The sequence below is a fragment of the Zhengella sp. genome (assembly GCF_041397485.1).
Lineage (GTDB): Bacteria > Pseudomonadota > Alphaproteobacteria > Rhizobiales > Rhizobiaceae > Zhengella.
This window is the reverse complement of sequence record NZ_JAWKWO010000001.1, coordinates 344741-399225: the sequence shown is the minus strand read 5'-3', so window position 1 is coordinate 399225 and position 54485 is coordinate 344741. Positions and strand designations below refer to the sequence as shown.

Annotated in this window: 58 protein-coding genes (2 of these 58 running past the window's edge); 32 read left to right on the top strand and 26 right to left on the bottom strand. The window is 63.6% G+C overall.

Annotated elements, in window-relative coordinates; all coding sequences use genetic code 11:
* The 5 genes from nuoN to R3D65_RS01750 form a co-directional block, all read left to right on the top strand.
* Window positions 1–116: the final stretch of an NADH-quinone oxidoreductase subunit NuoN gene (gene nuoN, locus R3D65_RS01770; protein WP_371273514.1), read on the top strand. It extends 1321 nt beyond the left edge of the window; only the last 116 of its 1437 coding nucleotides appear in the window; its start codon lies off the left edge, out of view; it ends in the stop codon at window positions 114–116.
* Window positions 117–131: 15 nt separating this feature from the next.
* Window positions 132–908, top strand: a complete 777-nt coding sequence (locus R3D65_RS01765; RefSeq protein ID WP_371273513.1) for a biotin--[acetyl-CoA-carboxylase] ligase — start codon at window positions 132–134, stop codon at window positions 906–908.
* A 12-nt stretch (window positions 909–920) separates the two neighbouring features.
* Window positions 921–2594 (top strand): ribonuclease J, encoded by a 1674-nt coding sequence (locus R3D65_RS01760; RefSeq protein ID WP_371273512.1) that lies wholly within the window; start codon window positions 921–923, stop codon window positions 2592–2594.
* Between the two features lie 95 nt (window positions 2595–2689).
* Window positions 2690–3094, top strand: coding sequence for a methylmalonyl-CoA epimerase (gene mce, locus R3D65_RS01755; RefSeq protein ID WP_371273511.1), 405 nt, complete (start codon window positions 2690–2692; stop codon window positions 3092–3094).
* 97 nt (window positions 3095–3191) lie between these two features.
* Window positions 3192–3479 (top strand): DUF1467 family protein, encoded by a 288-nt coding sequence (locus tag R3D65_RS01750; protein ID WP_371273510.1) that lies wholly within the window; start codon window positions 3192–3194, stop codon window positions 3477–3479.
* Between the two features lie 20 nt (window positions 3480–3499).
* On the opposite strand, the gene R3D65_RS01745 is transcribed toward R3D65_RS01750, so the two are convergent.
* Window positions 3500–4201, bottom strand: coding sequence for a TadE/TadG family type IV pilus assembly protein (locus R3D65_RS01745; RefSeq protein WP_371273509.1), 702 nt, complete (start codon window positions 4199–4201; stop codon window positions 3500–3502).
* Window positions 4201–4656 (bottom strand): TadE/TadG family type IV pilus assembly protein, encoded by a 456-nt coding sequence (locus tag R3D65_RS01740; protein WP_371273508.1) that lies wholly within the window; start codon window positions 4654–4656, stop codon window positions 4201–4203. The genes R3D65_RS01745 and R3D65_RS01740 overlap by 1 nt, the downstream gene beginning before the upstream one ends.
* Window positions 4657–4901: 245 nt before the next feature.
* Here R3D65_RS01740 and R3D65_RS01735 point away from each other — a divergent pair, with 245 nt between their 5' ends.
* The 6 genes from R3D65_RS01735 (at window position 4902) to R3D65_RS01710 (ending at window position 14792) form a co-directional block, all read left to right on the top strand.
* Window positions 4902–6599, top strand: coding sequence for a pilus assembly protein TadG-related protein (locus tag R3D65_RS01735; protein WP_371273507.1), 1698 nt, complete (start codon window positions 4902–4904; stop codon window positions 6597–6599).
* 481 nt (window positions 6600–7080) lie between these two features.
* A complete protein-coding gene (gene proS / locus R3D65_RS01730; RefSeq protein ID WP_371273506.1) occupies window positions 7081–8409 on the top strand; it encodes a proline--tRNA ligase in 1329 nt (442 codons plus the stop codon).
* Window positions 8406–9704: a lipoprotein-releasing ABC transporter permease subunit gene (locus tag R3D65_RS01725; RefSeq protein ID WP_371273505.1), complete on the top strand. Its 1299-nt coding sequence runs from the start codon at window positions 8406–8408 to the stop codon at window positions 9702–9704. Before proS ends, R3D65_RS01725 begins: the two co-directional genes overlap by 4 nt.
* The gene (locus R3D65_RS01720) at window positions 9701–10381 is read left to right on the top strand and encodes an ABC transporter ATP-binding protein (protein ID WP_371273504.1); all 681 of its coding nucleotides are present in this window, start codon (window positions 9701–9703) and stop codon (window positions 10379–10381) included. Before R3D65_RS01725 ends, R3D65_RS01720 begins: the two co-directional genes overlap by 4 nt.
* 425 nt (window positions 10382–10806) lie before the next feature.
* Window positions 10807–14289: a DNA polymerase III subunit alpha gene (dnaE, locus tag R3D65_RS01715; protein ID WP_371273503.1), complete on the top strand. Its 3483-nt coding sequence runs from the start codon at window positions 10807–10809 to the stop codon at window positions 14287–14289.
* Window positions 14290–14375: 86 nt separating this feature from the next.
* A complete protein-coding gene (locus tag R3D65_RS01710; RefSeq protein WP_371273502.1) occupies window positions 14376–14792 on the top strand; it encodes a rhodanese-like domain-containing protein in 417 nt (138 codons plus the stop codon).
* Window positions 14793–14802: 10 nt separating this feature from the next.
* Here the strand turns inward: R3D65_RS01710 and R3D65_RS01705 are convergent, their stop codons facing one another.
* The 3 genes from R3D65_RS01705 to R3D65_RS01695 form a co-directional block, all read right to left on the bottom strand.
* The gene (locus tag R3D65_RS01705) at window positions 14803–16128 is read right to left on the bottom strand and encodes a DNA polymerase IV (protein WP_371273501.1); all 1326 of its coding nucleotides are present in this window, start codon (window positions 16126–16128) and stop codon (window positions 14803–14805) included.
* An 87-nt stretch (window positions 16129–16215) separates the two neighbouring features.
* Complete coding sequence (locus R3D65_RS01700; RefSeq protein WP_371273500.1) at window positions 16216–16869, bottom strand: hypothetical protein; 654 nt, start codon at window positions 16867–16869, stop codon at window positions 16216–16218.
* The gene (locus R3D65_RS01695) at window positions 16866–17162 is read right to left on the bottom strand and encodes a DUF3572 domain-containing protein (RefSeq protein WP_371273499.1); all 297 of its coding nucleotides are present in this window, start codon (window positions 17160–17162) and stop codon (window positions 16866–16868) included. The genes R3D65_RS01700 and R3D65_RS01695 overlap by 4 nt, the downstream gene beginning before the upstream one ends.
* Before the next feature lie 159 nt (window positions 17163–17321).
* Between R3D65_RS01695 and R3D65_RS01690 the strand changes: the two genes are divergently transcribed.
* The gene (locus tag R3D65_RS01690; RefSeq protein WP_371273498.1) at window positions 17322–17693 is read left to right on the top strand and encodes a response regulator; all 372 of its coding nucleotides are present in this window, start codon (window positions 17322–17324) and stop codon (window positions 17691–17693) included.
* A 40-nt stretch (window positions 17694–17733) separates the two neighbouring features.
* Window positions 17734–19107, top strand: coding sequence for a PleD family two-component system response regulator (locus R3D65_RS01685; protein WP_371273497.1), 1374 nt, complete (start codon window positions 17734–17736; stop codon window positions 19105–19107).
* 636 nt (window positions 19108–19743) lie between these two features.
* Here the strand turns inward: R3D65_RS01685 and rpmG are convergent.
* From rpmG to topA, 6 genes are all read right to left on the bottom strand, one after another.
* Window positions 19744–19911 carry a 50S ribosomal protein L33 gene (gene rpmG, locus R3D65_RS01680; protein WP_371273496.1) on the bottom strand — a complete coding sequence of 56 codons (168 nt, stop codon included), beginning with the start codon at window positions 19909–19911 and terminating at the stop codon, window positions 19744–19746.
* Window positions 19912–20045: 134 nt separating this feature from the next.
* Complete coding sequence (locus R3D65_RS01675; RefSeq protein WP_371273495.1) at window positions 20046–21242, bottom strand: MFS transporter; 1197 nt, start codon at window positions 21240–21242, stop codon at window positions 20046–20048.
* 39 nt (window positions 21243–21281) lie between these two features.
* Window positions 21282–22025, bottom strand: coding sequence for an NUDIX hydrolase (locus R3D65_RS01670; protein WP_371273494.1), 744 nt, complete (start codon window positions 22023–22025; stop codon window positions 21282–21284).
* Window positions 22026–22031: 6 nt separating this feature from the next.
* The gene (locus R3D65_RS01665; protein WP_371273493.1) at window positions 22032–22475 is read right to left on the bottom strand and encodes a DUF983 domain-containing protein; all 444 of its coding nucleotides are present in this window, start codon (window positions 22473–22475) and stop codon (window positions 22032–22034) included.
* Window positions 22472–24775 (bottom strand): ribonuclease R, encoded by a 2304-nt coding sequence (rnr, locus tag R3D65_RS01660; protein WP_371273492.1) that lies wholly within the window; start codon window positions 24773–24775, stop codon window positions 22472–22474. Before rnr ends, R3D65_RS01665 begins: the two co-directional genes overlap by 4 nt.
* Window positions 24775–27393, bottom strand: a complete 2619-nt coding sequence (gene topA / locus R3D65_RS01655; RefSeq protein ID WP_371273491.1) for a type I DNA topoisomerase — start codon at window positions 27391–27393, stop codon at window positions 24775–24777. The genes rnr and topA overlap by 1 nt, the downstream gene beginning before the upstream one ends.
* A 283-nt stretch (window positions 27394–27676) precedes the next feature.
* Here topA and R3D65_RS01650 point away from each other — a divergent pair, with 283 nt between their 5' ends.
* Complete coding sequence (locus R3D65_RS01650; RefSeq protein ID WP_371273490.1) at window positions 27677–27898, top strand: hypothetical protein; 222 nt, start codon at window positions 27677–27679, stop codon at window positions 27896–27898.
* Window positions 27899–27977: 79 nt separating this feature from the next.
* Here the strand turns inward: R3D65_RS01650 and dprA are convergent, their stop codons facing one another.
* Genes dprA through R3D65_RS01630 form a run of 4 tightly spaced genes read right to left on the bottom strand, consistent with a single transcriptional unit; the run spans window position 27978 to window position 32031 of the window.
* Window positions 27978–29114, bottom strand: a complete 1137-nt coding sequence (gene dprA / locus R3D65_RS01645) for a DNA-processing protein DprA (RefSeq protein ID WP_371273489.1) — start codon at window positions 29112–29114, stop codon at window positions 27978–27980.
* Window positions 29114–29728 carry a glycerol-3-phosphate 1-O-acyltransferase PlsY gene (gene plsY, locus R3D65_RS01640; RefSeq protein WP_371273488.1) on the bottom strand — a complete coding sequence of 205 codons (615 nt, stop codon included), beginning with the start codon at window positions 29726–29728 and terminating at the stop codon, window positions 29114–29116. The genes dprA and plsY overlap by 1 nt, the downstream gene beginning before the upstream one ends.
* A gap of 51 nt (window positions 29729–29779) precedes the next feature.
* Window positions 29780–31072: a dihydroorotase gene (locus R3D65_RS01635; protein ID WP_371273487.1), complete on the bottom strand. Its 1293-nt coding sequence runs from the start codon at window positions 31070–31072 to the stop codon at window positions 29780–29782.
* Window positions 31069–32031 (bottom strand): aspartate carbamoyltransferase catalytic subunit, encoded by a 963-nt coding sequence (locus R3D65_RS01630; RefSeq protein ID WP_371273486.1) that lies wholly within the window; start codon window positions 32029–32031, stop codon window positions 31069–31071. The genes R3D65_RS01635 and R3D65_RS01630 overlap by 4 nt, the downstream gene beginning before the upstream one ends.
* A 205-nt stretch (window positions 32032–32236) precedes the next feature.
* Here R3D65_RS01630 and R3D65_RS01625 point away from each other — a divergent pair, with 205 nt between their 5' ends.
* Together R3D65_RS01625 and R3D65_RS01620 are read left to right on the top strand one after the other, a co-directional pair.
* On the top strand, window positions 32237–33496 hold the full coding sequence (locus R3D65_RS01625; protein WP_371273485.1) for a M24 family metallopeptidase: 1260 nt from the start codon (window positions 32237–32239) through the stop codon (window positions 33494–33496).
* Window positions 33497–33628: 132 nt separating this feature from the next.
* Entirely contained in the window at window positions 33629–35260 is a 1632-nt protein-coding gene (locus R3D65_RS01620) for an acyl-CoA dehydrogenase family protein (protein ID WP_371273484.1), read from the top strand.
* On the opposite strand, the gene R3D65_RS01615 is transcribed toward R3D65_RS01620, so the two are convergent.
* Window positions 35261–36196 (bottom strand): AEC family transporter, encoded by a 936-nt coding sequence (locus tag R3D65_RS01615; protein WP_371273483.1) that lies wholly within the window; start codon window positions 36194–36196, stop codon window positions 35261–35263.
* Window positions 36197–36339: 143 nt separating this feature from the next.
* Here R3D65_RS01615 and R3D65_RS01610 point away from each other — a divergent pair, with 143 nt between their 5' ends.
* Entirely contained in the window at window positions 36340–36870 is a 531-nt protein-coding gene (locus R3D65_RS01610; protein WP_371273482.1) for a hypothetical protein, read from the top strand.
* Window positions 36870–37226, top strand: coding sequence for a DUF6105 family protein (locus R3D65_RS01605; RefSeq protein ID WP_371273481.1), 357 nt, complete (start codon window positions 36870–36872; stop codon window positions 37224–37226). The genes R3D65_RS01610 and R3D65_RS01605 overlap by 1 nt, the downstream gene beginning before the upstream one ends.
* Here the strand turns inward: R3D65_RS01605 and ruvX are convergent.
* Window positions 37208–37696: a Holliday junction resolvase RuvX gene (gene ruvX, locus R3D65_RS01600; protein WP_371273480.1), complete on the bottom strand. Its 489-nt coding sequence runs from the start codon at window positions 37694–37696 to the stop codon at window positions 37208–37210. The two genes, R3D65_RS01605 and ruvX, sit on opposite strands and share 19 nt — an antisense overlap.
* A gap of 73 nt (window positions 37697–37769) precedes the next feature.
* Here ruvX and R3D65_RS01595 point away from each other — a divergent pair, with 73 nt between their 5' ends.
* From R3D65_RS01595 to gatA, 3 genes are all read left to right on the top strand, one after another.
* Entirely contained in the window at window positions 37770–38477 is a 708-nt protein-coding gene (locus R3D65_RS01595; protein WP_371273479.1) for a metal-dependent hydrolase, read from the top strand.
* 137 nt (window positions 38478–38614) lie between these two features.
* Complete coding sequence (gene gatC / locus R3D65_RS01590; RefSeq protein ID WP_371273478.1) at window positions 38615–38902, top strand: Asp-tRNA(Asn)/Glu-tRNA(Gln) amidotransferase subunit GatC; 288 nt, start codon at window positions 38615–38617, stop codon at window positions 38900–38902.
* Between the two features lie 28 nt (window positions 38903–38930).
* The gene (gatA, locus tag R3D65_RS01585) at window positions 38931–40412 is read left to right on the top strand and encodes an Asp-tRNA(Asn)/Glu-tRNA(Gln) amidotransferase subunit GatA (RefSeq protein WP_371273477.1); all 1482 of its coding nucleotides are present in this window, start codon (window positions 38931–38933) and stop codon (window positions 40410–40412) included.
* Between the two features lie 100 nt (window positions 40413–40512).
* Here gatA and R3D65_RS01580 read toward each other — a convergent pair whose 3' ends face one another.
* The 3 genes from R3D65_RS01580 to mnmD form a co-directional block, all read right to left on the bottom strand.
* On the bottom strand, window positions 40513–40689 hold the full coding sequence (locus tag R3D65_RS01580; protein WP_371273476.1) for a Flp family type IVb pilin: 177 nt from the start codon (window positions 40687–40689) through the stop codon (window positions 40513–40515).
* A 161-nt stretch (window positions 40690–40850) separates the two neighbouring features.
* The gene (locus R3D65_RS01575; RefSeq protein WP_371273475.1) at window positions 40851–41069 is read right to left on the bottom strand and encodes a Flp family type IVb pilin; all 219 of its coding nucleotides are present in this window, start codon (window positions 41067–41069) and stop codon (window positions 40851–40853) included.
* Window positions 41070–41316: 247 nt separating this feature from the next.
* The gene (mnmD, locus tag R3D65_RS01570) at window positions 41317–42051 is read right to left on the bottom strand and encodes a tRNA (5-methylaminomethyl-2-thiouridine)(34)-methyltransferase MnmD (RefSeq protein ID WP_371273474.1); all 735 of its coding nucleotides are present in this window, start codon (window positions 42049–42051) and stop codon (window positions 41317–41319) included.
* Between the two features lie 38 nt (window positions 42052–42089).
* On the opposite strand from mnmD, the gene R3D65_RS01565 reads away from it, so the two are divergent.
* Window positions 42090–43193 (top strand): NAD(P)/FAD-dependent oxidoreductase, encoded by a 1104-nt coding sequence (locus R3D65_RS01565; RefSeq protein WP_371273473.1) that lies wholly within the window; start codon window positions 42090–42092, stop codon window positions 43191–43193.
* A gap of 54 nt (window positions 43194–43247) precedes the next feature.
* Here R3D65_RS01565 and R3D65_RS01560 read toward each other — a convergent pair whose 3' ends face one another.
* Entirely contained in the window at window positions 43248–43703 is a 456-nt protein-coding gene (locus R3D65_RS01560) for a VOC family protein (protein WP_371273472.1), read from the bottom strand.
* A 203-nt stretch (window positions 43704–43906) separates the two neighbouring features.
* Here R3D65_RS01560 and R3D65_RS01555 point away from each other — a divergent pair, with 203 nt between their 5' ends.
* Genes R3D65_RS01555 through R3D65_RS01540 form a run of 4 tightly spaced genes read left to right on the top strand, consistent with a single transcriptional unit; the run spans window position 43907 to window position 46652 of the window.
* On the top strand, window positions 43907–44488 hold the full coding sequence (locus tag R3D65_RS01555; protein WP_371273471.1) for a cold-shock protein: 582 nt from the start codon (window positions 43907–43909) through the stop codon (window positions 44486–44488).
* 21 nt (window positions 44489–44509) lie between these two features.
* Window positions 44510–45010 carry a DUF192 domain-containing protein gene (locus R3D65_RS01550; RefSeq protein ID WP_371273470.1) on the top strand — a complete coding sequence of 167 codons (501 nt, stop codon included), beginning with the start codon at window positions 44510–44512 and terminating at the stop codon, window positions 45008–45010.
* A 20-nt stretch (window positions 45011–45030) separates the two neighbouring features.
* Window positions 45031–45786, top strand: a complete 756-nt coding sequence (locus R3D65_RS01545; RefSeq protein WP_371273469.1) for an alpha/beta fold hydrolase — start codon at window positions 45031–45033, stop codon at window positions 45784–45786.
* The gene (locus tag R3D65_RS01540) at window positions 45783–46652 is read left to right on the top strand and encodes an alpha/beta fold hydrolase (protein WP_371273468.1); all 870 of its coding nucleotides are present in this window, start codon (window positions 45783–45785) and stop codon (window positions 46650–46652) included. Before R3D65_RS01545 ends, R3D65_RS01540 begins: the two co-directional genes overlap by 4 nt.
* Window positions 46653–46670: 18 nt before the next feature.
* On the opposite strand, the gene R3D65_RS01535 is transcribed toward R3D65_RS01540, so the two are convergent.
* A complete protein-coding gene (locus R3D65_RS01535) occupies window positions 46671–47462 on the bottom strand; it encodes an enoyl-CoA hydratase-related protein (protein ID WP_371273467.1) in 792 nt (263 codons plus the stop codon).
* Between the two features lie 109 nt (window positions 47463–47571).
* On the opposite strand from R3D65_RS01535, the gene cysE reads away from it, so the two are divergent.
* Together cysE and R3D65_RS01525 are read left to right on the top strand one after the other, a co-directional pair.
* Window positions 47572–48396: a serine O-acetyltransferase gene (gene cysE / locus R3D65_RS01530; RefSeq protein WP_371273466.1), complete on the top strand. Its 825-nt coding sequence runs from the start codon at window positions 47572–47574 to the stop codon at window positions 48394–48396.
* 126 nt (window positions 48397–48522) lie between these two features.
* The gene (locus R3D65_RS01525) at window positions 48523–48732 is read left to right on the top strand and encodes a DUF3126 family protein (RefSeq protein WP_371274334.1); all 210 of its coding nucleotides are present in this window, start codon (window positions 48523–48525) and stop codon (window positions 48730–48732) included.
* 24 nt (window positions 48733–48756) lie between these two features.
* On the opposite strand, the gene R3D65_RS01520 is transcribed toward R3D65_RS01525, so the two are convergent.
* The gene (locus tag R3D65_RS01520; RefSeq protein ID WP_371273465.1) at window positions 48757–49482 is read right to left on the bottom strand and encodes a hypothetical protein; all 726 of its coding nucleotides are present in this window, start codon (window positions 49480–49482) and stop codon (window positions 48757–48759) included.
* 100 nt (window positions 49483–49582) lie between these two features.
* On the opposite strand from R3D65_RS01520, the gene R3D65_RS01515 reads away from it, so the two are divergent.
* Window positions 49583–49909 (top strand): hypothetical protein, encoded by a 327-nt coding sequence (locus tag R3D65_RS01515; RefSeq protein WP_371273464.1) that lies wholly within the window; start codon window positions 49583–49585, stop codon window positions 49907–49909.
* Window positions 49910–49954: 45 nt separating this feature from the next.
* A complete protein-coding gene (locus tag R3D65_RS01510) occupies window positions 49955–50482 on the top strand; it encodes a gamma carbonic anhydrase family protein (protein ID WP_371273463.1) in 528 nt (175 codons plus the stop codon).
* A gap of 101 nt (window positions 50483–50583) precedes the next feature.
* Here R3D65_RS01510 and R3D65_RS01505 read toward each other — a convergent pair whose 3' ends face one another.
* The 3 genes from R3D65_RS01505 to R3D65_RS01495 form a co-directional block, all read right to left on the bottom strand.
* A complete protein-coding gene (locus R3D65_RS01505) occupies window positions 50584–51180 on the bottom strand; it encodes a transglutaminase-like cysteine peptidase (protein WP_371273462.1) in 597 nt (198 codons plus the stop codon).
* Between the two features lie 357 nt (window positions 51181–51537).
* Entirely contained in the window at window positions 51538–52140 is a 603-nt protein-coding gene (locus R3D65_RS01500) for a PilZ domain-containing protein (protein ID WP_371273461.1), read from the bottom strand.
* Window positions 52141–52261: 121 nt separating this feature from the next.
* The gene (locus R3D65_RS01495) at window positions 52262–52894 is read right to left on the bottom strand and encodes a PAS domain-containing protein (protein WP_371273460.1); all 633 of its coding nucleotides are present in this window, start codon (window positions 52892–52894) and stop codon (window positions 52262–52264) included.
* 370 nt (window positions 52895–53264) lie between these two features.
* Here R3D65_RS01495 and R3D65_RS01490 point away from each other — a divergent pair, with 370 nt between their 5' ends.
* Window positions 53265–53972: a rhomboid family intramembrane serine protease gene (locus R3D65_RS01490; RefSeq protein ID WP_371273459.1), complete on the top strand. Its 708-nt coding sequence runs from the start codon at window positions 53265–53267 to the stop codon at window positions 53970–53972.
* A 100-nt stretch (window positions 53973–54072) separates the two neighbouring features.
* Window positions 54073–54485, top strand: partial view of a CBS domain-containing protein gene (locus tag R3D65_RS01485; protein ID WP_371273458.1) — the 5' portion only. The gene runs 19 nt beyond the window's last position; only the first 413 of its 432 coding nucleotides appear in the window; its start codon is at window positions 54073–54075; the stop codon falls past the right edge of the window.

Here is a 54485-nt window from a genome sequence, read left to right as displayed (position 1 = left end):
TGGCCAGTGAACTGGGCCTCGTTCTCGGTCTCTCCGGTGCATTCACGCTGTTCTACATCGTGTTTGCGGGTCCGGTGGGGCTTGTTGCCCAGGCGGCTGCCCGCACGTTCTTCTGAAGGTAGCGGACCGGTTTGAGCCCGCAGGCCGCCACTTCGCTTCCACCTGGCGTCACGCATGTGGCGCTGGGTGATGTCGGGTCCACCAATGCCGAAGCGTTCGTCCTTGCGCGCCAGGGCCGGCGCGGTGCCTTCTGGGTCACGGCGGAACGTCAGTTGCAGGGCAGGGGCCGCCGCGGCCGCCCTTGGGTTTCGGAGAAAGGGAACCTCTACGCTTCGCTGCTCTTGAACGATCCGGCACCGCTTGAACGTCTGGGCACGCTTCCGCTTGTCGCCGCCCTCGCTGTCTACAAGGCGCTCAGGCCCTTTTTCGCCAGAACACCCCAGGCGCTCGCCATCAAATGGCCCAACGACATCCTGATCGATGGCGCCAAGGTCAACGGCATCCTGCTGGAAAGCGAGACATTGCCCGATGGCACAATGGCGGTTGTCATCGGCTGTGGCATCAATTGCGCGCATCATCCGGCCGGAACGATCTATCCGGCCACCAGTCTGGCCGAATGCGGCGTCGCGGTCACGCCGCAGGATCTGTTTCCGGTTCTGGTCCGGGCCATGGCGGCGGAAGTGGCGCGCTGGGACCGGGGGCTTGGATTTGCCGCCATTCGTGAAGACTGGCTTCTGGCTGCGCGCGGCCTGGGGCAGGCGGTTCGGGTCAATCTTGGCGATCGCGTCCTGGAAGGCCGGTTTGCCGATCTTGACGCCAGGGGCTATCTTCTGGTCGAACAGAACAATGGCGGGATCGTTACCATATCGGCTGGCGATCTTTTCTTCGCCTCAGTTTCCACCTCCTGATGAAAGTTGGGCATGGCCAAGACCAAGGACAATGAACTCGTCTTCGCACCTTTGGGCGGCGTCGGCGAAATCGGCATGAATTTCGCGCTTTACGGCTTCGGGCCCGCATCAAGACGGGAATGGATCATCGTCGATTGCGGCGTGACCTTTCCCGGACCCGACCTGCCGGGGGTCGATCTTGTCCTTCCCGATACCCGCTTCATAGAAAACGAAGTGAAGAACCTGCGTGGCATGGTGATCACCCATGCCCACGAGGATCACTATGGCGCGATCCTCGACATCTGGCCGAAGCTTGGCTGTCCGGTCTGGATGTCGCCCTTCACCGCGGGGCTTCTGGAGGCCAAGCGCCAGAGCGAATATCAGCGTGTCGACGTGCCCGTGAACATCTTCCGCGCCGGCCAGCCCTTCGATCTCGGTCCCTTCCGCATCGAACCGGTCCCGGTGACGCATTCCATTCCCGAACCCTATTCGCTTGCGATCACCACCGAGGCCGGCACGCTCATCCATACCGGCGACTGGAAATTCGACGCGGAGCCGGCCATCGGCCCCCTGACGGACGAAGACCGGCTGAAAGCGCTTGGCGATGCGGGCGTCCTTGCCATGATCTGCGACTCGACCAATGCCATGCGTGAAGGCGAAAGCCCGACCGAGCGCCAGGTCTGCGAAAGCCTTGAGAAGCTGATCGAGAAGGCGGCCGGGCGCGTGGTCATCACCACCTTCTCGTCCAATGTCGGGCGCATCCGCTCCATAGCCGAGGCCGCCCGTGATGCCGGCCGGCAGGTGCTCGTCATGGGGCGTTCGATGAAGCGGGTGATCGATGTGGCCACCGACCTCGGCTATCTCGACGGATTGCCGGACTTCCTCGCCGAAGAGGATTTCCAGCACATCCCGCGTGACAACGTCGTGGTGCTTTGCACCGGTAGCCAGGGAGAGCCGCGCGCCGCGCTTTCCAAGCTGGCACGGGAGGAAATGCGCAATGTCCATCTGACCGCCGGCGACACGGTCATCTACTCCTCTCGCACCATCCCGGGCAATGAGAAGGCGATTCTTGAGGTCAAGAACCGGCTTGTCGAGATGGGCGTGAAGATCATCGAGGATGACGACGCGCTCGTGCACGTCTCCGGCCATCCGCGCCGTGGCGAATTGCGCAAGATGTATGGTCTCGTGCGTCCCCGTATCGCCGTCCCGGTCCATGGCGAGGCCCAGCATCTCGTCGCCCATGCGTCACTGGCCGCGACAATCGGCGTGCCGGAAGTGGCGTCGGTGCGCAATGGCGACATGCTCCGCCTCTGGCCTGGCAATGCCGAAATTGTCGGCGAGGTCCATCACGGGCGCACCTTCAAGGATGGCAATCTTTACGGCGACGACGAAGCGGTCGGCGTGCGCGACCGCCGCAAGCTCTCCTATGCGGGTCATGTCTGCCTGAACGCCATCCTGGACAACAAGTACGATCTGGTCGCCGATCCGGACATCGAGGCCGTTGGCCTGCCGGAAATGGACGGGCGCGGGGAATATCTTGAGGACGTCCTTCTGGAAGCCGCGACGGGCGCGATCGAGAGCATTCCGCGCGGCAAGCGCAAGGATCTCGACCTCGTGGCCGAAAGCGCCCGGCGCGCCATCCGTGCCGAGGCGAATTCGGTCTGGGGAAAGAAGCCGATTGTCACCGTGTTCGTGACGAGAGTCTAGCAAGGAAACGCGGATCTCGTTCCTCCGGCCGATTTACAGGGCGGCCGGAGCGGCTTAAGCCGGGATCGTTCCAACTTGTCTGACGGAGAAGCCGCATGCTCGGACGCCTGAACCACGTGGCCATCGCAGTGCCTGATCTTGACGCCGCCACCGCCACCTATCGCGATACGCTGGGCGGCAAGGTGAGCGCGCCGCAAGCCCTTCCCGAACACGGCGTGACCGTCGTGTTCGTGGATCTCGGCAACACCAAGGTGGAACTGCTGGAACCCCTGGGAGAGGCTTCCCCGATCGCCGCTTTCCTGGCGAAGAACCCTGCCGGCGGGATGCACCATGTCTGCTACGAGGTTGACGACATTCTGTCCGCCCGTGATCACCTGAAGGGGCAGGGCGCCCGCGTTCTGGGCGATGGCGAACCGAAGACCGGAGCCCATGGCAAGCCGGTTCTTTTCCTGCATCCCAAGGATTTCCACGGCACGCTCGTGGAACTGGAGCAGGTCTGAGACGGCGCGCGGCGCCAAGGGCTTTGCCATTTGCCGCCATCGACCCCATATGAATGCCCGTGGAACGGTCAACCCGGCGCGGGAGACGGAGCAAACCATGCTGACGACAGTGTTATCCTATGCTGCGCTTTATTTCGTACTCTGGTGGCTGTGCCTGTTCGCGGTCATTCCCTTCAGCCTGCGCACGCAGGAGGAGGATGGCGCGGTGACGCTGGGCACCGTGGCCAGCGCGCCGAAAGGGCATCACATGCGCCGCGCCGCGCTGCGCACGACAATCGTCTCCGGACTCATCTTCGCCGCCTATCTCGGCATCACGCAGGGGCTCGGCTACTCGATCGACGACATCCCGCGCATCGTACCGAACTACGTGTACGGGGACGGATGACGGAGCCGCGCGCCCCGGCGTCAACGGCTGCTCCATGAAGCGATGTCCTCGCACCAGTTCTCGATCTTGGGGCCAGTCAGGGCGATATCGGGAACATGGCGCGGAGCGAAATGGGATTTCGCCTCCTTGTAGATCAGCTTCGGCAGATAGTCCGAGATGCCAAGCCGGCCGAACAGGGAATAGGCGAAGATCCGCCCTTCCAACAGGATGTAGAACTCGCCGGGGGAGCGCAGTTCCGGCGGCATGCCGAACAATGTTCCCGGTGCTCGCCGCCTTTCGTTCCAGATATTGCTGCCGGTTCGGTGATAGGCCCATTCGACTCGGGCTTTCAGAAAGTTGGGATTGGCTTCCGGATCCGAGAGGTCGAGAACCCGCAGGCCACGAATCTGGAAACGGAAGTTTTCGCTGCCGCCGCGTGGCAGCGTTTGGTCCGCCGTATCGGTGATTGCCCAATTGCCGGTCTTGTAGCTGGTCCAGGCAATCTCGCTGATCCTGTCCAGGGTTTCGCAGGTGATCGTGCCGTCGGAGGACGCCGAGATCATGTCGCCGATGGCATAATATGCTTCGCGCGCCCGCTGGATCTGCTTGTAGACCGAGACGAAGTCATAGGTGACGAGCATCAGGAGAGCAAAGACCGGAATGAGGATCGCCCCCTCGACGGCCACCACGCCGTCGTTCGACCGGACAAACCGGTTCATGCGATGCAAAAGGGAGATCATCATCAGAAAGGCTCCGTCATGTAGCCCTGCGCAGCCCGCAGCATCCATGGCTTGTCGGAGTAGAGCCTGGACATCGTTTGCAGCGAAAACGGCATTTCAACCGAGATCAACTGCAACACCATTGATCTGTAGATATCCGAGGGCAGGGATTGAACCGCTGCCTGCCCGTCGATCTGAAAGGAACGGACATTGACGGAAAGGCGGTCGAGGCAGTCGCTGAACGAATATTTCGCGCAAACCTGGCGCTTGACATATTCTTCAGGTGTCCACTTCTGTTTCGTGGCTATGCCCTCGGCCTGCCCGGTGCGGATTTCGAAGGCAACCTCGCGCAAGGCACGATCCAGATCGCTCGACATCAGCATGTAGGTCATGCTTTCGAAGCTGAAAAGCAACATGAAGATGACGATCGGGCCCACCATGGCCCATTCCACTGCAACCGCGCCGCTCCGGCTGGCCATGAAGCGCCCGGCCGTCCCTCTGCCGGGCAGTCGCCTTTTCCCGTTAGTCCTGTGTTTCATCGTTCCCTGCCAATTCCTGCCGGCAGGAAACCTAGCAACGGGAAGTTCATGGATGCCTAATATAAAGTAGATATAAGTAATACAAGAATCGATTAATAAAAAGAAGGCAAATCACGAGAAGTAAATATTAAGTCCTGGACCGCTAGGTTTGCCGCGTGTGCATTGGTATTGGCGGGGGCTGTGAAATGGTTTCGAAAAACCTGTGGTCAGACAGGCGTGGATCGTTGCAGGTGGTGATGGCGTTGTCGGCGCTGCCGCTGCTCATGATGACAGGCATTGCCATAGACATCGGTTCTGCGCACAACCACAAGGTGGAACTTCAGACGGCGGTCGACAATGTGGCCTTGCAATTGGCAAAGCGCAGCGCCCTCAATCCGGCCATGACCACAACCGAGCTGGTCAGCGATGGCAAGGCCATGCTTGACCGCACCATTCCATTCCCAATCGATTATGCGGAATTTTCTGTCGATACGGGGGGAATCATCGTTCGAATCGACGCCTCCGTCCAATACGAGACCGCTTTCGCCGGCATTATCGGGAAGGACCGGATTGCACTACGGGCAACCGCCGACTCCCGCTTCCGCCGCAAGAACATCGAAATCGCGGTCACGGTCGACACCACGAACTCGATGGACAAGATCCTGTCCGGAAAGACCCGGCTCGAAGGCGCAAAGGAGGCGGTTCATGCGTTCACCGATGCCGTGATGACGGGAACCAACACGGCATTGAATACATCGGTGAAACTGGCGCTTGTACCTTTCGACAACCAGGTCAAGGTTCTGCAGGACGATAAAGCGCAGTGGATTGAATACGATCCACGCCGGGCGTTTTCATGGATCGACAATTTCGGGCAGTCCTCCATCCATCGCATCTATCTTCCGAAATATACCGCTTACCTGAGCGACGGCACGCATACGGACCAGAGCATTGATCGCTGGCGGATATTCCGCAAACTGCGCCAGCACGGTGGCAACAAATATGGTTGGAACGGCTGCCTCGAAATGCGGCCGGGAAAGTATACATTTTCAGTTGCGGCGCCTGTCCGCTACGATCCGAACTCGCTTTTCACGCCGTTCCTTGCGCCCGATCAGCCCGACAATCGTGACGAATACAACAACAACAAGTCGCCCAACAGCTACCTGCCCGATCAGGGGCCGGCCTGCAATTCACCCCGCGCCCCTGAAGGCAAGGATGCCTGGGAACGCCGCGAACTCAATGTCTGCAAATATGATGACAGGGCAGGGCCCCTGCAGGTCGGGCGCTACGCGCGCTCGGACTCCTATGCCTATGTGGATGCCAATCCCAACGGGTTCTGCACCGGCAACAACCCGGTTTTTCCGCTGTCGACCGATGTGCAGGGCTTTCTTGCCGGCGTCGATGCCCTTTCGACCATCGGAAGCTGGGGTGGAACGATCATGCCGATCGGTTTCTATTGGGCATGGAACGCGCTCGACAAGGCCGAGCCGCTGCCGGAGGCCGCGCCCGCTGGCGAGGCGGACAAATACATCATCTTCCTGTCTGACGGGAAGAACTCGACGCACCCGCTCCGGTTCAACAGCTACTCGCCCTTCGGCTATCCCGGCGACGATCGCTGGGATGCGGCGGCCGGTTTTGATGACGACGGCGACATCACCCGCGACGAGGCCCTGCACAGCATGACCTACAAGATGTGCGACGCGATCAAGGCCGATCCCGCCAACATCACCGTCTATTTCGTCTACTACCTCGACAAGTATGACGCGGAAGCCGAGAAGATCGGGAAACACTGCGCAAGCGGTGACGACAAGTTCATTGTCGCAGGCGACCGCGACAAGCTGATCGAGACATTCCGCATGATCGGCCGGGATATCTCCCGGCTGCGGCTCGTGCCCTATGACAGTTGAGCCAGGTGACATCAGCCCGCGCCGGCAGGGACCGGCCGGGCATGCCTGCCGTCAGCCCGCGACCAGTCCTCGGATTGACCGGGGTCCATGGTATGACCGGCGGGTGGCAGGCAAAAAAAAGCAAGGCCTCAAGCCTTGCCATTCAGTTACGCGTTGATCCGTTTCCGAGTTGGCGGCAGCGATTGAACGCGCCAGGATCGCATCCTCCCAAGACTTTGACCGCGTGATGAAGGACCGCTTGAAACCGCCGTCCCTTGTTGTGGTGGGACAATAGACAGAAGCGTGACGGTTTGTCACCCCTTTTCTGCTTCAATTTCAATCAAATGGTCGCTGCGCTGCAACACGGGCGAGCGGCCGGCGGCGGATTCGGGTCCGGGTTTCCATTCTGCCATGAAATGGCTATGAAGCGCGTGAAAGATTCCGCAGGCTTCGGCGGGTGCCGATTCCTGCCCCTCCGATCGCCCATATCCAGGACCATTCCATGCGTCTTTCCCGCTACTTCCTTCCCATCCTCAAGGAAAATCCCCGCGAGGCGGAGATTGTCTCGCACCGCCTCATGTTGCGCGCCGGCATGATCCGCCAGCAATCGGCCGGCATCTTCTCGCTTCTGCCCCTCGGGCTGAAGGTCCTTGGCAAGGTCAATACGATCATCCGCGAGGAGCAGAACCGGGCAGGGGCCATCGAAATTCTGATGCCGACCATCCAGTCGGCAGACCTTTGGCGCGAAAGCGGCCGTTACGACGACTATGGCAAGGAGATGCTGCGCATCAAGGACCGTCACGAGCGCGACATGCTCTACGGTCCGACCAACGAGGAGATGGTGACGGACATCTTCCGCTCCTACGTCCGCTCCTACAAGGACCTGCCGCTCAATCTCTATCACATCCAGTGGAAGTTCCGGGACGAGGTGCGCCCGCGCTTTGGCGTCATGCGCGGCCGTGAATTCCTGATGAAGGACGCCTATTCCTTCGATCTGGACTACGAGGGCGCGCGCGCAGCCTACAATCGCATGTTCGTCGCCTATCTGCGCACCTTCGAGCGCATGGGCATGAAGGCCATTCCCATGCGGGCCGATACCGGGCCCATCGGCGGCGATCTCAGCCATGAGTTCATCATCCTTGCCGAGACCGGTGAATCCGAGGTTTTCTGCCATTCCGACTTCATGACCATGTCGGCGCCGGACGCCGACATCGATTTCACCAATGATTCCGAAATCGCAGCGGTCGTGGAACAATGGACCACGCCCTATGCCGCGACCGACGAGATGCATGACGAAGCGGCCTGGGACGCGCTGCCGGAAGGCAAGCGCATGAATGCCCGCGGTATCGAGGTCGGCCACATCTTCCATTTCGGCACCAAGTATTCCGCGCCCATGGGCGCCAGCGTCACCGGTCCCGACGGCAAAGAGCATCCTGTTTCGATGGGATCCTACGGTATCGGCCCCACACGGGTGGTTGCTGCCATCATCGAGGCGAGCCACGATGAGAACGGCATCATCTGGCCCGATGCGGTGGCGCCTTTCGAAATGTCGATCATCAACATGAAGCCCGGCAACGAGGCCTGCGACGCTGCCAGCGAGAGGCTGTACGGCACATTGGCCGCCGCCGGGTGCGATGTGCTTTATGACGACACCGACAAGAGCGCCGGCCAGAAATTCGCCACCCATGATCTCATCGGCATCCCGTACCAGATCATAGCCGGTCCGCGTGGCGTGGCAGCCGGCGAGGTGGAGGTGAAGAACCGGCGCAGTGGCGAGCGCGAAACCATGACCATCGATGCCGCGATCAATCGCTTTGGCGGCCGCGCATGAGCGAGACGGCAGCCTCGTCCGGACATTCGGTGCCGGCCGGCGCCGGCCCCTTTTCCGCATTCGAACGCATGGTGGCGCTGCGCTACCTGCGGTCGCGGCGCAAGGAGACGATTGTCTCCGTCATTGCGCTGATTTCCTTCATCGGCATCATGCTGGGCGTGGCCACGCTCATCATCGTGATGGCGGTGATGAACGGGTTCCGCGTCGAGTTGCTCGACCGCATCCTTGGCGTCAACGGCCATGTCATCGTGCAGCCTGTCGACAGCCCGCTGACCGATTATGACGCCGTGGCAAACCGCATTGCGGCATTGGACGGCATTCGCGCTGCCCTGCCGCTGGTCGAGGGCCAGGCGCTTGCCTCCGGCCGTGTCGGCGCGGGCACGGGGGCGCTGGTGCGCGGCGTGCGCGACCAGGACATTCCGAGAATTCAGGCCCTGGCAGGCAATGTCCGCCAGGGCTCGCTCGACGGTTTCGAGGCCAGCGAGGGCGTGGCCATCGGCGCGCGCATGGCCGAAAACCTGGGTCTTGCCCTTGGTGACATCCTGACCCTCGTGTCTCCCGATGGTGACGTGACGCCGATCGGCACGACGCCGCGGGTAAAGGGCTACCCGGTGGTGGCGGTCTTCGAAATCGGCATGTCGGAATACGATTCCTCCATCGTTTACATGCCCTTGTCCGAGGCCCAGCTCTATTTCAACCAGGAAAACCAGGTCCAGTCCATCGAGGTCTTCCTGGACGATCCGGATACGGTCGATACCCTGCGCACGGCCATCGAGACCGCGGCCGCCCGGCCCGTGTTCCTGTCGGATTGGCGCCAGCGCAATCGCGCCTTCTTTTCCGCCCTTCAGGTGGAGCGCAACGTCATGTTCATGATCCTGACGCTGATCGTGCTGGTGGCGGCGCTCAACATCATTTCCGGCCTCATCATGCTGGTGAAGGACAAGGGCCGCGACATCGCCATCCTTCGCACCATGGGCGCGACATCGGGCTCGATCCTGCGCATTTTCCTGATGACCGGCTCCGCCATCGGCCTCACCGGCACGCTCGGCGGGCTGTTCCTCGGCCTGCTCGTCTGCTGGAATATCGAATCGATCCGCCAGTTCTTCTCCTGGCTGTCCGGCACGACGATTTTTGATCCCAATCTCTATTTCCTGAGCCAGCTTCCCGCCAAGATCGATGTGGGCGAAACGCTGGCGGTGCTTGTCATGGCCATGGTTCTTTCCTTCATCGCCACCATCATTCCGGCCTGGCGCGCCGCGCGCATCGATCCGGTTGACGCCCTGAGGTACGAATGATGGCCGTTGCGCTGGAACTGAGGTCGGTCAGCCGCCACTATGACCAGGGGGGCAAGCGGCTCGACATCCTGCTCGACTGCGATTTCGCGCTGCATTCCGGCGAGATGGTCGCGCTCGTCGCCCCATCCGGCGCGGGCAAGTCCACGCTGCTGCACACGGCCGGTCTGCTGGAGCGCCCCGATGGCGGCGATGTCCATGTCAATGCACGTGCCTGCGGCCGTCTCAATGATGAACAACGCACCGCGATCCGGCGAAACGATATCGGCTTCGTCTACCAGTTCCATCACCTGCTGCCGGAATTCTCCGCCCTGGAGAACATCATGATGCCCCAGCTCCTTCACGGGCTGTCACGCGCCGAAGCGGCGCAAAGGGCAGGTCAGTTGCTCGACTACATGAAGGTCGGCCATCGCGCCGATCACCGGCCCTCCGAGCTTTCCGGAGGCGAGCAGCAACGGGTTGCGATTGCGCGCGCCGTTGCCAATGCGCCGCTTGTCCTGCTGGCGGATGAACCCACCGGCAACCTGGATCCGGTCACCTCGTCCTATGTCTTCGAGGCCCTGGAGGCGCTGGTGCGCAAGTCTGGCCTGGCGGCCTTGATCGCCACCCACAATCACGAGCTTGCCAGGCGCATGGATCGCCGCGTGACGCTGAAGGACGGCAAGATCGTGCCCCTGTGAGTTGTTGCCATCCTTGGGTTCCGGCCTGCCTGTCGCGGGCGCGGCCGGATGCACGCTACGCTTTTTGTCAATGAAATCTTAACCATGAGGCTGGGGATAGCGGGAATTGATGTTCCTGTCATGTCTTCATGGTTGACGCGGGAACAAAACGGGAATAAAAGAACAAAATACGAACAAAGAGGGAGTTGCTGCCATGTCCGACCTGATTTATGACGTCGCCTCGCTGGTCTCCGTTTCCATGTTCATCGTCGCGTCTGCCATGTGGATCGGCGCACTTTAGGGCGATCGTCCGTCTCCTTTCCCTGAATGATGGGGATAGCCGGCCGGTCCTTCTGCCTGCAACGGGCTTCGTTCTGGACTTGGCGCCCCGGCTTGCCGAAACTGACGTCTGAGATGTCAGGATTCGGGACCGGCAGGTGAGGGCGATGGACGAACAGGCGAAAGACGGGCGGATGTTCATTCACCTGCGTGTTCACTCCCAATATTCCCTGCTGGAAGGCGCGTTGCCACTCGGCAAGGTCATTGGCCATGCCCTCGCGGACGAGGCGCCGGCCATTGCCGTCACCGATACCAACAACCTGTTCGGCGCGCTCGAATTCGCACAGAAGGCCACCAAGGACGGCATCCAGCCGATCGTCGGTTGCCAGCTCGCGGTCGACTTCGCCGACAGGCCGGAGGATGCGGGCCGCGCGCCGGGGCGCAAGGTGGAGACGCTTGCCTCCCTTGTCTTCATCGCGGCGAGTGAGGAAGGCTACGCAAATCTCGTGCGCCTTGTCTCCCGTGCCTATCTCGCGACCGGAGAGGGCGAGCCGGTTCATGTCACGCCGGGCTGGATCGCCGAACTCTCCGCCGGCGTGATCTGCCTGACCGGCGGGCCGGATGGCCCGTTGGGCCGGGAATTGAAGGCGGGCCATTCCGTCATTGCCGAACAGAGACTGGCGGCGCTCAAGCGCTGGTTCGGCGACCGGCTCTATGTGGAATTGCAACGGTGCGGCAACTGGGACCGGGCGCTGGAGGCTGCGACCGTCAAGCTTGCCTATGACCACCGGCTCCCGCTCGTTGCCACCAATGAGGCCTTCTTTCCCAGGCGTGAGGATTACGATGCCCATGACGCCCTGATTGCGATTGCCGAAGGGACCGTGATCGCGGTTGACGAACGCCGCAAGCTGACGCCGGACAATTATCTGCGCAGTCAGGCTGAGATGATTGCCTTGTTCTCCGACCTGCCGGAAGCTGTCGAGAACACTGTCGAGATCGCGCGCCGCTGCCACTATTTTCCCGAGACGCGAAAGCCCATCCTGCCGCGATTTACCGGCGGCGATCTGGAAGACGCCGAAGCGGTCGTCGCCGCGGAAGCCGCGGAGTTGCGCCGGCAGGCGGTTGACGGTTTGGCGATGCGCCTTGAAAGCCAGGGCCTTTCGGCCGGCTACACCCGGGAGGACTACGAAAAGCGTCTCGACTACGAACTCGGCATCATCGAGCGGATGAAGTTTCCGGGCTACTTCCTGATCGTGTCCGACTTCATCAAGTGGGGCAAGGCGCATGACATTCCGGTCGGTCCCGGGCGCGGCTCCGGCGCGGGGTCGCTGGTCGCCTGGGTGCTGACCATCACCGACATAGACCCCTTGCGGTTTTCGCTTCTGTTCGAGCGCTTCCTCAATCCCGAACGCGTGTCGATGCCGGACTTCGATATCGACTTCTGCCAGGAGCGCCGCGACGAGGTGATCCGCTATGTGCAGGAAAAATACGGCCGCGACCAGGTGGCCCAGATCATCACCTTTGGATCCCTGCAGGCGCGCGCCGTGCTGCGCGATGTCGGGCGCGTGCTCCAGATGCCCTATGGCCAGGTCGACCGGCTGACGAAGCTGGTGCCGTCGAACCCCGCCAACCCCGTGCCGCTGGAAAAGGCGGTTGCCGATGAACCGCGCTTTGCCGAGGAGATCGAGAAGGAGCCGATCGTCGGTACGCTGATCGACATTGCCAGGAAGCTGGAGGGGCTTTACCGCCATGCCTCCACCCATGCCGCCGGCATCGTGATCGGCGATCGGCCGTTGTCGGAACTGGTGCCCATGTACCGCGATCCGCGTTCCGACATGCCGGTCACGCAATTCAACATGAAATGGGTCGAACAGGCCGGCCTGGTGAAATTCGACTTCCTCGGCCTGAAAACCCTGACCGTCATCGAGACGGCGGTCAAGTTCGTGCGCCGGCGCGGCGTGGATCTGGACATGTCGCAGATTCCGCTGGACGACGCGCCCACCTATCAGATGCTGGCGCGCGGCGAGACCGTGGGCATCTTCCAGGTGGAATCGGCCGGAATGCGCAAGGCCCTGATCGGCATGAAGCCGGACTGCATCGAGGACATCATCGCCCTCGTCGCGCTTTATCGTCCCGGTCCCATGGAGAACATTCCCACCTACAACGCGCGCAAGCACGGGCATGAGGAAATCGCCTCCATTCACCCGAAGATCGATCACCTTGTGAAGGAGACCCAGGGCGTCATCGTTTACCAGGAACAGGTGATGCAGATCGCGCAGGAACTGTCGGGCTATTCGCTGGGCGAAGCCGATCTTCTGCGCCGCGCCATGGGCAAGAAGATCCGCGCCGAGATGGACAAGCAGCGCGTGCGCTTTGTTGATGGCGCTGTGGAGCGCGGCGTGTCGAAGGCGCAGGCCAACACGATCTTCGACCTCCTGGCGAAATTCGCCGACTACGGCTTCAACAAGTCCCACGCGGCCGCCTATGCGGTCGTGTCGTACCAGACAGCGTGGCTGAAGGCGCATTACCCGGTCGAGTTCCTGGCCGCGTCCATGTCGCTGGACATGAACAACACCGACAAGCTCAACGACTTCCGTCAGGATGCCTTGCGGCTTGGCATCGAAGTGGTTGCGCCGTCGGTCATGACCTCCCATCACCTGTTCGAGGTCGGCGAGAACCGGATCTATTATTCGCTTTCGGCGATCAAGGGTGTGGGCGAGGCCGCGGTGCGTCACATCGAGCAGCGGCGGGCGGAGAAAGCCTTTGGATCGCTGGAGGATTTCTGCGAGCGCATCGACCCGCGCATCGTTGGCAAGCGCGTGCTGGAAAGCCTGATTTCGGCCGGCGCGCTCGATTGTTTCGGCCATCAACGGGAAAACATGCTTGCCGGTCTCGACCGGATGATGGGCCTGGGTGCGCGCGCGGCGGAAAATGCTGCGTCCGGGCAGCACGACATGTTTGCCGGCGGTTCGGATGCCGTGGCTGAGAAGCTGCGCTTGCCCGCGGCCGAGCCGTGGAGTTCGGCCGAAAAGCTGCATCGTGAGTTTCAGGCGGTCGGCTTCTATCTGTCTGCCCATCCGCTGGATGAGCATGCCGAGGCGCTCAAGCGCATGCGGGTCCAGAACTGGGCGGATTTTTCCGCGGCGGTCAAGCGCGGCGCCAGCGCGGGGCGCCTGGCCGGTACGATTGTCTCCAGGCAGGAGCGGCGCATCCAGAACGGTGCCTCGCGCATGGGCATCGTCATGCTCACCGATGCGTCCGGGCAGTACGAGGCAGTTCTCTATGCGGAAGACCTGCTGAAATACCGGGATCTGCTTGAACCCGGCAATTCGGTCGTCATCACCGTTGCCGCCCGCGACAATCCCGAAGGCGTCCGGGTGCGCATCCAGACCGTCAAGCTGCTGGGCGACGAGGATGCCCAGGCCTCGCTCAAGGCCCTTCGCATCTTCGTACGCGACGCAAGTCCGCTTCAGTCCATCGCCGCACAGCTTCCACCAGGCCAGGGTGAAGGCCAGGTCAGCCTCATCGTCATCAAGCCGGAAGGCGGCGGCGAGGTCGAGGTCGGGCTGCCCGGCCACTACGACCTGAAGGAAAAGCTGCCCAATGCCCTTCGCGCCATTCCCGGTGTCGTAGATGTCGAGATGGTCTGACCCGGAAACGGCCCGTGCGCCCGATTGCCGCGTTGATTGTTCCCGATTGCGGCCCCAGATTGCAGTGGTTTATGGGGAGTCTTTCCATGCGCATCCTTGCCGCTCTTCTTGCCGTCCTCCTCTCCGCCGTTTCCTCCCTGGCGGCAGACAGGATCACGCCGCGTCAGGCCCATGAGGCGATCGGAAACGGCGAACTTGTGCTGGTGGACATCCGTACGCCGGACGAATGGCGGGAGACCGGCATCCCGGCGCCGGCCACGCCCATCGACATGACCGCGCGTGATTTCGTGCCGAAGCTCAGGCAGGTGCTGGCCGAGAACCCGGACAAGACGGTGGGCTTCATCTGCCGCACCGGCAACCGCTCCAGCTACCTGACCGGCGTGCTCGCCAAGGCCGGACTGACCAATATCGTCGATGTGACGGGTGGTGTGGCCGGCAATGGCCGGGTGACCGGCTGGATCGCCGAGGGCCTGCCCATGAAGCCGCATTGCGAAACCTGTTGAGCCGGCGCACTTATTCCTGGTCGCGTTGCGGACGGGCGCGGTCATTCCGTCCGAACGTGTAGCCCGTTTCGACCGCTTTCCCGCCGAATTTCGCCCGCAGGGCATCCATGGCACCTTCCGCCTTGGCCCGGCGAAGGGCCGACGTGTCGACAAGGTCGGCCGGATCGGCTCTTTCAGGCGAGCACAGGTCGGCCACGCCGATGCCGATCAGCCGGAAACGTGTGCCGTCGATTTCCCGTTTCAGCAGATCGAGCCCGTGGGAAAAGATGCGGTCGGCCAGTTGCGTCGGATCGGCCAGTTGGCGGTTGCGGGTGCGCGCCCTGAAGTCGGCTGTCTTCAGCTTCAGCACCACCGTGCGACCGGCCAGTGCACCGGCCTTCAGCCGCGTCGATACCTTTTCCGAAAGCGAGCGCAGCACGGGCGCCAGGTCGTCGAGCGTCGAAAGGTCATGGTTGAAGGTGGTTTCCGCCGAAATGCTCTTCATGTCGTGATGTGGATCGACCTTGCGGCTGTCGATGCCCCGCGCCAGCGACCAGAGGCGTTCGCCCATGGACTGGTAGCGCGCGAGCAACTCGGTCCGGTCCATCTGCTGCAACTGGCCGATGCGGGTGATGCCATCGGCGCGCAGCTTTTCCTCCAGGGCCTTGCCCACGCCCCAGATCATGCCCACCGGCTTGTCGGCGAGAAATCCGGTTGCCTCCGCCTCGCCGATAACCGAGAAGCCGCGCGGCTTCTGCATGTCGGATGCAAGCTTCGCCAGGTATTTGCAATAGGACAGGCCGACGGAGACCGACAGCCCCATCTCCGCCTCGATGGACCGTGCGAAGCGGCCCAGCACCACGGCTGGCGGCGCGCCATGCAGGCGTTCCGTCCCGCTGAGGTCGAGAAAGGCCTCGTCGATGGAAACAGGCTCCACAAGCGGCGTCAGCGCACGCATGCGCTCGCGGATGTCGCGCCCCGTGCGGGCATATTTCTCCATGTCGGGCTTGATGACGATTGCGTCGGGGCAGGCCTCCAGCGCCTTGTACATGGGCATGGCAGACTTCACGCCACGAATGCGGGCAATGTAACAGGCCGTTGAAACCACGCCCCTTTTTCCGCCGCCAATGATGACCGGGCGGTCACGGATTTCCGGCCGGTCGCGCTTTTCCACCGAAGCATAGAAGGCATCGCAGTCGATATGGGCGATGTTCAGCCGGTACAACTCGCCGTGTTTGAGCAGGCGCGGGCTGCCGCAAGCTTCGCATCGCCGGGCCGTTCTGCTCTGGAGACGCAGGCAGTCGCGGCAGAAGCCGGCATTCGGATCGTTGGGAAGTGCCATGGCGCAGGCGAACATGAGTGGACCACGCCAGAGGGTACAGCGAAGCCCGTTCCCCGGCAAGCCGTCATCGGAAACCCGCCGGCGGCCGCTTTCCTGCCGGTTTCAGCCTCCGAGCGCCGCCTCCAGTTTCGCCGCCGCATCGTCCCAGTCGAGCGTTTCCACAACGCCCTGGGGCAGCGGCGGCAGCAGCCTGCGCATCCCCTCATGCGCCATGAGGTGAAACAGGCCGGCGCGCGGATAGCTCGTCTGCACCGATACGAGATTGTGCGGAATGTCGTCGACAAAGGCCACCGGGGCGCTTCGTGCGCCCGCAAGCAGCGAGACGGCCGGCCCCTTGGCCTTTTCTGTTGTCACGAGCGGATAGGAAATGCCGAGCCGGTCCAGCAGTGCCCGGCGACGCGCCCGGTGGGCATGCGGCATGGCTGTCAGCATCACGATTTCCGCCGCGCCGGAAAGCCGGTCCAGCGCCTGCGTCACGCCTGTGGCCGGTGTCTGCCAGTCCTCCTGTGCGCAGAAGAAATCGTCCAGCAGGCCGGACACGGTCTCCGCCGGCGCCGGCGCACCGCCGTCCTTCGCGATGACATTGCCGTGCAGGCGGAAACTTTCCGACTGGAATGTGTAGCCGCGATGATCGAGATAGCGCACGAAGGGCGCCACGAATTCCAGCACCACCTCGTCCACGTCCAGCACCAGCAGGGGCCTTGTATCGCGCGACAGCGCCTCGATCTGGCGGACCGTCTCCGGATCGTCGCTCATGTCGAGGCCTCATGCCGGTCGTCGCCGCCAGGCAAGGCCCGCTGCGCGGCCGCCACCGCCTCCGGCCTGTTGCCGGATGCCTCGCAAAAGGCCATCAGCGTCGGCTCATGCGCCAGGATGAAGCCGAGCACGCCGGCCAGGAAGCCCGGTTCGGCCGCCGCAGTGCGTATCTGGCTGGCTTCGATCCCGGAAATCGAAAGGAAGCGGGGCAGCAGACGTTCATCGGCGGCGATGAATCCAAGGGCGGCAATGGCCAGGTCGCTTGCCGCTTGCGTGGAAACTGCACTCGTCATCGTCTCGACTCCAGTATGCAATGCCGATTCGGCCACATCGTTTTCAGGTTTGCCTTTCGTAAAGCAAATTGCGGTATCTTGCGCAAAATTCGCAGTCGCAGGGCGCTGTTCATCCACAGCGAATGCAAGCAACGGTTGGCTGCACGGCAGGGGGTTGGCATGGCGAAGAAGGTCATGATCGTGGAGGACAATGAGCTCAACATGAAGCTCTTCCGCGATCTCATAGAGGCCAGCGGCTACGAAACGATCCAGACCCGCAACGGTCTGGAAGCGCTGGATCTGGCCCGCGCGAACCGGCCGGACCTGATCCTGATGGATATACAGCTTCCGGAAGTATCGGGCCTGGAAGTCACCAAATGGCTGAAGCAGGACGATGAACTCCACGCCATACCGGTCATCGCTGTCACGGCCTTCGCCATGAAGGGGGACGAGGAGCGTATCCGTCAGGGCGGGTGCGAGGCCTATATCTCGAAGCCGATCTCCGTTCCCAAGTTCATCGAGACAATCAAGTCCTATCTGGGAGATGCCTGATGGCCATCTCTGACCGGACGCCGGCGAGCAGGAACCCTACATGACTGCGCGAATCCTTGTCGTCGATGATATTCCCGCCAATGTGCGCCTTCTGGAGGCCCGCCTGCTGGCCGAGTATTTCGAGGTGCTCACCGCATCCAATGGCGAAGAGGCACTGTCCCTGGTCGAAAGCGAACGCGTGGACGTCATCCTGCTCGACATCATGATGCCGGGCATAGACGGTTTCGAGGTTTGCCGCCGGCTCAAGGCGGACCCCCAGACCGCGCATATTCCCGTCGTCATGGTCACCGCGCTCGATCAGCCGGAAGACCGGGTGAAGGGCCTGCAATGCGGCGCCGATGATTTCCTTACCAAGCCCGTCAATGACCTGCAGCTTATCACGCGGGTCAAGAGCCTTGTTCGTCTCAAGTCGCTTTCCGATGAATTGCGGCTGCGCGCGGCCACCGCGCGCGATATCGGCATCGACGAATTACTTTCCACCCGCGCGGCGGCGATGGATACGCGCACGCCCTCATTCCTGCTGATCGACGAGCGTCCCTCGTCATCCGCCCGGCTGAAGGCGATGCTTGCCGAACTCGGAGACGTGACTGCCGCATGCGATCCCCAGGCCGGTTTCTTCGAGGCCGTCAACAAGCCGCATGATGTGATCGTGATCTCCACCACGTTCGCCGATTTCGACCCGCTGCGCCTTTGTTCGCATTTGCGTTCCGTCGACATGACGCGGTTCACGCCGGTGATGCTGGTCGCCGAGGCCGATCAGGACGAACTGATCGCCCGCGGTCTGGAACTGGGTGTGAACGACTACGTCACCCGCCCTGTGGAGCCACAGGAATTCAAGGCGCGCCTGACGACCCAGGTACGCCGCAAGCGCTACAATGACGGTCTTCGTGCATCCGTGGCGCAAACGATCGAAATGGCGGTCACCGACCCGCTGACCGGCATGCACAACCGGCGTTATCTCGACACGCATCTCGAACGTCTGTTTGACCGCGCGCTTTCGCGTGGCAGGCCGCTTTCCGTCATGATGACCGATCTCGACCGTTTCAAGCTGGTCAATGATACCTATGGCCACGATGCCGGCGACGAGGTCATTCGCGAATTCGCCCGCCGGATCCGGCGCCATGTGCGCGGCGCCGATCTGGCCTGCCGCTATGGCGGCGAGGAATTCGCCATCATCATGCCCGACACACCTGCCGAAATTGCCAACAAGGTTGCCGAACGCCTGCGCCTGCAGATTGAAGGCGCGGCTTTCCCGATTGGCCAGGGTCGGGAACTCGAAGTGACCGTGTCGATCGGCGTCGCTTCATTGATGAGCCATGATGAAAATGCGCTTCAGATCATGAAGAGAGCAGACGAAGCACTTTACGAGGCAAAGAATACCGGCCGCAACAAGGTTGTCGCAACAGCCGCGTGAATTCCCTCCAAAAAATTGATAAATAGAATGGAAGCGCCCTGATTGGCCGCCATGCGGCGGTCTTTGCGCGGTCCTGCCGTGCCTGTTTTTAACCATGCCCCAAGCAAGCCCGGCAGACAGGTTAAGAAATGGTTGATTTTTCCATGCGATTGCAACATCCTGCAGGCAAATAATCGCGCCTCGGCTGTTATGGCTTGTACTTCCAACCGCAGCGTGATCTTCAATACCCCATGAAGCTCAGGTCCGCCGCATCTCCTGGGTCCGTGGGGTGGGCCGGCCGGCCTGGCTTTCAGTGGCCTCCTCGTACCGCTGCCAGTTTCCGGTCGGCCCCCATCTTTCCTGCAAGACTCGATCTGTCATATGCCCGCCATGGCCGGACGCCGGGGCTGTCCTCGCGCGCATCAGCCGTCGCAGGGCACGGGCGCACGCCATCGTCATCATGTGCGGGGTCTGGAAGGGCAGGGGCCTGGCAAGGGCCGTTCCGGCGAAAGCGGGCTCGGATGCGTGCCCGGTCTTGCGAAAAAGACCAGTTGGCCTCTGGCAGCGATCGTGCCGGAAGCGGCAATGCTCCGGGGATCGCAGAAAAGAAAACGCCGCCCGGTGGGCGGCGCTTCGGAACCCTTCAGTGAAACCCGATCACTTGATCTTGGTTTCCTTGAACTCGACATGCTTCTTCGCAATCGGATCGTATTTCCGCTTCGTCATCTTTTCCGTCATCGTGCGGCTGTTCTTCTTGGTAACGTAGAAGAAGCCGGTGTCGGCGGTCGACAGAAGCTTGATCTTGATCGTGGTAGCCTTGGCCATGGTCTTGTCCGTTGTTGTTTGTCTGGGAAAACCGCATGCCATGGGGCATGGAGACCCGGCGCGGCAATCATTCGAGGGCGACACATACGGATCGGCACGGGAAAGTCAAGTCCGCAAGCGCCATCGAGGCCATGTCAGGCTGTTTTTCGCGGCCGCATGATCTGCCGCGAAAGGATGAGCGCGATATAGACGGCAAAGAAGGCGGCCAGGACATGGGCGAATCCATTGGGGCCGGAGACCTCCATGCCGACACCGATGGCCGCGGGGCCGGCCAGCATGCCCAGCGCATAACAGAAGACGAAGGCGGCATTGGCCTGCACAAGCTGCCGGCCTCTCAGCCGCGCCCCCAGATGTGCCAGGCTGACCGTGTAGAGCCCGGCCACGACACCGCCCCACACGAACAGCATGGCCGCCGTCATGTGCCAGTCATGCGAGATCATCGGCAGGACGCCCATGCCGGCAAGGCCGGTCACGGCGCAGGCCAGCAGGATGGTGCGCCGGTCGCGCACCCGGTCGCTGATGATTCCCAGCGGGATTTGCAGCACCACATTGCCAAGTCCCACCATGGTCAGCAGCAGGGCGGCACTGGCCTCGTCATAGCCCACACGCAGCCCGTAGACCGGGAAAAGCGCAAAGCCTCCCGTCTCCACCGCGCCGAAGACCAGCACCGCGAAAGTGGCTGTCGGCACGAGGATGATGTAGCGCCAGAAGTCGCTGCCGGCTGCAATGCCATCATCGCCGGCGAGATCGGGCGCGTCGCGCGTGGCCAGCAGGACCGGCAGCGCCGCCAGCGTGATCAGGGCCAGCGTGAAACCGAAGGGCAGGAAGCCCTCCGAACCAAGCTGGGCGAAAATCCACGGTCCCGCGGCGAAGCCGAGCGAAAGGACAGTGGCATAGACGCCAAGCACGAAGCCGCGCCGTGCAGGCGGCGCGCAATGGTTGATCCATGATTCCGACAGGATGAACAGCACCGTGATGGCGAAATGCAGCGCCGCGCGCAGCACGAACCAGGAAGCGAACGAATCGAAAAAATGGAAGCTGACGAAGGAGACCCCGCCGATGGCCAGCATGGCAAGGACGACCGGTATCATGCCGAAACGAACGGCCAGCGGGGTGGCGAAAGGGGCGGCCGCCAGCGAGGCAAGGCCTGCGACCGCCGTATTGAGGCCGATCATGCCGGCGGAAAAGCCGCGGGCTTCCAGCACGAAGGAGAGCAGCGGCATGCCGAGCCCGATGGCGATACCGACCACGGAAATCGAGGCGATCGCCGCGGCAAGGCCTCGCCACTGAACCGTTTCCTGCCCGGTACCGTCAGTAAACTCGGGCTGCATGTGGTGATTCCCGCCTGTGGTTGAGGCTGCGCCCCGAGGTCAGAGCACGTCGCGCCGGAACTGGTTGTGGATCATGCGATAGAAGGGAACGGGTCCGCCCGGCACAAGCTCCGGATCGGTTTCCAGCCGCTTGCCCAGCTCCTCGATCACCGTGCGCGTGATGATGGGAATGTCCGCATCCATCGCATCGGCCAGTTCCAGCCACATCAGCTCTTCCAGCTCCTGCGTCGGGCCGCCTTCCGGCAGTTCCAGCGCCGCGCTGTCGCGCCAGACGGCGAAGAAGCGCGTGTCGAAACGGCGAACCCGCCCGGGCGGCGTGATGGCGCGGGCGACGAACCGCAGTCCTTCCAGGGAAGGCGCAACGCCATGGGCGCTGAATCCCTGCCAATCCGCGGCCCTTGTGGTGAAGTCCTGCCTGTGGCCGATCAGGATGCCGGCTTCCTCGTAGGTCTCGCGCACCGCCGACATGGCGATGGCGCGGGCCCGCGCCGGCGTGAAGCGGGCGCGCGTGAGGCTGTTCAGCTTCTCGGCTTCGGCCGCCGGCAGGTCGGCGGCCGTCGGGATGCGGGCATCGGCCGGATCGGTCCGTCCGCCCGGAAACACGAATTTGCCGGGCATGAAGGCATGCTTGTGATGCCGCTTGCCCAACAGCACCTTCGGCTTCGGCCCGGACCGGTCCAGCAGCAGCAGCGTGGCCGCGTCGCGCGGGCGTAGCGGCCCCTTGCCCAGGGCAAAATCCTTGTTGACGGCCTTGTCGATCTCGGCGCGCGTCATTCCGTCCATGTTCGTTCAGTCCTGTTCGGGATGGGTATCCGGTTCGTCATCGTTGCCGCCGAAGCCATGCATGTAAAGCGCCCATTGAAGCCCGACCACAGATCCCTTGACCGGTTGCAGGATGGCCAGCGACATGGCGATGGTTATCGGCACCCAGATTGCCAGATGCTGCCAGTTGGAAAGCGTGTAGAGCCGCTCGACACCCATGAAGGCGCCGACGACGATATGCCCGACGATGAAGATGACGAGATAGGCGGGCAGGTCATCGGCACGGTGGTGATGAATTTCCTCGTGACACGTCGCGCAGGCGTCGACTGTCTTGGCGAAACCCCTGAACAGCCGTCCTTCGCCGCAATTGGGGCAGCGTCCGCGCCAACCGCGCCACATGGCCTGTCCCAGGGCGCGGGTCGGCCGCCCGCTATGCGCTTCGCCGCCGAACTGGCGGATATCGTGTGTCATCGTCTTCCCTTGCCCCCTGATCGCCCCTTGGCCACCCGCGTCCGGCCGCGCGAACCTGCCTTGGTCTTGTGAAAGGAACGTGTCATGCCCGGCAGCGGCCGGGCTTCGCTGGCCATGGCCATGAGGATGGAGCCGGCCATCGGCGCGATTTCCACCAGTTCCACCTGTACCTTGTCGCCCAGCCGCCAGCCTTCCCCGGACGATGATCCGGCCACCGCATGGGAGGCTTCGTCATAGTGGAAATATTCGTCGCCAAGCTTCGAGATGGGGATGAACCCGTCCGCGCCGAATTGCGGCAACTGCACGAACAGCCCGGCCTTGGTGACGCCGGTGATCCGGCCGTCGAAAACCTGGCCCACCTGGTCTGCCAGATGCGAGGCGATCAGCCGGTCCACCGTCTCGCGCTCGGCCGCCATGGCCCGCCGTTCCGTGGCCGAGATCAGCGCCGAGATGTCGTCGAGCCGGGCTTCCTCGTCCTTGGTCAGGCCATCGTCGCCAAGCTTCAGCGCCCGGATCAGCGCGCGATGCACGATCAGGTCGGCATAGCGGCGGATCGGCGAGGTGAAATGCGCGTAGCGCTGAAGGTTGAGCCCGAAATGACCGATATTGGCCGGCGAATAGATGGCCTGGCTCTGGCTGCGCAGAACCACTTCATTGACCAGCGCCTCGTTTTCCGTGTCATCGACCGCCGAAAGGATGGTGTTGAACTGGGCCGGGCGCAATTGCGCGCCGCGCGCCAGCGAGAGGCCGACGGTGCGCAGGAATTCGCGCAGGCTCTCCTGCTTGGCCAGCGAGGGCATGTCATGCACCCGGTAGACCAGCGCCTGGCTCTTCGTTTCCAGCGTCTCGGCGGCCGAGACATTGGCCTGGATCATGAATTCCTCGACCAGCTTGTGCGCGTCGAGGCGGTCGGGCACCGTAACCCGGTCCACGGTGCCGTCTTCCTTCAGCAGGATCTTGCGTTCCGGCAGATCCAGTTCCAGCGGCTCACGGTTGGCGCGGCCGCGCGCCAGCACGCGGTAGGCCTCCCACAAAGGCTTGAGGACCGTGTCGAGGATCGGGCCGGTCTTCTCGTCCGGTGCGCCGTCAATGGCGGCCTGTGCCTGCACATAGGCCAGCCGTGCCGAAGACCGCATCATGATGCGGTGGAAGGAATGCCTGAGCTTGCGCCCCTTGGACGAGAAGACCATGCGCACGGCCAGGGCCGGCCGGTCCACATCCTCCTTCAGCGAGCAAAGGTCGTTGGAAATGCGTTCAGGCAGCATCGGCACCACCCGGTCGGGGAAGTAGACCGAATTGCCGCGCTTGAGGGCCTCGCGGTCCAGTGCCGAGCCGGAACGGACATAGGCGGCCACATCGGCAATGGCGACCGTGACGACATGGCCGCCGGGATTGTCGGGATCGCTGTCGGCCTCGGCGTGGATGGCGTCGTCGTGATCCTTGGCATCGGCCGGGTCGATGGTGACGAGATCCATGCCGCGCCAGTCCTCGCGGCCCTCCATCGTGGCCGGTGTCGCAGCAGACGCTTCGGCAAGAACGTCCTGCGGAAAGACATGCGGGATCTCGTGGGCATGGATGGCGATCATCGAGATCGCCTTTTCGGAAGCCACCGAGCCGATCACCTGCATCACCCGTGCGCGGGCAAGGCCATGGCGCGGGCTGCGCCCGGGCTGCACTTCCACCAGGTCGCCGGGCCGGGCTTCGCCCCGGTCGTCGGCCTCGACCACCAGCTCGTCCTGCTTGCGGTCGACCGGCTCGATGCGCAGGCTGCCGTCGGTGAGTTCACGGAACACGCCCAGCACGGCGTCGCGGCGCTTGTCCAGCACCTTCATCACCCGTGCCGAATAGGCCGGCCCGTCGTCCCTGTCGGAAGCGAAGGTCTTGGCCAGCACCCGGTCGCCGACACCGGGCTGGCGGCCGGGTGCATTGCGGCTGGTCCTGACGGATACGACCGGTGCCGCGCCGTCCGCTTCGTCCCATTCCATCGGCCGCGCCACAAGCCCGCCGTCGCTGTCACGGCCGAAGATCTCCAGCACCGTGACCTGGGGCAGGGCACCGGGACGCGAAAGGCGCTTGCGCCGCTTCTCGATCAGGCCTTCGTCCTGGAGATCGCGCAGCATCTGCTTGAGTTCGACGCGGGCATCGCCCTTCAGGTTGAACGCCTTGGCCAGTTCACGCTTGCCGGCCGAATCGGGATTTTCGGCGATGAAGCGCAGGATTTCTTCGCGCGAGGGCATGTGCGCGTTGCGCGCGGGCCTGTCCGCCCGGGCTTTTCCGGTGCCTGGCAGGCGGCGCGCCATCAGGCCGTCTTCTTCGCGGCGGTTTTCTTCGCCGCCGGCTTCTTGGCCGCTGCCGGTTTCTTGGCAGGCGATGCCTTGCGCGCCGCCTTCTTGCCACCGCCGGACTTGCCGGCCTTTTCCGCGATCAGCGCCAGCGCCTCTTCCAGCGTCACCGATTGCGGATCCTTGCCGTTGGGCAGCGTGGCGTTGACCTTCTCCCAGTTGACATAGGGGCCGTAGCGTCCGTCACGCACGGTGATTGCGCCACCGTCGGGGTGATCGCCCAGTTCCTTCAGGGCCGCAGGCTTCGCACGCCCGCGCCCGGCGCCCTTGGAGGCCTTCTCCGCCAGCACCGAAACCGCGCGGTTGATGCCGATGGAGAAGACATCCTCGATGCTCTCCAGATTGGCATAGGTGCCGTCATGCAGCACGAAGGGACCGTAGCGGCCAAGGCCGGCGGAAATCATCTTCCCGCTTTCCGGGTGCTGGCCGACATCGCGCGGCAGGTTGATCAGCGCGAGCGCCTTTTCCAGGTCGATATCGGCTGGTTGCCAGCCCTTGGGCAGGCTGGAACGCTTGGCCTCCTTGCCTTCGCCCCGCTGCACATAAGGGCCGAAGCGGCCGGAGCGCAGGGTGATTTCCTCGCTCGTATAGGGGTCGTTGCCGAGCACCTTGTTGCCGTCTTCCAGCCCGGCGCCGTCGCCGCCGCCCTCGCCATTTTCTCCGAGCTGGCGCGTGAATCCGCATTCTGGATAGTTGGAGCAGCCGACAAAGGCACCATACTTGCCGAGCTTCAGCGAAAGCTGGCCGTTTCCACACTTCGGGCAGATGCGCGGGTCCGAGCCATCCTCGCGGGCCGGGAAGGCGAGCGGCGCCAGTTCCTCGTTCAGCGCGTCGAGAACGTCGGAAACCCGCAATTCCTTGGTCTCGTCGACAGCAGCCGTGAAATCGCGCCAGAAGTCGCGCAACACATCGCGCCAGGCCAGCCTGCCATCGGAAATCTCGTCGAGTTTTTCCTCAAGCCCGGCGGTGAAGTCATATTCCACATAGCGGCTGAAGAAATTTTCGAGGAAGGCTGTCACCACCCGGCCCTTGGAGCCGGGGATGAGCTTGCGCTTGTCGATGGTCACGTAATCGCGGTCCTGCAGCGTCTGCAGGGTGGCGGCATAGGTGGAGGGCCGGCCGATGCCGAGTTCTTCCATCTTCTTGATCAGCGATGCTTCCGAATAGCGCGGCGGCGGCTCCGTGGAATGTTCCGAAACGTCGATGGACTGGCGATCGACATCCTCGCCGGAGCGGATGTCCGGCAGGCGGCCATCCTCCTCGTCCTGGGCATCCTCGTCCTTGCTCTCGGTGTAGGCGGCAAGGAAGCCGTCGAAGCGGATCACCTGGCCATTGGCGCGCAGTTCGGCCGTCTTGCCGGCGCCCGAGGCGATGATGTCCACGGCCGTGCGTTCCAGCTCGGCGGCATTCATCTGGCTGGCAATGGCCCGCTTCCAGATCATCTCGTAGAGACGGTACTGGTCGTTGTCGAGATGGGCGCGCACCGAAGCCGGCGTGCGCGAAAAGTCGGTCGGGCGGATGGCCTCGTGGGCCTCCTGTGCGTTTTTCGCCTTGGTGGAATAGTGCCGCGGTTTTTCCGGCAGGTACTTGTCGCCGAATTCCTTGCCGATGGTCTCGCGCGCCGCCGAAATCGCTTCGGGTGCCATCTGCACGCCATCGGTTCGCATGTAGGTGATCAGGCCGGCCGTTTCGCCGCCCACGTCAACGCCTTCATAGAGCCGCTGGGCAACCTGCATGGTGCGCGTGGCGCCAAAACCGAGCCGCGAAGAGGCGGCCTGCTGAAGGGTGGAGGTGGTGAAGGGCGGAGCCGGGTTGCGCTTGGCGGGCTTGGCCTCCACCGACGCGACCCTGAAGGTCGACGCGTCCAGCACCTTGCGGATGTCGTCGGCCTGTTCGGCGCTGGTGATGTCCAGCTTCTGCGCCTTCTTGCCGTCAAAGGTCATCAGGCGGGCCGGGAACGAATCTCCGCGCGGCGTCAGGAACGTGCCCGCGACGAGCCAGTAGGCTTCCCGGACGAAGCGTTCGATCTCCGCCTCGCGGTCGCAGACGAGCCTCAGCGCGACCGACTGCACCCGGCCGGCCGAGCGTGCGCCCGGCAGCTTGCGCCACAGCACGGGCGACAGCGTGAAGCCGACGAGGTAATCGAGCGCCCGGCGCGCCAGATAGGCTTCCACCAGCGGCGCGTCGATCTCGCGCGGATTGGCCATGGCGTCAAGAACGGCATTCTTGGTGATGGCGTTGAAGACGACCCGGCGCACCGGCTTGTCCTTGATCGCCTTCTTCTGCTTCAGCACTTCGAGCACATGCCAGGAAATGGCCTCGCCCTCGCGATCCGGGTCAGTCGCCAGAAACAGCGAATCGGCTTCCTTCACAGCCTTGGAAATCTCCGTCAGGCGCTTGGAGGACGCGGCATCCACCTGCCAGGACATGGCGAAATCCTCGTCCGGGCGCACGGAGCCATCCTTTGGCGGCAGATCCCGCACATGCCCGAAGGAGGCCAGAACCTTGTAGTTCTTGCCCAGATACTTGTTGATCGTTTTCGCCTTCGCGGGCGATTCGACAATCACGACGTCCATGAAAATCCCGGAGAAACTGTTTTGCCGCATTTCGAACCCTGCCTTGTGGCAGGTCGCTGCTACCGCGTCAAATGGCTGCCTGTTGCGCCGAGGTCAAGCCCGGCTGCGCGCCACGCCGGGTGCGAATGGTCCCTGGCAAGGCCGATATACAATTTTAAGTTGTATAAAATGATCTTGCATTTCTCTATGGTTGCAATATCGTGGGTCTGTGCCGCTCAGGTGGTACACGGGCGGACCAACGAAGTATCGGCGGTCATGATGGCCGCAACCGCGAAGGATGTCCATGCGCATTGATCAGCCCCATTACAGCCGTACCGACAGACTGGACTACATCCAGTCCATGCTCGGGCAATTGCACACTATGGCCCAGGGCGAACGTTGCGACGTTCTCACCTATTTCATCGAAATGGCCTATGTGGAATGTTCCGACATCATTCGCGGCCAGCGTCCCAGAAGGCTGGAACAGGAGACGGCGGCGCACCGCAAGATCGCGCATTCGGCATGAGGGAATCGCGCATTCGGCATGAGGGAGAGGCAAATGCATGCAGGCCGTACTGGCGTGGACCGCGCGCTGGTCCGGCTGCTCACAGGATGATCGAGACCTGGTTGCCGGCATGGCGTTCAAGCCGGCCCGCAAGGTCGAGTTCGATCAGGACAAGCTGTACCTGGGCCGGTTTCAGCCCGGTATGGCGTATGACCTCGTCCACATGGACGGGGCTGGGGCCCAAAGCCTGGATGACGCGGCTCCGGTCGTCGTCGCCAGGTGGCGGCGCCGGCATGAGGTCTTCCTGTTCGTCAAGGCTTGCCTGACCGGCAAAGAGGTCTCGCTGCCCGCCGGTCATCGGTGCAATCTGGTCGATGATGTCATCGGCTTCGGTCACCACGCTCGCCCCGTTCTTCAACAGGCGGTTGGAGCCGCCGGCACGCGGATCGAGCGGTGAGCCGGGAACGGCGAAGACGGCGCGGCCCATTTCACCGGCCAGCCGCGCCGAGATCAGAGAGCCGGAACGCAATGCCGCCTCGACCACGACAAGCCCGAAGGCAAGCCCGGCGATCAGCCGGTTGCGGCGCGGAAAATCCTGCGCGCGCGGCTGCCAGTGAAACGGCATTTCGGAGATGACGGCGCCGCCCCTGTCCACGATAGCCTCCATCAGCGGCACGTTCTCGGGCGGATAGGGCTGGGACAGGCCACCGGCCAGCACGGCCACCGTGCCGCCTTCCAGCGCGCCCTCATGGGCCGCCGTGTCGATGCCGCGGGCCAGTCCGGAGATGACGGCATGGCCGGCCGCGGCGAGATCGCGGGCCAGCATCCGCGCCATCTTGACACCGGAAAGCGAGGCATTGCGCGCGCCCACGATGGCGCAGGCGGGCAGCGCGAAAACGGCCGGATCACCACGGAACATGATGACGGGCGGCGGGCCGGGCATGGTCTTGAGCATGGCCGGGTATTCCGCCTCGCCGATGGCCGCGACAATGGCGCCGGCCTTCATGGCGGCCTCGATCTCCCGTTCGATCTCCGATTCGTGCGGAATGCGCGGCGGCTTGCGCGCTCCGCCGCGCGCGGCCAGTTCCGGCAATTCGTCCAGCGCGGCTCCGGCGGAACCGTAGCGGTTGATCAGTTCGCGAAAGGTTGCCGGCCCGACATTGTCCGTGCGGATCAGCCGCAGCCATTGCAGCCGCTGGCGGTCGCTCAGGCGAAAGGCGCGGGCCGGGCTGTCCATCAGCCTTTCGCGCCGATTTTCGATTCCGTGCCGGAAAGGAGGCGCGAAATGTTCTGGCGGTGCTTGAAATAGACGATGGCGCTCATCACGACGAAAAGCGCCGCCGGTCCGTTCTGGCCGAGCAGCCAGAGCACCACCGGCACCACCAGTGCCGCGGTCAGCGCGGCAAGCGAGGAATAGCGGAACAGGAAGGCCATGGTGAGCCATGTCACCGCGAAGGCCGCCAGTCCCTGCCAGCTCACGCCCAGCAGGACGCCGAGATAGGTCGCGACACCCTTGCCGCCCTTGAACCGCAGCCAGACCGGGTAAAGGTGGCCGAGAAACGCGCCGAAACCGGCGACAAGGCCGAAGTCCTGGTTCCATTGGGCGGCGGCAAGCACCGGAATCGTGCCCTTCAGCGCATCCGCCAGCAGCGTCAGCGCCGCCAGTTTCCTGTTGCCGGTGCGCAGCACATTGGTCGCGCCGATATTGCCGGAGCCGATCGAGCGCACATCGCCCAGCCCCGCCATGCGGGTCAGGATCAACCCGAAGGGTATGGAGCCGCACAGATAGCCGAAAGCCAGCGCCAGAAGCAGCGCTGCGCCATTCGCCTGGAAGTCGATTGCCCCGATCATGTCGCGTCCCTTCCGGTGCGGCGCGTTCAGGCCGGTTGCCCGCGCAGCAGCCTATTCTTGTTGGAAAACGGTCTTGCCTGCAACCATTGTTTGCAGAACCCGGCCCTGCATCCGCGCGCCCTCGAAGCAGGTGTTTTTCGAACGCGAGCGGATCTCCGTCTCCCGCACCAGCCAGGGCTCGTCCAGGTCGACGACAGCGAGATCGGCGCGCGCGCCGGGCTTCAGCGTACCCGCATCGAGGCCGAACAGGCGCGCCGGCGCGGTCGAAAGCACCTCGATGACGCGCAGCAGCGGCAGGTCGCCGCTGTGGTAAAGCCGAAGCATGGCGCCGAGCAGCGTTTCAAGGCCGATGGCGCCGGTTTCGGCATCGGCGAAGGGCAGGCGCTTGGTGTCCACGTCCTGCGGATCATGCGACGAGACGACGATGTCGATCGTGCCGTCGCGCACCGCCTCGACCATCGCCAGGCGGTCGTCCTCGCTGCGCAGCGGCGGCGACAGCCGGAAGAAGGTGCGGTACTCGCCGATATCGTTCTCGTTGAGCGAAAGATGGTTGACGCAGACGCCGGCCGTGGCGTTGACGCCTTCGCCCTTGGCAAGGCGCATCGCATCGGCCGACAGTTTCGTGGAGATCTTTGCCGCGTGATAGGCCCCGCCTGTCAGGCGCGCCAGCATCAGGTCGCGCGCCAGCGGAATGAGTTCGGCTTCGCGCGGAATGCCGGGCAGGCCGAGCCAGGAAGCGAAAAGCCCTTCGTTCATGACGCCCGCGGAGGCGAGATCCTTGTCCTGTGTCTCATGCAGGATCACCGCGCCGAAATCGCGCGCATAGGTCAGCGCCCGGCGCATCACCAGAGACGATGCCAAGGTGTTGCGCCCCTCGGTGAAGGCAACGGCACCGGCTTCGCTGAGCAGGCCTATTTCTGTCATCTCGCGCCCGGCCAGGCCCTTGGTGACAGCCGCCGCCGGATGGACATGCACGCAGGCCGTGTCGCGCGCCGTGCGCAGCACGAATTCCACCAGCGCCACGTCGTCGATCACCGGGTCGGTGTCGGGCATGGTGACAATGGAGGTGATTCCGCCCGCCGCCGCTGCCTCGCTGGCCGATGCGATGGTCTCGCGATGTTCGCCGCCCGGTTCCCCGACAAAGACGCGTCCGTCGACCAGTCCGGGCAGGACGGTCTTGCCGGTGCAGTCGATCAGCCTCGCGCCCTCCGGCACACCCTGGTTCAGGGCTTCCGGGCCGGCGGCCTCGATCAGCCCGTCGCGCACGATGACCGTGCCGGTTGCGTCCATCCCGCGCGACGGATCGACAATGCGCGCGCCGGAGAAGACAGTGACCATGCTCATTGGGCCGCCTCCTCGCCCTTGCGCGGGTCGAGCAGGGCTTCCAGCACGCCCATGCGCACCGCAACCCCCATCTCCACCTGTTCCTGGATGACGCTTTGCGGCCCGTCCGCCACTTCCGAGGCGATCTCCACGCCCCGGTTCATCGGCCCCGGATGCATGACCAGTGCGTCCGGCCTTGCCATTCTCAGCTTGGCGGCATCGAGGCCGAAATAGCGGAAATATTCGCGCACCGAAGGCACCGAGGCACCCGCCATGCGCTCGCGCTGCAGGCGCAGCATCATCACCACATCGGCATCCTTCAACCCTTCCGCCATGGAATGGAAGGGCGTCACCCCCATCTTGCCGATGCCTGCCGGCAGCAGCGTTGAGGGCGCGATCACGCGCACATGCGCCCCCATGGCATTGAGCAGGATGATGTTGGAGCGCGCCACGCGCGAATGCAGCACGTCGCCGCAGATCGCCACGGTCAGCCCGCCCAGCGTGCCCTTGGCGCGGCGGATGGTCAGGGCGTCGAGCAGCGCCTGGGTCGGGTGCTCATGCGCTCCGTCGCCGGCATTGATGACCGCGCAACCCACCTTCTGCGCCAGCAGCGCCACCGCGCCGGCCGAGGCATGGCGCACCACCAGCGCATCGGGCCGCATGGCATTCAGTGTCATCGCGGTGTCGATCAGCGTCTCGCCCTTCTTCACCGAGGATGAGGCGACGGACATGTTCATGACATCGGCACCCAGCCGCTTGCCTGCCAGTTCGAACGAGGACTGCGTGCGGGTCGAGGCTTCGAAGAAAAGGTTGATCTGGGTGCGCCCGCGCAGCGCCGCCGATTTCTTGTCGGCCTGACGGGAAAGTGCCACCGCGCGTTCTGCGCGGTTGAGCAGGAGATCGATGTCGAACGGGCTCAACCCGGCAATGCCGAGCAGGTGCCGGTGCGGATAAACGGAGAAGTCGGTTTCGCTGGTCATCTTGAATGGGTGCTATAGGCCGGTGGCCGGAACGCCGCAAGCGCCTGCCGGCCGCGCCGGGGCGTTTCCAACGGCTTTTTGCTGCCGTCGGGCTGCCCGGATGGTCGCAATGACGGCAGCCCCTGTCTCAATCAGCCAAACCGGTTGTGCGCACCTGCACCATGGTAGCGGTCCTGAATCGGTCGTGACAAGGGAGATGCGGCGAATGACGATGTTTGACTGGCATGCGGAACGGAGCGATCTGTCCGGCATTGCCCTTCTCGACCGCGCACCCGAAAGCGACGGCATCGACCTGGCCGCCGTGCGCCTGTACCGGCAGGGCCGTGTGCGCGGCGAGATGGAAAAGCGTGGCATCGACGCTGTTCTGCTCTCCGATCCGGTCAACATCCGCTATGCCACCGGCACCCGCAACATGCAGGTGTTCAGCCAGCGCAACGGCCCGGCCCGCTATCTGCTTCTGACGGCAAGCCGGTCCATCCTGTTCGAGTTCACCGGCTGTGAACATCTGGCAAAAGGCTTCGAGACGGTCGACGAGGTGCGCCCGGCGCTCACGGCCAGCTTCGTGGCCGCCGGCCCGGACATTGCAGACCGCGAACGCCGCTGGGCGCGGGAGATGGCAGACCTCGTCAGGGAACTGAGCGGACCGGGCGCAACGCTCGGCATGGAGCGGATGAATGCCGGCGCTGCCATCGCATTGCAGGCGGAAGGCCTGCGCCTTGTCGATGCGCAGGAGCCGGTTGAAATGGCCCGCGCCATCAAGTCGGCCGAAGAGATGAAATGCGTCAATGCCTCGCTGCGCGCCACCGAGGTCGCCGTGGCCAAGCTGCGCGACGCCATCCGTCCCGGTCTCACCGAAACGGAATTGTGGGCCGTGCTGCACAAGTCCGTCATCGAGCAGAATGGCGATTATTGCGAAACGCGCCTGCTCAATGCCGGCCAGCGCACCAATCCCTGGTTCCAGGAGACCGCCCATCACGTCATCGGCGAGAATGAGCTGATCGCGCTCGATACCGACGTCGTCGGCTGCCACGGCTACTATTCGGATTTCTCGCGCACCTTCCACGCAGGCCCCGGCATGCCGACGCCCGCCCAGCGCGAACTCTACCGGATCGCTTTCGAGCAGGTCCACCACAACATGGCCATCCTGAAGCCGGGCATGACTTTCCGTGACTATGCCGACCGGGCCTGGGACATACCGGAGAAATATCACGCCAACCGCTACTACCTTTCGGCCCATGGTTGCGGCATGACGGGCGAATATCCTTATCTCTATCATCGCGCCGATTTCCCCGATGCCGGTTATGACGGCATCATCGAGCCGGGCATGACGCTGTGCGTGGAAAGCTATATCGGCGAGGAAGGCGGGCGTGAGGGCGTGAAGCTGGAGCAGCAGGTGCTGGTCACCGATACCGGCATTGAACTGCTCTCGCGCTTTCCCTTCGAGGAAAGCCTGCTTTCCGGCTGAGGCGGGCCCCGCCGATTTTTTCTCACGGACGGGCGCCGCCCATGTGTCGCCCCGTGGCGTTCGCATGTCTATAAGAAGAAAACGGGATTCGCCGGGCGCGGTCCTGACAGAACGCAAGATGGGAGGCCGGCCGTGGCCACGCATGAAGTGCTGAACCAGTCTCCGCCCCATACGGGCGGGAATGCATGGCGATCCGATCCGCTGCTCGTGCAGATCACGGAAAGCTTCCCCGCGGATGTGCGCAACGACCTCGACCAGATCGGCCGCTTTGTCCTGACGGCCGAAGCGCAGGAGACCGCCCGGCTTGCCAATGACTGCGCGCCCCTTCTGAAGACGCACGACCGCCAGGGCCGCCGCGTGGACCAGGTGGAATACCACCCGGCCTATCACGCGCTGATGCGCCGCTCCGCGTCGGCCGGCCTGCATGCTTCCATCTGGGAGAACACGCCGTCGGAAAAGGGCATACGCCATCAGGCGCGCGCCGCACGGTTTTTCCTCATCGGACAGCTTGAAGCCGGTCATCTTTGTCCACTGACCATGACAAGCGCGTCCCTGGCGCCTCTGATGGCCAGCCCGAACCTGTTTCGCGAATGGGCGCCGCGCGTCACATCGCGCAAGTATGACAGCGCCAGCAAGCCGCCGGCCGCCAAGGCCGGACTGACGCTCGGCATGGGCATGACGGAAAAGCAGGGCGGAACGGACGTGCGTGCCAACACCACCCGCGCCGAACCGGCTGGCAAGGATCTCTATCGCATCACCGGCCACAAATGGTTCATGTCCGCGCCCATGTCGGATGCCTTTCTTCTGCTGGCCCAGGCGCCTGAAGGGCTGACCTGTTTCCTGGCACCGCGCATCCTTGCGGACGGCACGCAGAACGGCTTCCGCTTCCAGCGCCTGAAGGACAAGCTCGGAAACCGCTCCAACGCCTCTTCGGAGGTGGAATTCGAGGATGTCATCGCCCAGGCCGTGGGCGAACCGGGCGAGGGCGTCAGGACGATCATGGACATGGTCACGCTGACGCGGCTGGATTGCGCGCTGGGTTCCTCCGGCCTGATGCGCGCCGCGCTGTCGGAAGCCGTTCACCATGCCCGCCACCGCAAGGTGTTCGGGCGGCTGCTGGCCGACCAGCCGCTGATGATGCGGGTGCTGGCCGATCTGGCGCTGGATGTGGCCGCGGCCACGGCGCTGTCCATGCGGCTGGCCCGTGCCTTCGACCTGGCCGCCGGGGACGAGGGTGAGGCCGCTTTCGCCCGCGCCATGACGGCCGTGGTGAAATACTGGGTCTGCAAGATCGCGCCGCCGCTGATCTATGAGGCCATGGAGTGCTTGGGCGGCAATGGCTATGTCGAGGAAGGCAATCTGGCCCGCCTCTATCGCGAAGCCCCGGTCAATGCCATCTGGGAAGGCTCCGGCAATGTCATGGCGCTGGACGTGCTTCGGGTTCTCAAGCGCGGCCCGGCTCTGTTCGAGCGTGTCATCGACGGCTTCGAGGCCGATCTGGGCGCCGCTGGCAAGGGCACGATCGACGTCCTGCGCGCCGCCATGCAGGTGGCCCTCAACGACGAAGGCGCCGCGCGCATTCTCACCGAGCAGCTTGCCCTGGCCGCGGGCGCATCGGAATTGCGCCGCATCGGCGCGGGCCGCGTTGCCGATGCCTTCATTGACACCCGCCTGGCCGGCCAGTGGCGCGCCACCTACGGCATGCTCGACGCCCGTCACGACGCCGCGGTGATCATCGATTCGCTCTATCCCGATGCCGGCTGATCAGCCTGCGACCAGTCCCGCCACGGCGAGGACGGCCGGGATGGAGAAGAAGGATACCGCCGTCTGCATGGTCACGGTTGCCGCGTAGAGCGGGGCGTCGCCGCCGATCTGCTTGGCCAGAAGATAGCCGTTCATCGCCGTCGGCACCGCTCCGCACAGGGCCAGCCAGAGAATGGCCTCGCCTGTCACGCCGAAGGCAAGGCCAAGCCCCACCAGGGCGGCCGGGTAGGCGATGAGCTTGATGACGACCGGCAGCCAGAGCGCGGGACGCAGGCTGAACATGTCGCCCGGCCTCAGGCCCGCGCCGATGGCGATCAGCCCCATGCCGAGTGCCGCGCGCGCAACAAGGCTGAGCGTCACGTCGAGCGGGGCATAGAGCCCGCCGGGCAGATATCGCGCCAGCAGGCCTGCCGTTGCCGCCAGCACCAGCGGGTTGACGGCCATGCGCCGGGCCAGCGTGCCCAGGTCAGCCTGCGAATCGGCAAAGCGGGTGACGACGAGCACCGTCACCAGGTTGACCGGAATGACGATGGCCGCCATGGCGAGTGCAACAACGGCCACGCCTTCCGGCGGGAACAGTTTCTCGGCAATGGCCAGCGCCATGAAGCCGTTCCAGCGCAGGGCGGTCTGGAAGACGGTAGAATATTCGCTGCGCGCGATGAGACCGGCTGCCCGGAAGGCCGGCCACAGTGCCAGCATGCCGGCCATGCCGAGAAACAGCGCTGCCATGAGCGCGATGATCAGTGGCCCGAGGGAAAGGCCGGAAAAATCGGCTCGGAGGATCGAGGCGAAGAGCAGGGCAGGGTAGAGGAACCAGAAGCCGAGCTGTTCCAGCCCGTTCCAGGCCGACTTGTCGATCAGGGGTGAGCGCCGCAGCAGGTTTCCCGCAATGATCAGCAGGAAAATCGGCAGGATGCTTTCGAATGTCGCGATCATGCCGGCGCTTATGCCGGTCTTTTGCAGGCGCGGCAATCGGGCTTTTCCACTGCCGGCCGGGCGCCGTTAACCTTAACAAATGCTTTCCGTTGCCCCTCGTCCGGCCGGGGTCCAGATTGTAGGGGAGTTGAACCGGAGCAACCATGCCGCGTCTGATCGCCTTTGCAACCTGCTTTTTCTGGATGGCCGTTCATCTTCTGGCGGCACTGGCGGCGCTGCGCATGGTCCCCGCCGGCTTTCTCGGCATCGTGCCGTTCGATCCGCAGGGGCCGGTGGGGGCGATGGGCGATGTGTTCTTCGCCACTGCCTGCGGCGCGGTGGCGGCCGGCTTCCTCTGGGCCTTTGTGGTGATCGCCATGGATGACGGGGAAGCTGCGGGCGAAGCCGGGCTTGCGCCGGTCAATGCCGCCTTCGCGGGCGCCATCCTCCTGTGTGCCGCCAGCCTCCTTGCCCTGCCGGTCATGGTGGACGGAACCGTGGTGCGCGTCCTTGTGACGAATGTCGCCGCGCTCGGCGCGAGCTATGCCGCCGTCCATGCCGAAACGGCCGGCCTGCGCGTGTTCGGTCGTGCTCAGCACGATGATGTGGCGCAGCGCATGGCGGTGAGCGCGGCCCACGATTCCATGCTGGTTGCCCTGTCCGGGCGGACAGGACCGGGAAAGGAAAGACCCTGATGCGTTATGTGCTGATCCTTTGGGCCTTGCCGGTCGGCCTTCTCGGCGCTTGGTACTTCCTGTCTTACAATGACATCAATTTCGGTACCATCTTCCTGTCGCGCGCCCTCCATGACGCCGTGTTCCAACTCTATGGCGACATGCTGGGCATCGCCCCGGAAACGGTCCCCTGGCTGGTCCTGGAAGCGCTCGCCTTCGACACCGTGTTGATCCTGGCGCTGTTCGCCTTCCGGCGCCGCCGCCAGATCCGCGCCTGGTGGACCGCCCGCCGGATGCGGGACGAAGAAGGCCGCAGGCCGCCCGCGCTGCCCGAAAGGAACGAAACGCCGCAGGGCCTCTATTCGCCGGCGGAGTGATCGCCCGACAGGGCGTGCAGCCTGTCGAGCGCGCCTTGCAGGATGAAGGCCGCCGCCGCCGAATCGATTCGCGTTTCGCGCTTCTTGCGCGACACGTCCATCTCCAGCAATGCCCGTTCCGCCGCCACCGTCGAAAGCCGCTCGTCCCAATAGACGAAGGGCAGGTCTGTCAGCGTTTCCATGTTGCGTACGAAAGCCCGTGTCGCCTGCACGCGCGGGCCCTGGCTGCCGTCCATGTTCATCGGCAGGCCGATGACGAAGGCCGCGACGCCGTCCTTGCGCGCGTCCGCCAGAAGCCTTTGCGCATCGAGCGTGAACTTCTTGCGCTCGATCACCGGCCGGGGATTGGCAAAGGCCAGCGAGCGGTCCGAGACGGCAAGGCCGATCGTCTTGGTGCCGAGATCGAGCCCGGCGACCGTGTCGCCCGGCTTGAGCGCGACGGCCAGTTCCTCGATGGTCAGCACGGTCAACGGTCATTCTCCACATTGATTTGACATCGCCGGGTTCTATTCTTCCCCGCAGTCAAAAGCGAGGAGAGAACCGATGAAGCTGACCTGGTATGGCCATTCCGCATTCCGCGTCGAGTTTGGCGACGCGAAGATCCTGATCGATCCCTTCCTGTCGGGCAATCCGTCCTGGGGCAAGGGCTGGGAAGGACCGGCTGAGGGTGCGACCCACGTGCTGCTGACCCACGGCCATGACGATCACCTGCTTGACGCGGTTGAAATCTGCAAGGCCACGGGCGCGCAACTGGTCGCCAATTTCGAGATCGCCATGTATCTTGCCGCCAAGGGCGTGGCGCAGGACAAGCTCAATCCCGGCAACCAGGGCGGCACGGTCGATTGCGGCGGTTTCACCACCACATTCGTCCATGCCCAGCATTCCTCCTCCGCGCAGACCGGCGGCGGCGGCAATGTCTATCTCGGCAACCCGCTCGGCCTCGTCCTGCATGCACCGGGCGAAAAGACACTGTATCACATGGGCGATACGGACATCTTCTCCGACATGGCGCTGATCAATGAATTGCACCAGCCCGATATTGGCCTTGTGCCGGTAGGCGACCGCTTCACCATGGGCGGTGCTGTGGCCGCGCTGGCCTGCCAGCGTTTCTTCAGGTTCTCGACCGTCATTCCCTGCCACTACGGCACGTTCCCGATCATCGAGCCGGACGCCTCGAAGTTCGCCGCCGGCATGGACGGCTCCGGCGTCGATGTCCTGATCCCCGGCATCGGGGAATCGGTCGAACTGTAAGGCGGCTGCGCGCAGGCGGCCGGTCATTGACCGTTGCGCCCGGCACGCCGGGGCTTTATAGCCCGATGTGAAACGCCCCGGGCGCACCCGCTGCCCGGGGAAATCCTGTTTGTCACTCACGCGCCGGAGCTTTTTGCATGTCCGTCGACCTCGACACCGTCAAGCGCGTCGCGCGCCTGGCCCGTATCGCCGTCACCGAGGAGGAAGCCTCGTCCCTGACCGGCAAGCTCAATTCCATTCTCGGTTTCGTCGAGCAACTCGATGAAGTGGACGTGTCGGGCGTCGAGCCGATGACGTCCGTCATACCGATGGACATGAAGAAGCGCACCGACGCGGTGACCGATGGCGGCAAGGCCGCGGACATCGTCGCCAACGCCCCGGCATCGGAAGAGAATTTCTTCCTTGTGCCGAAAGTCGTCGAATAACCAAGCTGCCAGCGGAAACATGCCGACCATGACCGAATTGACCGCCCTGACCATTGCCGAAGCCCGCGCGCAGCTCAAGGCCAAGGCCTTCACCGCCGTGGAACTGACCGAGGCCTACCTGGCCGCCATCGACCAGGCCAATCCCGTTTTCAATGCCTATGTCGCGGTCACCCATGACAGGGCGCGCGAAATGGCCGCGGCCTCGGATACACGCCTTGCCAGCGGCGAGGCCGGCGCGCTTGAGGGCATTCCGCTCGGCATCAAGGACCTCTATGCCACGGAAGGTGTCCATACGCAGGCCTGCAGCCACATTCTCGACGGGTTCCGGCCGCGTTACGAATCGACCGTCACCGCCAATCTCTGGACCGATGGCGCGGTCATGCTGGGCAAGCTCAACATGGACGAGTTCGCCATGGGCTCTTCCAACGAGACCAGCTTCTACGGCCCCGTGAAAAACCCCTGGCGCGCGGATGGCTCCAATGCCGATCTCGTGCCCGGCGGCTCGTCCGGCGGGTCGGCCGCTGCCGTGGCCGCCTGGCTGTGCGCCGGCGCGACGGCCTCCGACACCGGCGGCTCCATCCGCCAGCCGGCCGCCTTCACCGGCACTGTCGGCATCAAGCCCACCTATGGCCGCTGCTCGCGCTGGGGCATGGTGGCCTTCGCCTCTTCGCTGGATCAGGCCGGCCCCATCGCCCGCGACGTGCGCGACGCCGCCATTCTTCTGAAGTCCATGGCTTCGGTCGATCCGAGGGACACCACCTCCGTCGATCTGCCCGTTCCCGATTACGAGGCTGCGCTCGGCCGTTCGCTCAAGGGCATGAAGATCGGCATTCCCGCCGAATATCGCGTCGACGGCATGCCCGACGAGATCCTCACCCTTTGGCAGAAGGGCATCGACTGGCTGCGCGATGCCGGCGCCGAGATCGTCGATATTTCCCTCCCGCACACGAAATACGCGCTGCCCGCCTATTACATCGTCGCCCCGGCCGAGGCCTCGTCAAACCTGGCGCGCTACGATGGCGTGCGCTACGGGCTGCGCGTGCAGGGCAAGGACATTGCCGACATGTATGAGAAGACCCGCGCCGCCGGTTTCGGCGACGAGGTCAAGCGCCGCATCATGGTCGGCACCTACGTTCTGTCTGCCGGCTACTACGATGCCTATTACCTGAAGGCGCAGAAGGTGCGCACGCTTATCAAGAAGGATTTCGAGGACGCCTTCGCCGCCGGTGTGGATGCCATTCTCACGCCTGCCACGCCGTCCGCGGCCTTCGGCATCGCCGATCAGGAACTGGCGTCCGATCCGGTCAAGATGTATCTGAACGACGTGTTCACCGTCACGGTCAACATGGCGGGCCTGCCCGGCATCGCCGTTCCCGCGGGCCTTGACGCGAAAGGCCTGCCGCTCGGGCTGCAACTCATCGGCAAGCCTTTCGACGAGGAAACGCTGTTTGCCACCGCCCATGTGATCGAGCAGGCCGCCGGCCGTTTCTCGCCGGTGAAATGGTGGTGAGCGCAATGCCCGGCGGCAATCTCCGACGGGCATTCCGACCGCTTGCGCAGGTTTTCCTGCCGGCAAGTCATGGCGCATGGTCGCGCCCTGCCTTCTGGCGTCATCCGCCTTTCGAGCAGGGCGCCGCAGGCTCGAATCCTTGTATGGCGGCGCGGATACAGTAGAATTTGCGCTCGATCCACAGGCCTGAACGTCTGAGTGGCAGAAAGAAGGCCACCGAGACCAAAGCGGCGATCAGGCCGTATTCGATGGCGGTCGCACCGGATTGGTCGTCCATGAACTTTCTTCGGCCGAACAGGAATTCCCTGCGTGTCATGATCGAAACTTACTCGTTTTCTGCGCCATTGGATGAAAACCGCGCCCAAGCACCCAGACATCCAATCAGCGGGAATGAATTCCGCGAATGGTTTGCGATCTGAATGACTGGAAACGGCGAGGTCATGAGCACAACGCCGGTTTGGGCCAACCCATGAGACCGGCGCGGACGCACTGGATATTCGTGGAAATGAGGATGCCAACGCGCCTGGGTGCGGGTGTGAGCAGGGCAGCGCCGATTAGACCGGCGATCAGGCCATATTCGATGGCCGTCGCGCCGGATTCGTCGCCGGTATAGTCCTTTTTGCGTCCGAACAGAAGTTCGCGCCGGGTGAGCTTCATTCCGTTTCCCCCGTGATTGGCATACTTGAAAGTCCTTGTAACCCATCAGCCGTAACACATCCGTTAATTGAAAAACGAAAATGAAAATAATCATAAGTTGCTAAATTAGAGAAATAGCCTATATCAGCCAAATGGCCTTGGCTCTGTTCCGGTGTATGCGGCAATCGGCAGCCGGTTGGGTGGTTCTCCGGTGTGCGGCGACAACGGTGGAAAACGGAAGGGAACGGCCGCGCTTCGCGGAAGACCCTCAGAGAGGCCTTTTGCGCAGGCCTGTCAGCATGTCCCGTTTCGTGCCGAAACCGGCGACCGTCTGCACCTTGAAGCCGGCGGCCTGAAGGTTGCGGCGCACGAAACCGGCCGCGGTATAGGTGGCGAAACCGCCGCCTGGCACTGTCTTGTCATGCACGGTCTGCATGAGCGCTTCATTCCACATTTCGGGGTTCTTGGCGGGGGAAAAGCCGTCCAGATACCACGCATTGGCGCGGCCCGGCCATTGTGCCACGGTTTCGCGGGCATCGCCGATGACGATCATCAGTTGCGTTTGCCTGTCGAGCCGGATCGGGCGCTCCTCGCCATGCGGCGGCCATTCCGACGGCAGGACGGAAAGCAGGCGTTCGGCCAGTTCGCCAAGATGCGGCCATCGTTTCAGCGCGCGCGCCATCTGGTCGGCAGACAGCGGATAGGCCTCGAAGGAGGTGAAGGACAATTGCGCCGCGAAGGGCCGGGTGGCCCGCCATGCAGCCCAGGTTTCAAGGAAATTGAGGCCGGTGCCGAAGCCCAGTTCGGCGATCGAGAAATAGGGCGAACCGGCCCAGGCGCCGGGAAGCCCGTTGCCTTTCAGGAAAACATGCCGCGTTTCGCCGGGTCCGTCGGCGCGCGAGCAGAAGGGATCGTCGAAGAGCGCCGATACGGGTTGGCCGTCCTCGTCCCATTGCAGCGGATGGACCTGCTTGCCGTTTTGCCCGTGAGGCGTCTGCGCCAATTGCATTCCCCGTCATTTGCGTTCAAACGGAAAAGACCATGCCGGATTCCTCAACAAAAATCGATATCCCTTGCGCGGCTCCGCTCGTGATTGTGGGCGCCGGTGTCGTCGGCCTGTGGTGCGCGCTCAAGGCGGTGCGGCGGGGTGTCAGGCCATTGCTTCTGGAGGCTGGTCTGGCCGGCGGCGGAGCGTCGAACGGCCACCTCGGGGCCTTGATGCCGCACCAGCCGGTCAACTGGTCACACAAGAAGCAGGTGCAACTCGACGGCCTGCTCGCCCTGGAGCATGAAACCGCCTTGCTGGAAGCCGGCACCGGCCTGTCCTGCGGCTATCGCCGCAGCGGCCGCATCATGCCCCTGGCAAGTGCGGCGCAGCGGGAACGCCATCTGGCATGGGCGGCGGCGGCGGCCGCCCGCTGGCCCTCTGGCAGCCCGCATGGACGCAGCTTTTCATGGCGTGTTGTCGACACCAATCCGGCACCGGGATGGATTGCGGAAGACGCAGCCCCCTTCGGCTACGGCATTGAAACCCTGAGCGCCCGCGTGTCACCGCGCCGGCTGTGTGCCGTCCTGAAAGCCGCCCTTGGCGACAGGGCCGTGCTGGCCGAGCAATGCCCGGTGGAGCGGGTGGAGCCCGGCGGCGCGATCCGCCTTGCGGGCGGGGGCACGGTCCATGGCGAAGCCGTCATCCTGTCGGCCGGCTGGCAATCCTCCACGCTCATGCCATCCATGCCCCCGGTGGCGGGTGTGAAGGGGCAATCCGCGCTCCTTCAGCCCTCAAGCCCCGTCGATCCGGGCCTTCCGCTGCTCTACGATGATGGCGTCTACGCCATTGCCCATGACGACGGCCGTGTCGCCGTCGGTTCCACCTCCGAAAAGCTCTGGAGCGACCCCTCGTCCACGGACGAGCGGCTGGATGATGTCATTTCGCGCGCGCTGCGTCTGTCGCCGGCATTGCGCGGAGCCCGTGTCCTGGAGCGCTGGGCCGGCCTGCGCCCGAAGGGTCCGACAGCCGCTCCGGTGGTCGGCCGCTTTGGCGAAAGCCGGATTGTTGCGGCGACCGGCGGTTTCAAGATCACCTTTGCGATCGCCCACGAAATGGCTGACGCTGCCCTGGCGGAGGCCCTTGGGCCATCCGCCTGAAAAGATCGACGGAGGCCCTTGGGCCATCCGCCTGAAGAGGTCGTGCCGGCAGGCTTACCAGGTGCCGGTATTCTCCATGCTCTTCCAGGGCTCTTGCGGCTCCAGCGGCCCGTTTTCCTGGATCAGTTCGATCGAGATGCCGTCCGGCGACTTGATGAAGGCCATGTAGCCGTCGCGCGGCGGGCGGTTGATCGTCACGCCCTTGTCCATCAGCCGCTGGCAGGTGTCGTAGATGTTGTCGACCGAATAGGCGAGGTGGCCGAAATTGCGCCCGCCCGTATAGGTTTCCGTCGAGCCGTCCTCTCCGGGCCAGTTGTAGGTCAGCTCGACTTCCGGCGCGCGGGTTTCGCGCGCGGTTGTCTCGTCCTTCGGCGCAGCGAGAAAGATCAGCGTGAAGCGGCCGGCGTCATTGTCGATCCGCCGTGTTTCCACGAGCCCGAACGTGTTGCAGAAGAAATCGAGCGATTTGTCGATATTCGTGATGCGGATCATCGTGTGGCGGAAGCGCATGATCGGGGTCTCCTTGTCTGCCGGCCGGCCTGAATGCCTGGCCTTTCGTCGCCGCACCATATGGCGCTGCGCAACCGCGCCTCAAGCGTGCAATGGACGTAATCCCCTTGAATTCGCATCTGGGGTCTTGCTTTGTTACCAAGACAGGATGTTATGATTCAATTTAGAATCAGTTTGTATTATTAGTTGAAAGGTGCGGCCGGATGGGGGACAGAGCCTCCGAGACTGACCTGAGTATGGATGTCGACTCATGCGCGGCGGGCGATGCGGGGCTGGTGGAAATCGCCGGCACCATCAAATGGTTCGACGTTGCCAAGGGTTACGGCTTCATCGTGCCGGACCGGGCAGCGCTCGGCGATGTTCTTCTTCATGTCACGTGCCTGCGCCGTGACGGATACCAGACGGCGCTGGAAGGCGCACGCGTGACGGCGCTGGTGAAGCCGGGGGATCGCGGCCTTCAGACATTCAAGATCCTGTTCATGGACAATTCCACGGCGGTGCACCCGCTGGAAGCCCCGGCTGCGCGCACCCATGTTTCCGTCACGCCCGAGAGCGGGCTGGAGCGGGCGCTGGTGAAGTGGTTCAACCGCACCAAGGGCTTCGGCTTCCTGACCCGTGGCGAGGGGACGGAGGATATCTTCGTCCACATGGAAACGCTGCGCCGCTTCGGCATTGCCGAATTGCGGCCCGGACAGGTCGTGCTCGTGCGTTTCGGCCGCGGTGAAAAGGGCCTCATGGCCGCCGAAATCCATCCCGACCTCGGAACGCCGATCATTCCGAACTGATTGCCAAACGAAAGCACGTCAATGCCGCGTTCGACCCTGTTGCGTACCTGTCTGGCGGCATTGCTGCTGGCATTTTCCGTTCCTGCCGCCACTTACGCCCGCGATGCGGGAGCCGAAGGCCGACCCCAGGTTCTGGAGGTCAATCCTGTGCCGCTGAATGTCACGACGGACAAGGGCGAATTCGCCTTTGACATCGAGGTGGCCGACGATCCGGCGGAGCGCAGCACCGGGCTGATGTTCCGCAAGTCCATGCCCGATGATCGCGGCATGCTGTTCGTGTTCCCGCAGGAGGTGCGCGGCGCCTTCTGGATGATGAACACCATCCTGCCGCTGGACATCATCTACATCCGGGCCGACGGCACCGTGGATTCCATCGTGCGAGGCGAGCCGTTTTCCCTGGCGCCGCTGCGGTCGCGGGGGATGATCCGCTACGTGCTTGAAGTGAACGCAGGAATGGCCGAAAAGACGGGCATCCGTCCGGGCAGCCGCATCCGGCATCCGCTGGTCACGTCCGGCAACTGACAATCCGGGATCGCTTCGGCATGCTTCATTTCAGCAACGATGGCCATGAATTCGCTTTCATCGACGAAGGCGAGGGCGATCCCGTGCTGCTCATTCACGGTTTCGGGTCCTCCCATTCTGTGAACTGGGTGACGCCGGGCTGGGTCCAGACGCTGAACCAGGCGGGTTATCGCGCCATTGCCCTCGACAATCGCGGTCACGGACGGTCGGCGAAGATCTACGATCCGGCGGCCTACACGCCGCAGGCCATGGCGGGCGATGCCGTCGCCCTGCTCGATCATCTGGGCATCGCGCGGTCCCATGTCATGGGCTATTCCATGGGCGCGCGCATAACGGCCTTCATGGCGCTTCAGGCGCCCGCCCGCGTGGCCACCGTCATCCTGGGCGGGCTGGGCTACGGCATGGTGGAGGGGGTGGGCGACTGGGACCCGATCGCCCGTGCCCTGCTGGCGGACGATCCGGCAGCCATCGCCGACCCGCGCGGACGGATGTTCCGTGCCTTTGCCGACCAGACGAAGAGCGATCGCAAGGCGCTGGCCGCATGCATATCCCGTTCGCGCGACCTGTTGAGTGAAGAGGACATGGCGCGCATCGCCCAGCCGGCCCTCGTAGCCGTGGGCACGGTTGACGACATTGCCGGCTCGCCTCACCGCCTGGCCGGATTGATGCCGCACGGTGAAGCCTTCGATATCGAGAGGCGCGATCACATGCTGTCGGTCGGCGACCGCACCTTCAAGAAGCGGGCGTTGCAATTCCTTTCGGAGAATCCGCTGTGAAGCCGGCCCGCCACATCACGCTCACCGGCGCCGAGGGCAATCGCCTGGAGGCCGAAATCTGGGGCAGCGCCGGACATCCCGTCATCCTCTTGCATGGCGGCGGGCAGACGCGCCACGCCTGGTCGCGCACCGCCATGCGCCTGGCATCCGCCGGCATGCAGGCCCTGGCGGTGGACCTGCGCGGCCATGGCGAAAGCGAATGGGTGGCCACGGGCCACTACCGGTTTGCCGACTTCGGCCGCGATGCCGATGCGCTGGTTGCGCAGGTCGCGGACCTGTTCGGCGAAGCGCCGTCCGGCGTGGGGGCGTCGCTGGGCGGCCTCTCCCTGCTCACATCCGAGATCAACATCAGGCCGCGCCTGTCCTCGCTTGTGCTGGTGGATATCGTGCCGCGCATGAACCGCAAGGGCGTGGAGCACATCCTGGGCTTCATGCAGGCGCGCCTTGGCGAAGGCTTTGCCTCGCTGGAAGAGGCCGCCGAAGCCATCGCCGCCTATCTGCCGCACCGCAAGCGTCCCCGTTCGCTCGACGGGCTGCGCAAGAACCTGCGCCAGGGCGCGGATGGCCGCTATCGCTGGCATTGGGATCCGGCGTTCTCGACCGGCGAATACAATATCGACAAGGGCGCCGAGGCCCACATGATCGCGCTGGAGGCCAATCTCGACCGGCTTGAACTGCCGGTCCTGCTGGTCCGCGGCATGCAATCCGAACTGGTCGATGAAGCGGTTGCCCGCGAGGTTGTCGCCCGCCTGCCGGATGGCCGCTATGCCGATGTCGGCGGGGCCGGCCACATGGTTGCCGGCGATCGCAACGATGCCTTCTGCGATGCGATCCTTGAATTCCTGCGTGCGGTCGAAACGGCCTGAGCGCTGGCGCCTTCCGCCTCAGCGCCCCTGGAACACGGGTTTGCGCTTTTCGCGGAATGCCGCCCGGCCTTCCCGGTAGTCCTCACTGTCGAAGGTAGCCGAGCCGAGCGTGCGCGCCAGGTGCATGTCGGCTTCCGTCTTGCTCGCAACGGCGCGGATGGCCGCCTTGGAGGCACGGATCGACAAGGGCGCATTGGCGCCGATCGCCTCCGCCATGGCCGTGGCGCGGGCATCGAGCGACTGCCGGTCGCCCTCGATCTCCAGCAGGAAGCCGGCCGCCAGCGCCTGCGCTGCGGTGATCCGCGCCGCCGAAAAGGTCAGCCACTTCGCCATTTGCGCCCCGGCTGCGGTGACGATGTCGACCATGGCATCCTGCGGATAGGCCAGCCCCAGCCGCGCCGCCGGCACCGCGAAGACCGCATCGGGCGTGGCGATGCGCAGGTCACAGGCGGCCGCAAGGCCGAAGCCGCCGCCAAAGCAGATGCCCGAAATCGCCGCGATGACAGGGAAGGGTGCTTCACGAAGGGCGGCGAAGGCATCCGAATTGGCCTGCTCATAGGCACGCGCCGTTTCGCTGTCGCGGCGCACGGCGTCGAACTCGCCGATATCGGCCCCGGCGGAAAAATCATCGCCTTCTCCGCTCACAACAAGCGCGCGCACGTCACCGTCCGCGCCCCAGCCGTTGATCTGGTCGGCGATCGCCCGCCACATCGCCTGTGTCACCGCGTTCTTGCGCGCAGGCCTCCTGATCGTGAGCCGCGCGATTCCCCCGTGAAGCCCGGCTTCCAGCCCGTCTGCGATTTCAGCCATTGTCGAACCCGGTTGAATTCCGTTTCACCGGGTTTTGAAAAGTTTGCGGTTTGAATGCAAGCCGTTCTGACCTATTTTCGTTGCCTGGAACAATTTTGAGGTGCCCGTCATGGTGACCCAGTCTGCAAAGAGTGCCGGCAACCTGAAGCCGGTGGATCCGATCTGGTCTCAGGTGCGCCATGAGGCGAAAGAGGCTGTGAACAACGATCCGCTTCTGGCAGCGTTTCTTTATTCGACCGTCCTCAACCATGACTCGCTGGAGGAGGCGGTGGTTCACCGGGTCGCCGAGCGTCTCGATCATCCGGATCTGGGGGCGGACCTGATCCGCCAGACCTATGCGGTGATGATGCGCGAGGACCCGTCCTTCTCGGAGAGCCTGCGCGTCGATATCCAGGCGGTCTTTGACCGCGACCCCGCCTGCACCCGCTATATCCAGCCTGTCCTTTACTTCAAGGGCTTCCACGCAATCCAGACCCACCGCCTTGCGCATTGGCTGTGGAAACAGGGCCGCGAGGATTTCGCGCTTTACCTTCAAAGCCGCTCGTCCGCCGTGTTCCAGACCGACATCAATCCGGCCACGCGCATCGGCAAGGGCATTTTCCTCGATCATGCCACCGGCCTCGTGGTCGGTGCCACCGCGGTGATTGATGACGACGTGTCGATCCTCCAGGGCGTGACGCTTGGCGGCACGGGCAAGGAGGATGGCGACCGCCATCCGAAGATCCGCCATGGCGTTCTCATCGGGGCCGGCGCCAAGATTCTTGGCAATATCGAGATCGGCGCCGGTGCCAAGGTGGCGTCGGGGTCTGTCGTGCTCGATGCGGTTCCCCCGTGCAAGACGGTGGCCGGCGTGCCGGCGCGCATCGTGGGTGAAAGCGGCTGCGCCGAGCCTTCACGCGACATGGACCACCGGATTGCCGTGGAGAAACGCTGAACGGCGGGGAAACTGGCCTGGTGGGGTTTACACCCTGCCATCCCCCATGCCAGAAGCGCGCCTGCCGGCCGGGCAAGCCCTTTTTCCGGCGGAAACAGACGACAATCCCGAATGGAGCAGGATACCTTGAAACCCGACGAACTGCGCAAGCTGGATGCCTATTTCAAGCGGACCTTCATGAACCAGGCTCTGCAGGTGAAGGCGCGCCCGCGCAAGAGCGATTCCTGCGAACTGTATCTCGGCGACGAATTCCTCGGCATCATCGACCGCATCGAGGAAGAAGGCGAAGTGTCCTACAACCTCGCCATGGCGATCCTCGACATCGACCTCGAATGAGGACGCTTCGCCGGCGCCTTCGCGTCAGGCGCCGGTCACCATGAGCCTGCGCGCCAGCGCCAGCACCGCGGCATCGAGTTGCCGCCACTGCGTCAGCAAGTCCTTGGAAAACCGGTATGTCAGCGACAGGTGGTCGCCGACATGGATGTCGCGCTCGCAGGCGGCGACCGTTTCGCGTGCAGCCTCTCCGGCAAGGCACCGGGCGGCAAAGGGTTGCGCGCCTTCGCGCATGCCCAGCACCATCAATTCCCCCAGATAGCCGGTCTTTTCCAGAAAGCCGTGCATCTTGAGGCCGGCCGGGCCGTCAATGCCCGGCTGGATGATGAGATCCTTGTAGATCGGCGCGACCCGGCCGGACATGTCGCGCGACATGGTCCGTTCCTGGAAGGTCAGGAAGATCACGTTTCCCCCGCCGATATTGTTGAAATCGTCTGCATGTTCGCGGGTGTAGCCGTTCATGTCGGGCCAGCGGGCATAGAGCTGCAATTGCGGCCAGCTTCCGTCCGTCCTCTGCCATTCATGGCGGATAAGGTTGGAAGGCACATGCAGCACATTGTTGCCCATCACGATTTCACGGATCTGCCTGTCGTCGGTGTGACCCGCCATGGCGATGGTTCGCCCGTAATGCTTGCCCGCCACGAAGATCGCCAGCGAGAGCAGCAGCAGGCCGCCAAAGACCATGAAGACACGCATCATGAATGGCGCGTCGAGCTGCCTGATGATGAGATTGGCCTGGGCGGTCTGGGTCATCGGTAGGTGTCCCGTCCTGAAACGGATTGTTCTGGCATGCGGCTTGCGAGCCGGAGGTCTGATCCTATCCTTCGTCGCTTATGGTAAACGGGGCGTAAACATGAACGGGATGCAACTGGTCTTGTTTGCCTGGCTGACAGGCCTGACCGTGACAGGGATGGTTTCGGCCATGGCGGAAGCGGCCCTGGCGCGCCCCGTCACCTTCTGGCCGCCATTCGTCTCACGGACCCGCCTGTTCCGTTCGCTCGTTTTCACGGCTTTTGCCGGCCCTGCCATGATGCTCAACGACGCGCTTGACGCGCGGCGCGGGCATGGATTGCCGGGCGCGGTCCTGGCCGCCGTGGTGATCGTGGTCAACCTGTGGGCTCTGGCGCTGGGCATCGTTGCGCTGGCATTCGTGGCGGCTGTTTTTCCCTCCACCGTCTGATAGGTTTCCCGCGATGAAACACCGGAACCGCAAGGAGAGACAGGCATGCCGGTTTATGCGCTCGAGGAACGCCAGCCGCAGTTCGACGACAGGGACAGCGTCTGGATCGCGCCGGATGCCCATGTGATCGGCGATATCCGCATCGGGCGCGATGTCGGCATCTGGTTTGGCGTCGTGCTGCGCGGCGACAACGAGCCGATTGTCCTGGGCGAGGGGACGAATGTGCAGGAACACACCGTCATGCACACCGACATCGGTTTCCCCATAAACGTCGGCAAGGGCTGCACGATCGGCCACCGGGCCATGTTGCACGGCTGCACTGTGGGCGACAACACGCTGATCGGCATGGGCGCCATCGTGCTCAATGGCGCACGCATCGGCAACAATTGCCTCGTCGGCGCGGGCGCGCTGGTTACCGAAGGCAAGGAATTTCCGGACAACAGCCTGATTGTCGGCTCACCTGCAAAAGCAGTGCGCACGCTCGATGACAACGCGGTCGGGATGCTGAAAGGCTCGGCCCTTCACTACATCGAGAACCAGCGGCGTTTCGCCCGTGGCCTGAAGGCGCTCTGATTGGCCTGAAAAGGAGCGGAGCCGGCCTTGGGGATCAAAGGCCGGCTCCTGTAACCCGGTCATGGGGGACGGGGAGTTGGGGACTTGACCGGGTGTTCGGTTCAGCGGCGGATCGAGCCGACGGATTGGGTGCGGCTGTCGTTGATCGACACCCATACACCCGCATTTCGGGATGATTGCCGCTTGAGAAAGCGGTATTCCGTCTTGTCCCACGCCAGGACGCGCGGTTCGAGATTGTCCAGGATGAAATCGCCCATGTCCGTTGCCAAGGTCAGCACCGCATGGCCATCGCCATTGGGCTGCAGCACGACAGTGACGAGCAGCGCCGAGGCGGGTATGCCGGCCTTGATCAGCAGCCGCCGTTTTTCCAGCACGTAGTCCTCGCAATCGCCCTGGCGTCCGGGATAGGACCAGTATTCCTCGCGGCCCCACATTTCCATGTCGGTGCGCGGCTGGACCATGACATTGACCCTGTCATTGATGCCGATGATCCGGCTCCAGAGGGCACGGGTCAGTTCGACCCGCCGCGCCGAACCGGTGCTGCCGCACTCGGACGGATGGCTTTGGCAGAATTCGTAATGGCCGATGGGTTGTGAGGTAATGCCGCCGGTCCGCATGGGCGAATTGGCCTGTGCGACGCCTGATCCTCCGGCAATGACAACGCTTGTGATCAGGACTTTCAGGATGTTGTTTTTCATGTCCAGTCTCCCCGTATAAAGAGAACAGTGACACAGGCGGATTTATTTCAGGCAAAGCTTTGATGTTGCAATTAAGACGAATTAATGGATGATTATTACTGTATTTGATCTGTATTTGTATTTAATTACGATAAAATAGAGTGATGATTCGACTCAATTTAGGAGAAACTTGTTTTAGAATGCAGTTCGGAATTGTAGTGCTGCATTAACCATGGCGCCACCGTGGGTACGCCACCGCGGATGCGCGGGTGCGCCGGCGCCATCGCCGGCATGCGCGGTCTCGAGGTGATGTGGAAAACAGGAAAACCGGCCGCGAGGGGCCGGTTCGTGTCAGGCTGGGACGTCAGCCGGAAGGGATCAGCCGTTCAGCGATCCGTCCAGGTCCGCCTGGCGCTGCAGCACGGCGAACTCCACGGCAACGCCCTCATCGAAATGACGGACGACCTGGCCCCGCATCGTGCCGAGCGTGACCTGTGTGCCGATGGCCGGCTTGACCTCGATCTCGACAGCCGCGCCGGAAAGGGAAAGGTCGATGATGCGGCACTGGTACTGGCGTCCGTCCGACAGCTTGAGAACGGAAATCGGATTGCGCGGCGCCACGCGTTCGTGGCGGCGGTCTTCCGGCAGATCGAGCTCGTGCTTGTTGGCAAGCCAGGTCAGTTGCGCTGCCAGCTTGTCCTTCTTGCGATCCGACGCAATGATGGTGACCGCGAAACCGTCCTGCAAGGTGCGGGTGATGACACCTTCGACACGTCCGATATGGTCGAGATAGGCGATGCACTTCTCGCCCGGTTGACCTGACACGTCGGTGCGCAGCGCCACGCTGCCCGGTGACATGTCGATGACCTGGCAGGGATGTTCCTCACGGTCTTCCAACATGAACCGGCCATAGACCTTGACGTTGACCCTTTGGAAGGTCCGCCGCTCGGGCCTGTCCGGCATCGCTTGTGGAGCGGGCATGCTCATACTCGTCGTGTGCCTCGTCTGCGCATTCATCCCTATGGACCGTCTTAACCATAGATGGCGAGGCGTTAACAACGCGTAAGCAGCGCCGGGAAAACTTGAGATTGAAAAGGACGGGCTATGAAAGCCCGCCGTCCAGCACCATGAGATGGCGAACACGCCGCCCGGTCGGGCGTTCGCGGCCGTAATCCATGTCTTCCGCAGCCGGGCTGAGCGATGGCACGGCCACTTCCGGCCGGTTTTTCAGGAAAACGGGCTCCCGGTCGGGATCCACGACACGCAGCGCATTCAGCCTGCACTCCACCAGCGGATCGACGCAGAGCCAGAATGGCTTGTCGAGAACGACCGCCGAGCCGAGCGCGCGCGCGCCTTCGCCCTTGCCATGCAGCGGCAGCAGCACGAGTTCCATGGCGATCTGGCGCCCGGCGCGGCTATGGCCTTCCAGGCTCAGCACGACGACGCAATTGTCGCGAAACGCATTGCCTGCCAGCCGGGTGACGATGCGCCTGTCGCGATCGTTCCACAGTGAGGCAAACACGAACCCCTTCAGTTCCTGGCCGAACAGCGCGCACAGACGTGTTCCGGCGAGGCGGAAAATGGCCTGTCCGCGCGTGTCCTCTTCCAGGATGAACGTGTCGCCGAGCAGTGAGCGGATGTCCGCCGGTTCGATTTCATGACGTCGCGGGGCAGGGCGGCCATTCCTCAGCCTGTTCCAATACAGGAAAAGATCGATTGTCTTCTGGTCTTTCATGGCGCTTGTCCCGCGATCTGTCAGCTTTTGTTCCATCGACGAACAGAATCGGTGTTCCCCGACAGGATTCATGGACAACGAGGCACAACGCATGCCACCGCCCTCAGGTTTCGATCGGGGGTTATCAACGGGGCTTGGCGGTTAAGGTTAACAAAGGCTTTCCGTTGCATGCGCCGCCGCCTTGTGGCACACCGTCATCAACGGCGAAGCAATTGGTATTGCGGCTCTTTCGTCGTTGACAGCCAGTTTTCGGGGAGAGCAGGGGCTCGACCAGGCCGTTCGGGGAAAATCCCGGGCGGCCTCTTTTTTTAACGAAGTCGCGCCTGTAGTCTGCGGCTCCCGTCGGACAGGCCGCGAGAGCTGATCACCCATGCACGACCCTGAGGAAGACCGCCCCGAGACCACGGTCCCGGCGCCCCGTGAGCCGGTGTTCAACATTGCCGCGCCGGCCCTTCTGATGATCGTGGCCTGTGTCGGCATTCACGCGCTTCGCAGTTTCGTGCTGACGCCGGACCAGGATTTCGCACTGGTTCTGCACATGGCTTTCATCCCGCTTCGCTATACGGGCGGCTATGATCTGGATGTTTATGCCTGGCTGTCGCCGCTCAGCTATTCGTTGCTGCACGGCGGCTGGCTGCATCTGGTGATCAACATGGTGTGGCTTGCCGCGTTCGGCTCGCCATTGGCCGCGCGCGTGGGCTGGCTGCGCTTTCTCGCCTTCTGGGCGGTGACCGCGCTTGCAGCCGTCGCCCTCCACTTCGCTCTCCATTCCGGTGATGCCGTGCCGCTGGTTGGAGCGTCGGGTGCTATCTCCGGCATGATGGCTGCCGCCGCGCGCTACGGCTTCGCGGTCGGGCGCACGGGCGGTATCCGCGCCTTCGACGGCCCGCTCCTGACATTGGGCCAGATGCTGGCTTCGCGCCTAGTCCTGTCCTTCCTCGCCATCTGGTTCATTGCCAATCTGGTGACCGGGCTGGCCTCCGCCGGTGGCAGTCCGATTGCCTGGCAGGCCCATATCGGCGGGTTCCTCGCCGGCTTCATCGTCATTCCCTGGCTCGATCCCTGGCGCCGCGGCTGATCGCCGACATTCCGCTCTTGCCAAATTGTCGCGCCCGGCACACCATGAAAACCGGACGAGGGGGCGATTGTGCTGTCCACGCAGCGAGAGGAGAAATTTCATGACCGTGAAGGCGATTCTCGACGAAAAGGGCCGTGATGTGGTGACCATTTCCGCCGGTGAGACGCTTGGCAATGCCGCGGCTCTGCTGGCCAGAAAGAGGATCGGCGCCGCCGTGGTGGTCAAGCCGGACGGCAGCATCGAGGGGATTCTCTCCGAGCGCGACATCGTGCGCGCCGTGGCTGAACGCAAGGGCGCATGCCTGGATGACGCGGTTTCGTCAGTCATGACGGCCAAGGTCAAGACCTGCACGGAAACCAGCACGATCAACGACGTCATGGAGATCATGACCGCCGGACGCTTCCGTCACCTGCCCGTGGCAGAAAACGGGAAGCTGATCGGCATCATTTCCATCGGTGACGTCGTCAAGCGCAGGATCGAGGACGTGATGCGTGAGGCCGACGAGATTCGCAA

What these genes read in the sequence shown, in the direction of transcription:
- R3D65_RS01490 (WP_371273459.1), top strand. Translation starts at nt 53,265, where the DNA reads ATGCACGACCCTGAGGAAGACCGCCCCGAGACCACGGTCCCGGCGCCC.
- R3D65_RS01675 (WP_371273495.1), bottom strand. Translation starts at nt 21,242, where the DNA reads ATGCAGCCCGAGTTTACTGACGGTACCGGGCAGGAAACGGTTCAGTGG.
- R3D65_RS01535 (WP_371273467.1), bottom strand. Translation starts at nt 47,462, where the DNA reads ATGGCTGAAATCGCAGACGGGCTGGAAGCCGGGCTTCACGGGGGAATC.
- R3D65_RS01495 (WP_371273460.1), bottom strand. Translation starts at nt 52,894, where the DNA reads ATGAAAGACCAGAAGACAATCGATCTTTTCCTGTATTGGAACAGGCTG.
- R3D65_RS01750 (WP_371273510.1), top strand. Translation starts at nt 3,192, where the DNA reads ATGCTGACGACAGTGTTATCCTATGCTGCGCTTTATTTCGTACTCTGG.
- R3D65_RS01605 (WP_371273481.1), top strand. Translation starts at nt 36,870, where the DNA reads ATGCGTTATGTGCTGATCCTTTGGGCCTTGCCGGTCGGCCTTCTCGGC.
- R3D65_RS01555 (WP_371273471.1), top strand. Translation starts at nt 43,907, where the DNA reads ATGGGGGACAGAGCCTCCGAGACTGACCTGAGTATGGATGTCGACTCA.
- R3D65_RS01595 (WP_371273479.1), top strand. Translation starts at nt 37,770, where the DNA reads ATGAAGCTGACCTGGTATGGCCATTCCGCATTCCGCGTCGAGTTTGGC.
- R3D65_RS01545 (WP_371273469.1), top strand. Translation starts at nt 45,031, where the DNA reads ATGCTTCATTTCAGCAACGATGGCCATGAATTCGCTTTCATCGACGAA.
- R3D65_RS01725 (WP_371273505.1), top strand. Translation starts at nt 8,406, where the DNA reads ATGAGCGAGACGGCAGCCTCGTCCGGACATTCGGTGCCGGCCGGCGCC.
- R3D65_RS01650 (WP_371273490.1), top strand. Translation starts at nt 27,677, where the DNA reads ATGCGCATTGATCAGCCCCATTACAGCCGTACCGACAGACTGGACTAC.
- R3D65_RS01705 (WP_371273501.1), bottom strand. Translation starts at nt 16,128, where the DNA reads ATGTTCGCCTGCGCCATGGCACTTCCCAACGATCCGAATGCCGGCTTC.
- plsY (WP_371273488.1), bottom strand. Translation starts at nt 29,728, where the DNA reads ATGATCGGGGCAATCGACTTCCAGGCGAATGGCGCAGCGCTGCTTCTG.
- cysE (WP_371273466.1), top strand. Translation starts at nt 47,572, where the DNA reads ATGGTGACCCAGTCTGCAAAGAGTGCCGGCAACCTGAAGCCGGTGGAT.
- R3D65_RS01735 (WP_371273507.1), top strand. Translation starts at nt 4,902, where the DNA reads ATGGTTTCGAAAAACCTGTGGTCAGACAGGCGTGGATCGTTGCAGGTG.
- R3D65_RS01760 (WP_371273512.1), top strand. Translation starts at nt 921, where the DNA reads ATGGCCAAGACCAAGGACAATGAACTCGTCTTCGCACCTTTGGGCGGC.
- gatC (WP_371273478.1), top strand. Translation starts at nt 38,615, where the DNA reads ATGTCCGTCGACCTCGACACCGTCAAGCGCGTCGCGCGCCTGGCCCGT.
- R3D65_RS01500 (WP_371273461.1), bottom strand. Translation starts at nt 52,140, where the DNA reads ATGCCCGCTCCACAAGCGATGCCGGACAGGCCCGAGCGGCGGACCTTC.
- proS (WP_371273506.1), top strand. Translation starts at nt 7,081, where the DNA reads ATGCGTCTTTCCCGCTACTTCCTTCCCATCCTCAAGGAAAATCCCCGC.
- R3D65_RS01665 (WP_371273493.1), bottom strand. Translation starts at nt 22,475, where the DNA reads ATGACACACGATATCCGCCAGTTCGGCGGCGAAGCGCATAGCGGGCGG.
- R3D65_RS01720 (WP_371273504.1), top strand. Translation starts at nt 9,701, where the DNA reads ATGATGGCCGTTGCGCTGGAACTGAGGTCGGTCAGCCGCCACTATGAC.
- R3D65_RS01610 (WP_371273482.1), top strand. Translation starts at nt 36,340, where the DNA reads ATGCCGCGTCTGATCGCCTTTGCAACCTGCTTTTTCTGGATGGCCGTT.
- dnaE (WP_371273503.1), top strand. Translation starts at nt 10,807, where the DNA reads ATGGACGAACAGGCGAAAGACGGGCGGATGTTCATTCACCTGCGTGTT.
- R3D65_RS01695 (WP_371273499.1), bottom strand. Translation starts at nt 17,162, where the DNA reads ATGACGAGTGCAGTTTCCACGCAAGCGGCAAGCGACCTGGCCATTGCC.
- R3D65_RS01510 (WP_371273463.1), top strand. Translation starts at nt 49,955, where the DNA reads ATGCCGGTTTATGCGCTCGAGGAACGCCAGCCGCAGTTCGACGACAGG.
- R3D65_RS01685 (WP_371273497.1), top strand. Translation starts at nt 17,734, where the DNA reads ATGACTGCGCGAATCCTTGTCGTCGATGATATTCCCGCCAATGTGCGC.
- R3D65_RS01635 (WP_371273487.1), bottom strand. Translation starts at nt 31,072, where the DNA reads ATGAGCATGGTCACTGTCTTCTCCGGCGCGCGCATTGTCGATCCGTCG.
- R3D65_RS01710 (WP_371273502.1), top strand. Translation starts at nt 14,376, where the DNA reads ATGCGCATCCTTGCCGCTCTTCTTGCCGTCCTCCTCTCCGCCGTTTCC.
- R3D65_RS01515 (WP_371273464.1), top strand. Translation starts at nt 49,583, where the DNA reads ATGAACGGGATGCAACTGGTCTTGTTTGCCTGGCTGACAGGCCTGACC.
- R3D65_RS01550 (WP_371273470.1), top strand. Translation starts at nt 44,510, where the DNA reads ATGCCGCGTTCGACCCTGTTGCGTACCTGTCTGGCGGCATTGCTGCTG.
- mce (WP_371273511.1), top strand. Translation starts at nt 2,690, where the DNA reads ATGCTCGGACGCCTGAACCACGTGGCCATCGCAGTGCCTGATCTTGAC.
- R3D65_RS01560 (WP_371273472.1), bottom strand. Translation starts at nt 43,703, where the DNA reads ATGCGCTTCCGCCACACGATGATCCGCATCACGAATATCGACAAATCG.
- gatA (WP_371273477.1), top strand. Translation starts at nt 38,931, where the DNA reads ATGACCGAATTGACCGCCCTGACCATTGCCGAAGCCCGCGCGCAGCTC.
- R3D65_RS01700 (WP_371273500.1), bottom strand. Translation starts at nt 16,869, where the DNA reads ATGAGCGACGATCCGGAGACGGTCCGCCAGATCGAGGCGCTGTCGCGC.
- R3D65_RS01745 (WP_371273509.1), bottom strand. Translation starts at nt 4,201, where the DNA reads ATGATGATCTCCCTTTTGCATCGCATGAACCGGTTTGTCCGGTCGAAC.
- R3D65_RS01690 (WP_371273498.1), top strand. Translation starts at nt 17,322, where the DNA reads ATGGCGAAGAAGGTCATGATCGTGGAGGACAATGAGCTCAACATGAAG.
- R3D65_RS01740 (WP_371273508.1), bottom strand. Translation starts at nt 4,656, where the DNA reads ATGGCCAGCCGGAGCGGCGCGGTTGCAGTGGAATGGGCCATGGTGGGC.
- R3D65_RS01580 (WP_371273476.1), bottom strand. Translation starts at nt 40,689, where the DNA reads ATGGACGACCAATCCGGTGCGACCGCCATCGAATACGGCCTGATCGCC.
- R3D65_RS01575 (WP_371273475.1), bottom strand. Translation starts at nt 41,069, where the DNA reads ATGAAGCTCACCCGGCGCGAACTTCTGTTCGGACGCAAAAAGGACTAT.
- R3D65_RS01615 (WP_371273483.1), bottom strand. Translation starts at nt 36,196, where the DNA reads ATGATCGCGACATTCGAAAGCATCCTGCCGATTTTCCTGCTGATCATT.
- R3D65_RS01630 (WP_371273486.1), bottom strand. Translation starts at nt 32,031, where the DNA reads ATGACCAGCGAAACCGACTTCTCCGTTTATCCGCACCGGCACCTGCTC.
- topA (WP_371273491.1), bottom strand. Translation starts at nt 27,393, where the DNA reads ATGGACGTCGTGATTGTCGAATCGCCCGCGAAGGCGAAAACGATCAAC.
- R3D65_RS01565 (WP_371273473.1), top strand. Translation starts at nt 42,090, where the DNA reads ATGCCGGATTCCTCAACAAAAATCGATATCCCTTGCGCGGCTCCGCTC.
- R3D65_RS01670 (WP_371273494.1), bottom strand. Translation starts at nt 22,025, where the DNA reads ATGGACGGAATGACGCGCGCCGAGATCGACAAGGCCGTCAACAAGGAT.
- R3D65_RS01520 (WP_371273465.1), bottom strand. Translation starts at nt 49,482, where the DNA reads ATGACCCAGACCGCCCAGGCCAATCTCATCATCAGGCAGCTCGACGCG.
- rpmG (WP_371273496.1), bottom strand. Translation starts at nt 19,911, where the DNA reads ATGGCCAAGGCTACCACGATCAAGATCAAGCTTCTGTCGACCGCCGAC.
- R3D65_RS01505 (WP_371273462.1), bottom strand. Translation starts at nt 51,180, where the DNA reads ATGAAAAACAACATCCTGAAAGTCCTGATCACAAGCGTTGTCATTGCC.
- rnr (WP_371273492.1), bottom strand. Translation starts at nt 24,775, where the DNA reads ATGGCGCGCCGCCTGCCAGGCACCGGAAAAGCCCGGGCGGACAGGCCC.
- dprA (WP_371273489.1), bottom strand. Translation starts at nt 29,114, where the DNA reads ATGGACAGCCCGGCCCGCGCCTTTCGCCTGAGCGACCGCCAGCGGCTG.
- R3D65_RS01625 (WP_371273485.1), top strand. Translation starts at nt 32,237, where the DNA reads ATGACGATGTTTGACTGGCATGCGGAACGGAGCGATCTGTCCGGCATT.